This is a genomic window from Mycobacterium paraintracellulare (assembly GCF_000276825.1).
In the GTDB taxonomy this organism is placed as follows: Bacteria; Actinomycetota; Actinomycetes; order Mycobacteriales; family Mycobacteriaceae; genus Mycobacterium; species Mycobacterium intracellulare.
In genome coordinates this window covers 3,025,741-3,082,228 of the sequence record NC_016948.1, presented here as the reverse complement: position 1 = coordinate 3,082,228, position 56,488 = coordinate 3,025,741, and the positions used below count along the sequence as shown (strand labels likewise).

Sequence of the window (56,488 nt, the reverse complement as noted above, 5' to 3'; positions counted from 1 at the left end):
GTGGTGTACCAGGCCGTCGTCCTCGGGGTCTGCGCACGCGTCGGTACCGAGCACCTCGGTGGCCATGTCACCCAGGTCCTGGTCCGTTTCCGACGTCATCAGCTTGAGCACCGAGAAGGCCGGCGACGTCAGGTCACCCGAGTCGATGGCGCGCTGCCAGGTGTAGCGGAGCAGCCACATCCTGGCCCAAAGCCGGGTCATCGACCTCGACAGCACCGGGTCGAGCAGGTCGTGGTCGCGGGCCGCATCGACCATGCGCTCGTGCAACCGGAACATCGATACTGCCTGCGAACCCAACGTCAGGCGCTCACGGCCCAGCGTCACCATCGCCACCGTCCAGCCCTGACCAACCTCACCGATCAGGGCGCCCTCGTCGAGTTCGGCGCCGTCGAAGAAGACTTCGTTGAACTTGCTCTCGCCGTCCATCTGCGTCAGCGGGCGCACCGTGACCCCCGGGATGTCCATGGGCACTACGAACATCGACAAGTCGCGGTGCTTGTCCGGCCCCGTTCGGGCGAGCAGCAGCCCGAAGCGGGCCGAGGCGGCCGCCGAACTCCACACCTTCTGACCATCGATCCGCCAGCCCGTGGCAGTGCGCTCGGCCCGCGTGCGAACACCGGCGAGGTCTGAGCCGGCGCCGGGCTCGGAGAAGAGCTGACACCAGACATCGTCGCCCAGCCTGATCGGTTCCAGGTAGCGATCCTTCTGCTGCTGGCTGCCGAACTTGATCAGCACAGGTCCAACCAAGTCGGCACCGGTGATGTTGAGCTGGCGGGGCACTTCGGCTCGCGCGCACTCCTCGGCGAAGACGGCCTGATACGTCACTGTTGCTGCGGCACCGCCGAACTCGCGCGGCCAGTGCAAGCAGGCGTAGCCGTGGTCGGCGAGGTAGCGGTGCCAGATCCGGCCAGGTTCGACGTCGTCCGCGGTGGGCGTGGGCCCGTAGTTCCGTAGACCTGCGGGCCTCGGTGCGTTGTCCAGGAACGAGCGGATCTCCGCGCGTATTGCGCCGACGTCTTCTAGGACGTCAGGGGTAGCCGACACCGGTCACTCCTTGGTGTAGGACGGGTCGGAATCACTTCCCGTCGAGATAGTCGTTGTATTCGTCGCGGACCGACTCCATCGCATTGAGTCGACGGGCCAGCAGGGTGATCTCGGCATCGCGGTGAGACGGGTCGCGTGTGCCGGCCTGCAATTCCTCGAGCCGGGCCCGGGTGCGACCGATCTCCTCGACGAGGCGTCCGCGGGCCTCATCCTTGGTAAGTAGGTCCTGGTCGGTCCAGTCCGACTGCGGAAGTTGCTCGATCCGCTCTACGCTTGCCCGACCGGTCGCTCCGTCGTCGGTCACAGCCGGTCACGCCGCCCGCGGAAAGTTATAGAACTCACGGGCGTTCAGTTCGACGATGCGGTGCACCTCGTCGTCGGGCACCTTCTCCAACGCCTGCGCCGCGCGCTCTCGGCTCTGAGGCCAAAACGAGTCGGAGTGCGGATAGTCGCACTCCCAGGTGATCTTGTCGACGCCGATCATGTGGCGCATCTCCACGCCGAAGTCATCCTCGATAAAGCAGCCGTGAATGTGCTTCTTGAACAGGTAGCTCGGCGGGTGATCCTGGTTGATGTTGTTGTAGAAGCGGTGCTTACGCCACACGCTGTCGCAGCGCTCCAGGATGTAAGGGATCCAGCCGATGCCGCCCTCAGACAGGCCGATCTTCAACTTCGGGTGCCGGTAGAGGGTGTTGGAGAACAGCCAGTCCGTCATCGAGGTCATCGACATGGTCCCCATCAGCGTGATGAACACGGCGAAAGGCGCGTCGGGAGCAATCGGCGGTGGGAAGCCGCCGGAACCGAAGTGCTGAGCCAGCACCATGCCGGTTTCCTCCATCGCCGAGAGCACCGGATCCCAGTGATCGGAGTGCACGGAAGGCAATCCGAGTCGGTCGGGCAGGTCCGGGAACGTCACGCACTTGGCGCCCTTCGCGGCGACGCGGTGGATCTCCTTGACGCTGGCCTCGAGGTCCCAGAACGGCAGCATGGCCACCGGGACGAACCGGTCGGGCGCCGTGGCGGCCCACTCATCGAGGTGAAAGTCGTTCCAGGCCGCCGAACACAACTTGGCGAGTTCCTTGTCCTCGCCCTCGGCGAACACCGCGCCGGCGAATCGGGGGAACGACGGGAAGCATGTCATCGCCTGCACACCGTCGATGTCCATGTCGGCCACCCGTGCCTTGGGGTCATAACAACCGGGGATCATGTCGTCATAGCGCACCGGTTCGATGCCGTACTCCTCGGGCTTCTTGCCCGCGACGGCGTTGAGGCCGATGTACGGATAGATCCGGCCCTCGTATTCCCACACCTGACACATCTGGTGGGTGTCGGGGCGTTCCCACTCGATGATTTTCGGGCCCGCCTCCAGGTGCTTGGTGGGGAGGCGATCACTCCACACCTTCGGATGTTCGATCAGGTGATCGTCGACAGAGATCAATTCCATCCAGGGTTGCAACGGCACGGGTGGCTCCTCAAGGACATTTCAATGTGCCAAAATATAAAAACATTTAGTTATTTGTAGGCGAGTCTAGTCACCCGCATGCAGGACCGACAAGCGAACTCGTAGGTCTTAGAGCAGTCTGGCCAGCGCCGACAGCCGGTCCCAGTGTTGGGCCGGAGTCCCGAACATCACCTCGTCGGTGCGGGCGCGCCGGAAGTACAGGTGCGCGGAATCCTCCCAGGTGAAGCCGATGCCGCCGTGAATCTGGACGTTCGCTTTCGCCGCATCGCGCAGCGCCTCCGAGCACACCGCCTTGGCCATACTCGCGCGCCAGTCCGCTTCGCCGGCAGTCGCAGCATCCGCACCGTCGAGAGCTTCCAGGGCTGCCTGCGAGGCCGACCGCGCCCACTCGAGACCCACCAGCATGTCGGCGCACTTGTGCTTGATGGCCTGAAAGCTGCCGATCCGCCGCCCAAACTGTTCGCGGGTACGGGCGTAGTCCGTAGCGATCTCGAGCACCCGTTCGCACGCGCCGACTTGCTCGGCCGACAGCACCGCCAGCGTCACGTCAACGGTGCGGCCGACGACGTCACCGATCGGACCGCCACCGGACAGCCGCACCGCCGGCGCCGAGCTCAGCGTGATCGTGGCCATCGGTCTCGTGCCGTCGAGTACGCGTTCGGCCTCGGCGACGACCCCGTCTACGGCCGGGTCGAGCAGGAAGAGCGCCGGTTCGCCATCCTCGGCGGCGGCGACCACGACGAGGTCGTCGGCGGCGGACCCCCCCAGCACGTGGCGCACCGTGCCGTCGATGCGCCAGTCGTCCCCGGTCCGGGCGGCACTGAGCGTCACCGCGGACGGACGCCACAACCCACCGTCGCCGGTGAGGGCTGCTGCGGCGGTGCGGCGACCTTCGATGAGCCCCGTGAGTCGCTTGTCGGCGTCGGGGTCGCGCTCGGTCGAGCCGAGCAGCAGGCCGGTGGCCAGCACCGTGGAACTCACAAACGGCACCGGGGCCAGTGCGCGGCCGAGTTCGTGGGCGACCACACCCAGCGCGGACGTGCCGTAACCTGCGCCACCGAGGTGCTCGGGAAGCGCAATGGCGGCCACCCCCACCTGGTTGCACAGCACGTCCCAAAGTCCCGTGTCGAAGCCGGAGTGCACATCTCCGCCGCCGTGGCCCCCCTCGCCGTACGCGACGGCGCGCACCCGGTCAGCGGATGCCAGTCGCTGACAGGCGGACCGCACGGACTGCGCGAGTTCCTGACGCTCATCAGCGGACAACGCCGTCATCCGTTTCCTCCTGCGATCTGCCGGGCCAGCTCGGACTTGGCGATCTTGCCGAGGCCCGTCAGCGGGAACTCGTCGACGAGGACGAGCCGCTCGGGCCACTTCTGTTTCATCAGCCCGCGTTCGTCGAGGAACGTGCACAGCTCATCCAGGGTGACGTCACGGTGGCGGCGCGAACGACGCACCACCGCGCACACCAGCTCACCGCGCAGCTCGTCAGGCTGGCCGAGCACCGCGATCTCGTCGACCAGGGGGTGGGCCAGCAGTTCATTTTCGATCTCGTCAGGGGCAACGTTCTCGCCCTTGCGGATGATCAGATCCTTGGTACGTCCGGTGACCACGATGCGCCCGTCCGGGCGAAGGTAACCACGGTCGCCACTGCGGAACCATCCGTCCGCGGTGAGCGCGTGGGCCCATTCCTCGCGCTGCAGGTATCCAGGTGTCAGGTTGGCGCCGCGCAACTCGATTTCGCCGCCGGCCCCGATCCGCACCTCCGATCCGGGGATGGGCCGGCCGGCGCTGTTGGCCAGTTGCTCATCGGTGTCGCTGGCCTCGCTGACGCAGATCATCGGTGCCTCGGTCATCCCGTAGGCGTGTACGACCGGTACGCGCAGGTGTTCACGCACCTGCTTGTGCACCTCGGGCGGACACGCGGCACCGCCGCCGATCAGCATCCGCAGCGATGGCATCAGCAATTCGGTTGTCGGCGCGGCCATCTGGGCGGCCAGGAGCATTTGGTAGAACGCGGTGCTCGCTCCGGTCACGGTCACGTGGTGCTCGGCAAGTACCCGAGGCAAGTCATCTGCGGAAACCTTGGGGATCAATAACACCGGAAAGTCGCCGAACAGAGCGGTGGCGAGATAGACCATGCCGCCGATGTGAGCGATGGGGAACGCGATGGTGCCGACTTCCCGCGGATGGGCGCCCACACCGAGATGGGCGACATAACCGTGGGCGGCGCTGAGCAGGGTGGCATCGGTGTGCTGTACGGCTTTCGGGCGGCCTGTGGTGCCCGAGGTGAAGTACACCCAGCGTGGTTCGGCTGGGGAGTGCGGCCCGTCGAACGCTGAACTCGCGGCCGGCAATGTCTGGAGTCGGCGGACGAGGTCGGGGGGCACCGAGACCGCCGGTATCCGGGGTGCATTCGCGGCCGTCGACTCGTCAACCAGCAGGATGTCCGCGTGGGCGACGTCGACCGCCGCGCACACCTCGCGGCGTCGATAGAGGTGCAACACCGGCGCCTGAACGACGGGCATGCGGGCCAGCGCCAGCATCACCACCGCCGCGTTGACGTGCGAGGGCATTTGCCATGCGACTGTCATCCCCGGTCTCACTCCGGCGTCCCACAGCCAATCCGCCGCGGCGCGGGACAGCGTGGCGACGTCGGCCACGGTCAATACCTTGCCCGTGACGTCTTGCAACAGCGGACGGTCCGGCCTGCTGGAGGCACACCCATCCAGCAGTGCGGCGATACTGCCAGCCGTCACTGCGCACCTCCCGTCCCACCCACTATGCTCTAAACATTTAACTAATTTGACGGTCGCCGCTCCAACTTTTCGGCATTGACGATCGAAGCGGCCGGATGGGCCGTCGGAGCCGAGCGAATCTCAGGCCCGGTCAGGTCACGCGCTGTCCCGGCGTGAACTTGACGCGCAGTTCGCGCACCGCGTAGACCTCACCGGCGTCCTCGAACAGCTTGGGCTCTTCGGCCAGTTCGAAGTCCGGCAGCCGCTTGAGAACCTGGGTCATCATCACGTCGAACATCATCTTGGCGTAGTGGGATCCAAGGCAGCGGTGCATGCCGACGCCGAAAGCCATCTGCTTCTTGGCATTCGGGCGCGATAGATCCAGCGTGTCGGGGTCGGAGAACATCTCTGGATCGCGGTTGGCCGCCGCCCACATCAAAATCGCCCGGTCGCCCTTGCATAACGACTGTCCATGGAATTCCGCGTCACGCGAGACGGTGCGTGCCAGTCCCAGGGTCGGTGTGTACAACCGCAGCAGCTCGTCGGTGCCCTTTTTGATCAGGCCTGGATCGTCGATGAACTGCCGGCGTAGATCCTTATCCTTGCACAGTCGCAGTAGTACGTTCCCGGTGAACCCACTGGTGGTGTCCATGCCGCCGAGCATCATCAGGACCGTGTACATGGTGATCTGACCGTCGTCGAGCGGCTTGCCGTGGAGCGTGCCGCGGAGGATGTCGCTGAAGAGTTCGTCGCCAAGTCCCTCGGCCCGGCGCTCCTGCATGTGCTTGACGATTTCGCCGAACATCTCCATGCCGGCCATCCCGGCCTTCTCCGGATCGTGGGCACGATCGTGCACGGTGCTGTGCACCCAGCCGACCCAGTCCATGTAACGCGACTCGTCGAAGTTCAACAACCGCAGGATCAGCCGCGCCGGCAGGGGGGTGGTCAGTTCGCCGACCAGGTCGCACTCCCCGCGCTCGATGAACGCGTCGATCGCCTCGTTGGTCATCGCGACCGCGGCCTCGCGGAATCGCTCGGCGGCACCGGGGGAGAACCGCTTGAGGGTGATTTCGCGCAACTCCTGGGTCTCTGGTGGGTCGGACTCGATCGGCAGGATCTGCAGCGGCAGTTCGCTCGCCGGAACGCCCACGGAGGGGAAGGAGTTGAACAGTGCGTCGTCGCGGGCCGCCTCGAACACCGAGGCGTAGTCGACCAGCGCCCAGAACCCGCCGTAGTGGTCGGAATGAGCGACCGGACAACCCGATTCGCGCATCTCACGGAACTTGCCGTATGGGTCCTCGCGGAACTCTGGGGAGTGGTGGTCGAGCTCCACCTCGGCGCGGCGCCGTGCTGTGGCCTGGATGTCCGTCATTGGCGATGCTCCCTTTCGTCGGGTTACTTGGAGAGAATGGCGACGGCTGCGGTTCCGGGAGCCCCGTAAAGCTGGGCCAGCGCGACCCGCGGATCGTTCGGCACCTGACGGTCACCCGCGGTGCCTCGTAGTTGGTGGACCAGCTCGTAGACCTGTCGCAAGCCCGAGGCGCCGACCGGTTCACCGTTGGCCAGCAGGCCACCGTCGGTGTTGATAGGCAATCGGCCGCCGATCTTGGTGGCACCGTCGGCGAGCAGCGCCTCCTGTTCGCCGTCCTTGCACAGCCCTGTCTCGGCCATGTGGATGATCTCGGACCCGGAGTCGGTGTCCTGCAATTGCGCGACGTCGACGTCCTCAGGGCCAATCCCGGCCAACTCGTACGCGGCGCGCGCGGCCTCCGCGGTGGTGCCGGGCACGATCGGCAGCTCGATCGAGGTACGCAACAGCTCGTAGGCGCCATTGCGGCGGCTGCGCAGTGCAGTCGAGCGAAGGTAGATCGGAGTGTCGGTGTACTGCTTGGCCACCTCGGCGCGGCACACCACGACGGCGGCAGCGCCCTCGTTCGGATTGCAGTACATATATTGCCGCAGTGGAGCATTCACGATCGGAGAGCTCAGGATCGCGTCGACGCTCATCGGCTTGCGGCGCCACGCGTGCGGCGCCAGCGCGCCGTTGTCGAAGTTCTTGGCCGCCACGCGGGCCAGAGTCTGCTCGGTGATTCCGTGATCGTGCATGTAGCGCATGATCTTGGTCCCGAAGTAATGGGTGGTCAGGAACATGCCCTGATCGCCGTACCACTGGGGCAACCCCGACACCGACGGGTCGGCACCGAAGGCGCCGCGCGGATGCTTGTCCAGCCCGACGCCGAGCGCGATGTCGGCTTCGCCGAGTTGAACGTCCCGCGCGGCCAACGTCAACAGCGAGTTGCCGGTCGCACAGCCGCTCAACGTGGCCCGCGCCGGGAGTCCGGTCATGCCGGCCAGCCCCGTCACCGCCTCGGGATTGGCGACCTCGAGGCTGCCCGCGTACAGACTGCCCACGTCCGACCACTGCACCCCCGCATCGCGCAGTGCCCTGCTGATCGCCACGGCGCCCATCTCGAGCGCCGACCGGTCCTCGTACCTCCCGAACGGATGAAGGCCGACACCGATGATGGCGATCTCGGGCGTGCTGCTCATTGCGTTCCCTTCAGGATGCGTCACTGTCGACCCGGCCGTCGACAGGAGTGCGCGTTGACTCAGATGGCACTAAGCCTATAACTATATATCTGATTCGTGGGCGCGGGTCTAGAATCGGGTCGCTGCGCACTAACGGCGGCGTAGGGCACCAAATCGCGGGTGAAGGCTGAGGGGTTTTGAGTATTTCGTTGCTGCTGGAGATGGCGGCGTCGGGTGGTCCCGACCGGGTTGCCGTGGTGGACGGCGACGTTCGGTTGACCGCGGCCGAGCTCAGCGAGCTCGCCGACGGCGGCGCGGGCGTGATTAGCCGATCGGGGGCGTCCCACGTCGTCTATGTGGGCACCGGGGGAGTGTTGCTGCCTCTACTGCTGTTCTCGTCGGCGCGCGCGAACATTGCGTTCACCCCGCTGAACTATCGGCTGAGTGCAGAGGGGCTGCGACAGCTCATCGATCGGCTACCCGATCCGCTGATCGTGGTCGACAGCCAGTACCGCGATGTCGTGCCTGATTTCGGCAAGCGGGTGATGACATCCGATGCCTTCATCGAGGCGGCGCGATCCGCCGATCCGGGGTCGGCCTTCGCCGACCCCGACGAAGTGGCGGTCGTGTTGTTCACCTCGGGTACCACGTCGCGACCCAAAGCCGTTGAGCTGACTCACAACAACCTGACCAGTTATGTCACCGGCACTGTCGAATTCGGTTGCGCCGATCCCGCCGATGCGGCGCTGGTGTGCGTCCCGCCGTATCACATCGCGGGGGTCGGGGCGGCATTGTCAAACCTGTATGCGGGACGGGCGATCGTGTACCTGCGCCAGTTCGACCCGCACGCATGGGTTCGGCTGGTCCGCGACGAGCGGGTCACCACCGCGACGGTGGTGCCGACCATGCTGTCGCGCATCGTCGCCGTCCTCGAGGAGCAGTCCGCCGAGCTTCCGACGCTGCGTAACTTCGCTTACGGCGGATCGAAGGTGGCGCGGCCCCTGGTCCGAAGGGCGCTCGACCTGCTGCCGCAGGTCGGCTTCGTCAACGCCTACGGCCTGACCGAGACCAGCTCGACCATTGCAGTGCTCACACCCGAGGACCATCGCGTGGCCCACGCGGCGCGCGACGGCGCCGTGGCCCGTCGGCTGAGCTCGGTCGGTCGCCCGGTCCCCGGCATCGAGGTGCAGATCCGCGCTGAGGACGGCACCGCACTCGGGCCAGGCGAAACCGGCGAGCTATTCGTGCGAGGCGCCCAGGTGTCGGGCCGATATGCCGAAATCGGTTCCGTCCTCGATGCGCAGGGCTGGTTCCCGACCCGAGACGTTGCGATGGTGGATGAGGATGGTTACCTGTTCATCGGCGGCCGCTCCGACGACACCATCATCCGCGGCGGCGAGAACATCGCCCCGTCGGAGATCGAGGACGTGCTCGTCGAACATCCTGACGTCCGCGAGGTCGTTGTTGTCGGACAGGATGATGCCGAGTGGGGTCAGATCATCGTGGCGGTGGTCGTGCCCGAGGCCGGCGCGACGCCGACACCCGCGCAGCTGCGTGAGTTCGCCCGCGGCACGCTGCGCGGATCCCGGACGCCGGATCGCATCGTCTTCCGTGAGGAACTGCCGACCACGCCGACCGGCAAGGTGTTGCGCCGGGTGATCCTCGACGAGCTCACGCCGGCGACCGCCGAGCACTGAACCCACCCCCCGAGACAGTAAGGAGTCCGGCATGATCAAGAACGGCACGCGCCTGCAAAGCCAGGTGTGCGACACCCAGGTGATTGTCGTCAAAGCCGGTGCGAGCCTGGACGATCTGCGTTGCGGTGGCCAGCCGATGCTGCCAGTGGGCGCCGAACGGCCCGCCGACACCGCGCTCGACCCGGCCTTCGCCGACGGCACCACGATGGGCAAGCGTTACGTCGATGACAGCGACGCTGAGGTGTTGGTCACCAAGGCCGGCGCCGGGTCGCTCAGCGTCGGCTCGACGCCGCTGGCGCTCAAGGAAGCCAAGCCGCTGCCGGCCAGCGACTGACGAAGCCAAAACTGGCCGTAGCGTGAGAGTTTCGCCGCCGCGGGAGAGTCCGGCAATCTTCTCTACGAGGCGGTACGAACCGAGTCCACGACTGGCTGCTAGGACTCGTGACCGATCTCGACAACCGTTGCCGCGATGTAGCGATCGACTTCGGTTTCCGGTGGATAGGCAGGCCCACTGCGTTGTCGAAGACTGACCATTATGTCGACGAGGCCGTCGGCCATGCCGTCGAGTTGGTCAGGAGAGCCCTCAATGGCCAGGCTGTGCTGGACCGAGACGAGGCCGTGCAGGCCTGTCCACAGAGTGTGCGTTGCCTGGTAGAGCGGCAATGACAATGCGTAACCCGCCTCTGCACAGGCAGCTAGCGCGCCGCGTAACCTCGCCGACACTTGCCGCGCCGGATGCAGCCCCATCCGCGCGCGTTCGACGATGGGCTGGCGAATTTCGTACATGAGGCGGTAATGGCCCGGGTTGTCCAACGCGAAGTGGCAGTAGGCGTGCACCTGGGCCCGCAACCGTTCGCGTGGCCCTTCGCGAGTGGCAGCGATGTCTGCGGCGCCCATCTGTTCGGCCAGCTGTCGGTACTTGTCGGCTAACGCGGCCCAGACCAATTCCGTCTTGTCGGAGAAGTGCAGGTAGATGCTCGCCGGTGTGACACCGACTTCGTGGGCCACCGCCCGCATGGTCAGCTTTTCGTCGCTGCCCCAGTCGTCGAGCAGCCGGTTTACCGCGGCGAGCACCTCTTCACGCAGTTGGTCGCCCTGACCACGGCGACTCCGGGGCCGCGGCGATTGCTCCTCTACGCGGTCGGCCACGCCCACCACTTTAGGGCGGGCGTGACCGAGCGGCCACGGCATTCGTCACCAGGTCACGAGCATCTTCTTCACGCCGTAGTTCGTCCCGTAGGTGTCCATTTCGACCTCATCCAACGGTGTGGCCAACTTCAGGCCGGGAAAGCGCTGAAATAGTTGCGGGAGAATCGTTTTCAACTCCGCCCTGGCGATGTTCTGACCGAGGCACTGGTGTACGCCGTAGCCGAAGGCGAGGTGCCGGGTCATCTTCCGGTCGAAGTCCGGCTCGTCCGGGTTGTCGAATGCCCGGGGGTCGCGGTTGGCCGCAGGCATGCCCACAACTACGAGGTCGCCCTTGGCGATCGCCTGGCCGGCGATTTCCAGGTCCTCCTTGACGGTGCGGCCGAGGCCGAACTGGACGATGGTCAGATACCGCAGTAATTCCTCGACGGCGACGCCGATCTTCTCCGGATGCTCAGCCAGGTCCCGGCGTTGGACGGGATGGGTCAGCAGGGTGAGCGCTGACAGGCCGATCATGGCCATGGTGGTGTCATGCCCGGCGAACAGCAAAAGCACGCCGATCGCGATGACGTCTTCGTCGGACAGGATGGACCCGTCGTCTTCGCTCTTGCGGATCAGTTCGGCGAGTAGGCCCTCGGAACGAGGGTCAGCGCGCTTGTCGGCGACGAGCTTGGTGATGTATTCCATGAGCCAGTGCGCACCCGTATCGCGCTCGGCGCGGCGCTTACTGGTGTCCATCATCACCTCGGTGCCGTGATGGAACTTGTCCCGATCTTCGTAGGGAACTCCCAGCAGTTCGCAGATCACGAGACAAGGGATCGGCAGTGCCAAGTGCTGAATCAGGTCGACCGGCACACCGCTGCCGCCCAGGGTCTCGATGCGGTCCAGATGTTCAGTGACGATGGTGTCGATATACGGCTGGAGATTGGCCTGCACGGACTTGGGCGTGAACCTGCCCGACAGTAGTCGCCGGTACGCGCCGTGGTCGGGGGCGTCCATGGAGTTGAACGTCGGGGGCAACGCCTCGGCGGAATCGTTGTCGTCGGGATCGACATCGTCTTCTTCCGCCACGTCGTGGCGTGGCCGCTGCGAACTCAGTCGTGGGTCGGAGAACACGAGACTCCCCTCCTCGAACCGCGTGACCAGCCAGCCGATGCGGCCACTGGGGAACCGAACACGAGTGATGGGTTGCTCCTCGCGCAACTGGTCATAGGCCAACGGCGGGTCGAGAAGTCGCTCCCGCTCGATCGGCATATCACGAATGGTGGTTGTCATCGGTGCTCCTTGATTTCTGAATTGGATTTGGCTTTACGGTCGCTGATGGCGGCCTCGACGCCCTGGTTGACCTTGGTGCCGTTGCCCCAGCCGACGTAGTAGTGCAATTGCAGGACCGCCTCCCGGAGCTCGCCGGGTGACAGCTCCTCGTTCTGCAGCGCTCCCCGCGCCTGGATCTCGATCAGGTCGGCACGGCCCAATGCGGCGGTGGCTCCGATGACCAGCAATCGGCGGTCGCGGATCGAGAGGCCGGGCCGGCTCCATATCTCGCCGAAGAGGTGGTCGATCGTGTCTTCCAGCATGGGGTTTGAAACTTCGGGCAGCGTCGCTGAGAACCCCGGGCCGTAGACCGCGTCCATGGTCTTGAGGCCCAATTCGGTCGTTTCACTCATCAGCGGTCCTTCTGTGGGATGGCAAGGGTTTCGGCGCCGTTGGCACGGGCCGCGTCGACCAGGGGAACCGGGATCGCGTTGCGTGCCGCAAGTTCCTGGGCGGCGGCGAGATCCTTATCCATCAGATGCCACACCTGCGGCACCAAGGCGCGTGTGTCTTCTGCCGGCGAAAGTTGGTTGCGCAACCAGGAGAAAAGGGTGGTGCCATCGGGATCGGCATCCTCGACGACGGTGATAAGTCGCTGTGGATCGACTCCAGCGGACGCGACCAGGGTGGCTGCTTCGTGGACGGCGCGCCAGGTGCCGTAGGTGATGATGTTGCGGGCGATTTTGGTTGCCATTCCGGCGCCCAGCGGCCCGCAGTGCACAACGTCCTTGGCGAAGCCGGACAGCACCGGCATGGCATTGGCTACTGTGGCGTCGTCGCCGCCGAGAATGGCGACGAGGCCGTTCGGCACTGCCTGCGTGACGCCGCAATCCAGCAGCGCCACAGCCTTTTCCGCGCATTTCTGCGCGAGTTCGTGCACTACGGGTACGGCAACGGTGCACAACAGGACGACGATCAAACCCGGATGCGCGGCGGACAGTACACCGTCCTCAGCGCACAGCACCTGGCGTGCTTGATCGGCGTCGACCACCGCGAGTAGGACCACGTCGCTGTCGCGGGCTACCTGAGCCGGTGACGCCGTGGACGCGGGCACACCGGGCAGCCCGTCCGCGGCTTCGGGGCGGATGTCGTACACCGCTGGGATCCGCCCGCTGCGGGCCAGGCTCACCGCGACCGCGCCGCCGATCATGCCGAGTCCGATGACGCCGGCTCGCGGCGATGTTTGGATGGATTCCACTGCGGCGGTGTCTGTTTGGGTGGTCACGCTGTTACTCCCTCGTTGAGGACGGACACAATTTTGGTCTGCTCTGCCACCAGTGATCGGGCAGTACGAAGTGGGCGGATCATGTTGATGCCCACGGCGGCACGTGTGCGGCCCCCCTTGCCGTAGAGGGCGACGAGCTTGCGGTCGTCGATGCTGCCGTCGGTGACGGTGAACGAGTCAGCGCCGCGCGGCAGGCCGTAGATCTGGATTTTCAGGTCGTACTGGTCCGACCAGATGTAGGGCACCGGAACGAATGGTGCTGGATTGGATCCCGCGAGGATGTTGCGTGCGACGGCCATGCCCTGTTCGGCAGCGTTGGTTCGGTGTTCGACGCGAATGCGTTCACCAATACCGACGTGTTGCCACGATGCGACGTCCCCGGCGGCCCATACAGCAGGAGCTGCCCGGCAGTATTCGTCGCAGAGCACACCGTTGCCGGTCGGGATACCGCTGCCGGCAAGCCATTCGGTGTTGGGGATCGAGCCGATCGAGATTAGTACGACGTCGGCGGCCAGGACTGTGCCGTCTGTCAGCTCGACGCCGGTGGCCCGGCCGTCCTCGGTCACAATGCCGACCACCTTGACGCCAGTGAGAACTCGGACGCCGTGCTCGACGTGCACTCCGATGAGGAGTTGGCCTAGTTCATTTCCCAGCACGTCGGACAGGGGAGCTTCGGCATCAGACACCAGGGTGACCTGTGTCCCCGCGGCGCAAGCGACCGAGGCCACTTCGGCGCCCAGGAATCCGGCACCGACGATCACCAGTCGCCGATGTCCGGTCAATTCCGAACGCAGGCGCCGGGCGTCGTCGAGGGTGCGCAACACGTGCACACCGGCGATGTCGTCGGTGCCGGGCAGGCGCCGCGGACGCACCCCGGTGGCGATCACCAGGTCCTGGTAGGCGACCTGCGATCCATCGGAAAGTGCGACCGCTCGGTCGCGGTGTCCACCGACTCGGCCCGCACGCCAAGCCGCAGATCGAGCTCCAGCGCGGCGATCGTTTCGGCGTCCCGCAGCTCAAGCTTGTCTTCGAACCGCGTGCTGGCCAGAACCTCCTTGGACAGCGGCGGCCGATCGTAGGGCAGCTGGTTCTCGTCGCCGATGAGCGTGATCGGTCTGGTGAAGCCGTCGCGCCGCAATGTCTCAGCAACCGATAGGCCCGCCGCTGAGGCGCCGACGACCACCACGCCCGCCGGGGGGGTCACTCCTGCACCGCGATCGCTACCGCCGGGCATACAGCCGCCGCTTGGCGTGTGGCCTCGTACTGGTCCTCGGCTGGATCGGCATCGAGTAGTACCACGATTCCGTCGTCTTCTCGCTGGTCAAAGACTTTTCGGTGCGATCAGAACGCACTGGCCGGCCGCGCAACACTTTGTTTCATCAACGGTGACGTGCATCACCACCCCTTCTCACCAAGTAAGTGAACTAAGTTCAGTTATGAGGCGAGGTTATAACGGAAGTTGCGTTGTTGCTACCCGCAGCGCCGTGATCCAGCACACACTAACTAGGCAAGCTAATTAAATAGCGGGGGCCAAAGAGCGATTCAGGTTGGCCGACGCGACCACGGTGTCAGGGCAGATGCAAGACGCATCCACCGCAAGTATGGAGCGGTTCCACCGCCCCCAAGCGACCGCGTGATTCCCACGGGAACAGTGGTCGCCCACATCCACCGCGTGGGTCAACTATTAGCGGTTGGGCATCAACCCGACTGCATATCCGGGCGGAAGTTACTGCCGCACAACATGTACCAGTGCTGGCCCGGCCCCGCCGGCCATTCGTGACTCAGGCGTTGGCGAACTCGGGTGGCTTCACGGCAGCCGGGTCGGGGTTGGCGATCGGCAGGCCCATAAAGCGACGTGTGTTGTCACCCATGAAGTCATATGTGCGACGTTCGTCCATGCCCTCGGCGTACTGCCAGTAACGCTTGGGCTCAGCCAAGCCTTCGGGATGCGGCCAGTCCGAACCGAACATCACCTTGTCCCATCCGACGGTCTGCACGACATCGGCGACCGAGCCCTCCCAGAACGGGCTGACCCAGACGTTGCGACGGAACACGTCGTGCGGATGCTCGGGAAAGTTCTGCGGCATCTTCTTGTACGTCGACTCAAGGTCGTCGAATAATGGCTTGATCCACGCGCTTCCGTTCTCCACGCTGGCGATCCGCAGCTTCGGGAATCGGGTCAACGTGCCATGGCAGATCAGGCTAGTCAGCATGTCGGCGATCTCGCGGTGACCGAGCGCGGTCCACTTGAAAGCCGACATCTCGAAAGCGCTACTCGTCGACGGCGGTTCCCACTTGTCGATGTACTCCTGCAAGGGAGGTTGGCTGGCGTGCAACACGATTGGCAGCCCGGCGTCCTCGACGTCGCGCCAGAACGGATCGAACTCAGGCAGTGCGGGGGACCGCCAGCCCTTATAGCCGTTCACCGGTGCGGGCTTGATCAGCGCGACCTTGGCGCCGTTGTCGAGGATGTACTCGAGTTCGCGACGCGCTTCGTCGACGAGTCCCAGGGTGAGTACCGGTGTCGAGTAGATCCGGTTGGCGTGGCTGAAGCCCCAGTGCTCCAGCATCCACTGGTTGAGGGCATGGATGATCGCCACCGTCAGGTCTGGATCTTCGGCGGCCGAATGCTCGACCAGATTGGCCAGCGTGGGGTAGTTCAGGCATGCGTCGACGCCCTGGCGGTCGAGTTCGGCGATCCGGTCCTCGGGGTTGCGCGCGCCTGGCGGTGTGTCTATGCCACGGCCGGACATCTCCCGCATTGACAAGCCCTCTGGGTTTTGGCCGGAGTAGAACTTCTCGTGGGCGCCAGGGGCGGCGACCCGTTCGAATGTCGGGTTCGGCATGTAGTCAGTGATCTTGTTCAGGATTGCGATGCGGGTGTGCTTGCCGATCTGGACGAACTGCACCTTCGGCTGAAACTCCGCGGGCAGGTACTTCGTCAGCGCATCGGGGGTCTCGTACATGTGCTGATCGGCATCGAAGATCGGTGCATCGGTGAACTGCGTCATCGTGGTGCCTCTCGCTACTCGACTCTGGGCTCAAGTACGAGCTTGACGTAACTTGACGGTTGTGTCAAGTCTGGTCCGTATCGCATAGTTAATGGCAGTTGAACTGCTGGTATTGCAGTTGACGACACTGTCATATAGAGTCGCCGCATGACGGTGACTTCGGATTCGCCCGCAGAACGGCAACTGGAGGCCACCCGCGGTGAGCGCACCCGTTCGGCGATCCTGAACGCGAGCCGCCGTCTCTTTCTGGAACGCGGCTATGCGGGCACACCGATCAACGCCATCACCGAGGCATGCGGCATCTCGCGGGCCGGCTTCTATACCTACTTCAAGGACAAACGCGAGATCTTCAACGTCCTTGGCAAGAACGCCTACCGCGAGGCCCTTGCCGTCATCGCCGAATGGGCCGATGCCGATCAACCGTTCGGTCCGGCCGACATCCGCGCCTGGGTCGGCCACTATTTCGACTACATGGACCACCACGGCGCGTTCGTGCTTGCGTCGGCGCAGTCGGCGCCCGACGACGACGACTTCCGAAAGTCGCGCAACCGCATGGTGACTCGGGCGTCATGGAAGCTTGGCCAGGCGATCGCCGGAAACGGCGCGCACTCTCCGGATGTCATCGGCGTCGCGGTAATGGGGTTGCTGGACCGGGCCTGGCACACGGTTCACCGCCAGACCGTGGCTGTCGACCGCGACGAAATGATCGCGGTGGTCGCGGAGATGATCATCGCGATGGCAACGCCTCTCGCGTCGTGATCCTTCCGCCGCTCGACGAGCCGGACGTCGTCGAACTCATCCGTACCAATCACCGCGCATTTCTGTTCTGCCGCGATGGCGCCCGGCGTCCGATCGGCTACGCCATGCGTTCGGTCGCCTATCACCCCGCCACCCGCACCCTCTCCTTCACCAGCTATGCCAAGAGCGCCAAGGTCCAATACCTGAGTTCGGCTCCTGAGGTCGCATGCCTCATCGGCGACGACCAGGGCTGGGTTTCCGTTTCTGGCTTCGCGCACGTCTACCAGCCGTCCGCTGTCGAGGTCGACGAGCTGATCGGCGAACGCTCGCCCGACCAACGCGTGCCCGACTCGGTCGTGACTAAGGTCCGCGACCGCCTTCTCAGCGGCAAGCGGTGCGTCATCCGACTGACACTCACCGAGGTCCGCGCCGCCGACATCCCCGATCGACGTGCCTAGGTTGCGCACCGGCGGCCCGGTCGCCATGGCCGAGGACGAACTAGCGGATTTCTTGGCGCACCGGCCGACCGGCTCGATCTGTGTTGTCGACGCCGACGGCCAGTTGCTCGCCCTACCGGTGCGGGTGGTCGACTTCGACTCCGCCACAATTGCCGTCAGCGTTGACGGCGTGAATGGCGACGCCACGCAAGCTGCGACCCAGGCCTGCGTTGTGGCCGATGTCTTCACCGCCTACCAGGACATTCGCGGCGCGATCGTCCAGGGAATAGTGATGTGGCCACCCGCGTCGGGTGATGTCGCCACGCTGACTGTCAGCCGCATGCTGACGTTCTCGTTTGCCAACGCCTAGAGGGCAAGCGATGCCCGGCCCGCGCTGAACCGCGATCAGGCTTCCTTCACGAGGTGTATCAACGCGGCTGCATCGGCGACGCTGCGCAGCAGATCATTGAGGTGGGTGCAGGTGCTGGTACCGGACAGTTCGTGGCGGACCCGGAAGTGCAAGTCCTGCAACGTCATTCCGGCGATTCGCCCGGCGCTGGCGACTGCCCCCGGGCATTCCTGCCAGGGCAGTACCCGCGGTATGGCCCGCGACTCGACGATGACGCCGGTCTCGGGGTCCACGACGGCGTCCAAGGTGTACTCGTGGATGATCGTCTCCATCCCGTCGCTTCGCACGTAGGTGTCGCGGAACATCGCATCGATGCCGACTCGCCCGGCGGTTTCTTCGAAGATGTCGATGCGGCGCCTGCGGCGCATGGCTTGTGGCGCCAAGCGCGCCATCGGGTGCCAGGCCCAAGAGTCCTCGCCGTGATCGAGGTCGGGAGCCTCCGGGCCGGTGACGATCGCGGGATCGCCCGCCTCGAACGACGTCAGCAGCAGCCCGCCGGTCGCGAAGCCCGCACACTGGTCGGCGACTGGCAGGTATCCCGACTTCGCGACGTCGCCGAGCAGGTTCGACGCCGAGAGCGCATGGCCCGATATCAACGTGACGACCGGAACGTCGTCGAGCAGGGTGTAGCGCAGGTCGCGGGCTTGCCGTAGCTCGGGAGCGACCTTGTCGGCCGCGGCACGAAACCCGCTCATCGCGGGCGCGCCCGCCAGCCGGGTCATCGCGGCGACCGGTGGCGTCACCTCGACATGACGGACAACGCGGGCGATCAGCTCGATCGTTGCCGAGAGCGTCGCGGCGCCGAGTTCGGTCACCGTTCCGTCGGCCGCCGTCCACAGATCGCGCGCCCGCCCATCCAGATACACCGGGTCCAGCGAGCCCTCGTCGCGGGTCATGTCGATCGACGTGGTCCGGCGCGCGGACCGCGGCCGTCGCCGTGGATTGCCGGTCGTGGGCTCGTGCACGCCGTGCAGTGGATGCAGCCCGAAGGGCGGGGAGCCCAGGTCCGTCACCGGATAGACTCTAGCTCTCCTCGGCCGGCCGGAACGCGAACGTCAATAGCGACTGGCCGTCGGCGGTCTCCAGCGTGGTGGTGGTCGACACCAGGGGCTGGCCGATCCGAAGTTCGGCCGGGGTCGCGCCGACGATCAGCGTCTCCACCAGCACACCTTCGGCCAGCTCGACGAAGCCCACCACATAGGGCTGGAATACCTTTGGGTCCCGATTGCCCTTGTACGGCAACGGCGGCGGGAACTCCTGCGTCGTGTAGGTGTAAAGCGTTCCTTCGCTGGACAATTCGATCGACTCGATGTCGTCCTGGATATCGGGGTCACCGTCGAAGAGCTCGGGCCGCTCCGCGGGGAACTTCACCGCACCCGACGAGCGTCTGCGCGAAGCGAACAGCACCGCGCGGTCGCCATCGACGCGGAACAGTCCCTCGGTGATCAGTGTGGTCATCTCAGGCCACCTCGATGACCATCGCGGCACCCATACCACCGCCGGCGCACATGGACAGCACGCCGATACCTCCACCACGCCTACGCAATTCGTAGATCGCCGAGGTGGCCATCCGGGCACCGGTCGCGGCGATCGGGTGGCCGAGGCTGATGCCCGAGCCGTAGACGTTGACGATCTCCTCGTCGAGCCCGAGTTCGCGGGCGCACGCGACCGCCTGCGCGGCGAAGGCCTCGTTGATCTCGAACAGTGCGACGTCCTCGAGCTTGCGGCCGGCCAACTCGAGCGCCTTGGGAATGGCGGTGATGGGCCCGCTGCCTGTTCGGTTCGGCGCCACCCCGACCGCACTCCACGAAAGGATCTGCGCCAGCACGTCGTTCGCAGTGTCCGGGGCCGCGAGCGCCACCATGGCGGCGGCGTCGTTAATGCCCGAGGAATTGCCGGCCGTCACGGTGAAGCCTTCGATCTCGGGATGCAACACTTTCAGGCCCGCCAGCGACTCCATCGAACTGCCGCGTCTGGGATGCTCGTCTTCGGCGAACGTGATCGTGGTGCCGTCGGCTTGTGGCACCTGGACCGGCACGATCTCTTCAACGAATGAGCCGGCATCGATCGCCTTGACCGCGCGTTGGTGACTGCGCAGCGCCCACTGGTCCTGCGCCTCGCGGGAGATGCCGTACTGCACGGCGCAGTTGTGAGCGACGGTAATCGACATATCCAGCGCTGGTGCATCCGCGGTGGGCGGATGTGAGAGCGGGAACCACGGGTCCTCGTAGTCTTCGGCCGACTTACCCGACGTGAACGGCTTGCGCTTGCGCAGAAGTGGTGTGGTGGAGCAGGATTCCATGCCGCCGGCCAGAATGGCGCGGCTCATGCCGGCCGCGATCTGCCCCGCGCCCACGGCGATCGCCGAGAGGCTGGAGGCGCACTGGCGGTTGACGGCCAGCCCGGGAACCTTCGTCAACCCGAGGTCGACCGCGATGTAGCGGGCACTGTCACCGCCGCCTTGCAGGCTCTCGGCCAGTACTAGGTCCTCGAATTCCGCCGCATCCAGACCGGACCTATCCACGACCGCCGCGACGACGGGCTTGGCGAGCTCGATCGCGGGCATGTTGGCCAGCGTGCCCTTGCGCGACGTTCCGATCGGTGTGCGGGCAGCGGCCACGATCGCTGCGCGGGACCTGGTGGTGGCCATATGTCTCCCTGGATCGTCAGAGGGGCGGGCTGGTTGCCCGATGAGCGTGGCCAGTCTATACCGTTATATAGATATCGGTATATCAGGCCATGGTGATGTTGGGAGCAGCCCATGAAGGTGATCAGGTCCGTGGACGATGCGCTCGCGACGATCGGGGAGGAACTCGGCGTCAGCCGTTGGGTGGATATCGACCAGAGCCGGATCGATGCTTTCGCCGACGTCACCATGGATCACCAGTGGATCCACGTAGACGTCGGGAAGGCCAGGGCTAAAAGCCCTTACGGCGCAACGATCGCGCACGGCTTCCTCACGCTCTCACTCATCCCCGGTGTGAGCAAGGACAACTACCGCGTCGAGAATGCCAAGATGGGCATCAACTATGGCCTGAACAAGGTACGGTTTCTGTCCGCGGTCACCGCGGGCAGCCGCATCCGTGTCAGATCCGAGCTCGCGGATGCCGCAAAGGTCGACGACGAGACCGTGAACCTGACCGTGCGTCACACCGTGGAGATCGACGGTGTCGACAAGCCGGCCGCGGTCGCCGAGCTGATCGCTAGGTTTGTCTGGTGACCGGCGGTCCGTTCGATGGAAAGGCCGTTCTCACCGGGGCGGGTAAGTCGCAGGTCGGCCGCAGGCTCGGGCGGACCGGACTTGACCTTACCCTCGAGGCGGTGCAGCGAGCCATCGCCGATGCCGGGCTGAGTGTCGACGACGTTGACGGCATTGCGAGTTACCCGGGACCGGGTGTGCCGGATCCAGGATTCTCCGGAGCCGCCGTCCAGGAGGTCCGCAACGCACTCGGACTGCGCTCCCGCTGGTACGTCTCGGCGATGGAGACCGCGGGGCAGGTCGGCCCGGTGATCGAGGCGTGCATGGCGGTCAGTCTTGGGCTGGCGAACCACGTTGTGGTCTACCGGTCGGTATGGGAATCCACCGCCGCGCAGCAGGCCGGTGGCGGTCGGGCCTCGGTGCTCTTCGGCGGCGGCGAGCTGCCCCCGCACCTGGAGTGGACAGCGCCCTTTGGCGCACTGTCGGCAGCGAACTGGCTGGCCATGCCCGCCCAGCGTTATATGCACGACTTCGGGCTGACCCGTGAGCATCTCGGCCGCATCGCGATCAATGCCCGCACCAACGCCGGACTCAACCCCGATGCGATCTACCGCGAACCAATGACGATGGACGACTACCTTGGCGCACGGATGATCTCCGAGCCGCTGTGCCTCTACGACTGCGACGTGCCCTGCGACGGCGCCACCGCCGTGATCGTGTCGTGCCGCGAGGCCGCCAACGGCCTGCCGCGGCACCCACTTACGGTGGAGTCCGTCGGGCCCGGCATGTTCGAGCGGGCGACCTGGGACCAGCGCCGCGACATCACCACGATGGCCGCCCACGATTCGGCCGCCACGCTGTGGGAGCACACCACGCTGACTCCTGCCGACGTCGACATGGCCCAGCTCTATGACGGCTTCTCCTTCCTGACTGTGATGTGGCTGGAAGCGATGGGCTTCTGCGAGCACGGCAAGGTTGGCGAATTCATCGACGACGGTTCGCCGATCGCTCTGGACGGTCCGCTGCCGATCAACACCAGCGGCGGACAACTCTCCGGCGGTCGACTGCACGGCATGGGCTTCCTGCACGAGGCGTGCGTGCAGCTGTGGGGCGAGGGCGGCGATCGGCAGGTGCCCCGCGTTCCCGAGGTGGTGGCCGTCGGTGTGGGCGGTGGACCGGTCGCCGGATCGATGCTGTTGAGTAGCCGATAACTCATGTCGATGGCCGCGGTCGATGACATGACACTCGGTGACATAGTGACCGACAACGCGGTCCGCTTTCCCGATGTCGTCGCCTACCGGCACGACCACCGCACCGTCACCCACGCGCAGTTACGGGACCGGGCAGTCCGATTGGTGTCGGCGATGGCCGCGGCCGGGGTGGGGCGCCAGGACCGCATCGCGGTGTTGAGCCGCAACAGCATCGAGTTCGGCGAGCTGAATGCGGCCGCGCAACTCAGCGGAATCATCATGGCCACCATCAACTTCCGGCTCTCGCCATCGGAGGTGGCCGATGCGCTGCGTCGCGTCGACCCGTCGATCGTGTTCTGTGCCGAGGAGTTCATGCCGGCGATCGCCGACGCCGTAACCGCTATGCCGTCGGGGCCCAACCTGGTGGTCATCGGCGGAGAGGACCGGCCGGGAATCATCGGCTACGAGCGATTCGTCGAGCAAGTCGGCCGCAGCGAAGAACCCGAATTCGCTGCCCGGCCCGACGACATCGCGTACCTGCTGTTCACCAGCGGCACGACCGGCGCGTCCAAATGCTGCATCCTGGGGCAGCGGGAAATGCGCCGGGTCATGTTCACCATGAACAACGAGATACGTTGCGGCAGCGCCGATCGCGGGCTGATCAACATGCCGATGTTCCATTTCGGTGCGCTCGCGATAGTCGGCGGACTGCATGCTCGGGGCGGAACCGTGGTACTGCAGCAACAGTTCGACGCGGCCGATGCGGCGCGGCTTATCGCCGACGAGCGGATTACGGTGCTGCACCTAGCGCCGGTCATGCTCAGGGCACTTCTTGATGAGGTGAATGACCGCTTGGCGATGGAATCCGTTCGCACCGTGGTCTATTCGGCCGCGCCGATGACTGCGGCCGTCCTGCGGCGAGCGCTCGTCATGCTGCCGGACGCGGGTTTCCTCAACCTCTACGGACAGACGGAAGTCATCGTCTCCGGGTTGCCCCGCGAACTACACATCCTCGATGGACCCGACGTCGCCGAGCGACTGAGCTCCGTTGGCTTCCCATTTCCCGACACGCGGGTGCGCCTTGTCGATGAGGACGGCGGTGCCGTGCCCGTGGGGCAGGCAGGTGAGATCGTCGTGCGGTCCGACTCGATGTTCCGCGGCTACTGGCAGGACGCGGCCGCAACCCAGGCGACGCTGCAGGACGGATGGTGTCGCACCGGCGACATGGGCCGATTGGACGGGCGCGGGCTGCTTTATCTGATGGACCGCAAGAAGGACGTGATCATCAGCGGCGGAGAGAATATTTATTCGCCCGAGGTCGAGGATGCGGTCTGTGCGGTTGAGGGGGTCGCCGCCTGCGCGGTCGTCGGGGTGCCCGACGACAGGTGGGGCGAAGCGGTCTGCGCGGTCGTGGTGCCGCGCAGCGGTGCATCGCCGACCCTGGCCACGCTGCAAGAGGGCGTGCGGCAACTGCTGGCGCGCTATAAGGTGCCTCGTCGACTGGTGCTGGTCGCCGAATTGCCTGTACTGGCCAGCGGCAAGGTGGACAAGAAACGGCTGCGCGCCGACCTGAAGGCTGCCGCCGGCTGAGCTCCCAAAGCTCACGTTTCGCGCAGGAGGGAGCGGCGCAACAGTTTGACCATCAACAGTGCGGCCCGCTCATCGCTGTCCGGCGCACTTGCCCCCGTCGGCTCGGACATCCGGCCCAGGACCGCCACAAACACCGCGCCCGCCACATCGGCGTCGATGCCGGCCGGCAGGTCGACGGTAGCCAGTAGCGCGGCGACCGCTTGGAAGATCGCGCCGATGCCGTGGTCGACATCGGCATCGGAGAGTTGTTCTGCGACTGTGCCGTCAAACCATGCTCGGATCACGCCGCGGTAGGCGCGATGGAATCGGACGTAGCCAAGCATCCATTCGGTCAGCGAATCGCCGGCCATGGCCGGCAGAGCGGCAGCGTGCTCCTCGATCTCGACGACCGCCCGGCGGGTCAGCTCGGCCAGGATCTTGTCCTTGGTGCTGAAGTGTCGGTACAAGGTCGCGCGGCTGATATCGGCGGCGGCCGCGATGTCCTCCATGCTGACGGCGTAGTAGCCGCGTTCGGCGAACAACGCCGAACTGACCGACACCACGTCTTGCGGAATTGGTGAGCTTGGCGCCTCGGTGGCCGGTTTCGCCGGACCACTATCGAGGGCAGGCGGTGGTGTTCGCGCGCGCCGGTCTGCTGCCCGCGGTGTTACCGCGTGCAGCACGTTGGCGGGGGTCTCGGGAAACAGCATGAGTTGCAAGGCGACGGTCAGCGACCAGGTAACGGTTGCGGGGTCGGGCAACGGAAACATCGCCCGGTACCGGTAGAGATGGACCATGTGGGGAATGCGGCCCAGTGCTGCGGCCGCGTCGTCGGCGTCCAGACCGCGCAGGCGCGTCTTCCGCAGCCGATCGGTGACCGTCTGGTGAAACTGGTTGGCGGCCGTACTGGCGTCGATGACGGCCAACCCGGTGGCCGTGCCGATGCCCGGAAACTCGGCGAATACCGCGGCGTGGGTGTCGTAGATGTCCGCCCATTCGGCCAGCCACCGTTGCAAGTTGCCGACTCCGTCGACCGTCGGGCCGAGTCCGCCGAGGTGCTCGCCGTGTACGAGGACATCGCGTCCGGCCATCGCACTCAGTTCACGAAAGATCTCCTCCTTGCCGGCGAAGTACTGATAAACAGTCGCGCGGGAGGCGCGGGCCGCCTTGGCGACAGTGTCGAGCGAGGTGGCGTGAAATCCGTTGGCCAGGAACACCTCTGCGGCACATCCGAGTATGCGCTCGCGGGTATGCAGTCCGCGGCGCCCCACGCCGGCATTCGCCGCGGGGGCGTAGCCGGGGCGCCGCAGCTTGCCGGGGGTGTAAACCATAAAAGAAGTATCCGACACGCTCATTGGGCCGACGGCGCTCCGGGCAGGTTGCGCTTGGCCTTGCCGGGATAGCCGAAGAACTTCTCGAAGTTGGCGTCGTTGATGGGCTGCGCGCTGTTGCGGGTAGCAGCCAACCGTAGCGCCTCGAGGCGGGCCTGGGCCTTCTCCAGCGTCTTGACCGCCCCGGATTGCGCCAAACGTTGCACCTCCCGCGCAGCCTCGGCGATCTCGATGCGAAGTCGCTCACCCGCTTCGCCGAAGGTCAGCAGGTCGTGGTCGTCTTCATCGATCTTGTCGCGGCCCGCGTCGTCCGCGGCTCGGTCCGTGAATTTCATGTCGCGCCTCTCAACGTCTAGACGAATGTGGCGTACCTCATATAGTCTGTGAGACGAACCGTCAGAAAACAAGACGATATGTCAGAAAAGTACGACAGCTCGTCAGATGCGAAGGAGCATCATGCCGCTTCAGGATGACCACCAGATCGTCTCCGTCGATGACCACTTGGTCGAGCACCCACGGGTGTGGCAGGACCGGTTGCCGCAGAAGTACCTCGAACGGGGCCCGCGCATTGTCGAGGAAAACGGTATGCATCTGTGGCACTACGACGGGCAGGTCTTTCCGACCATCGGGCTGAACGCGGTCGCCGGCAAACCGCCGGAGGAGTGGGGCATGGATCCCGTCCGCTACGAGGACATGATTCCGGGCTGTTACGACCCGGTCGCACGTGTCGCCGACATGGACCTCGACGGCGTGCAGTCGGCGTTGTGCTTCCCGTCGTTCCCCGGATTCGGCGGCGGCACGTTCCAGCGTGCCGAGGACAAAGACTTGGCGCTGCTGTGCGTCAAGGCGTGGAACGACTTCTACATCGACGAGTGGTGTGCCACAGCGCCGGAGCGCTATATCCCGTTGGCGATCCTGCCGACCTGGGACATCGACGCATGCGTGGCCGAGGCCGAGCGCGTAGCCGCCAAAGGTGCACGCACCATCTCATTCCCGGACAGCCCGGTGCCGCTGGGATTGCCCTCGTTCCACTCCAACCACTGGGACCGCTTGTGGCAGGTCTGCTCGGACGCCAAGATGCCGGTGTCGCTGCACTTCGGGTCCGGCTCCTTTGTGCCGGGCTTCTCGTTCTCCACGATCAAGCCGGTTCCGGGTCAAATGGCGGTGCCCGACGCACCTTTTGCGGTCGCAACGGCGCTGTTCTCAACAAACCTGATGTGGTCCACGGTCGATCTGCTGTTCTCCGGCAAGCTGCAGCAGTTCCCGGATCTCCAGATCTCGCTCGCTGAGGGCGGCATCGGTTGGGTGCCTTACATCCTGGAGCGGTCCGATTACGTGTGGGAGCGCCACCGCTACTACCAAAACATCGACTTTGACACCCGTCCGTCGGACCTGTTCCGCAAGCACTTCTGGGGCTGCTTCATCGACGACGAGCACGGCCTGGCGAACCGGCACAGCATCGGCATCGACCGGATCACGCTCGAGATCGACTTCCCCCACAGCGATTCCAACTGGCCCAACTCGCGCAAGCGGGCCGCCGAGGTGCTCGCGGCGGTGCCCGATGACGAATGCTCGCTGATCGTCGAGGAGAACGCACGCCGAATGCTCAACTTCCCGCGGGTGAGCGCGGGCGATCGGCAACTCGCCGGCGTCTGACGCCGAAGGCCGTCGGTCGTCTAGAGTCTGGCCCGCGAGACCAACTGCGCGGCAATGACATTGCGCTGTACCTCGTTGTTTCCCTCGCCGACGATCGTGAGAGGGGCGTCGCGGAAGTAGCGCTCGACGTCGTACTCGGTGGAGTAGCCGTAGCCGCCGTGGATTCGGACGGCGTTGAGCGCGATTACCGTGGCCCGGTCCGATGCGCCGGGTTCGGTGAGCGCCATCGTGGCGCACACCTGCCCACTCGTCATCTGGGTCAGATATTTCTTTCGCTGTTCTTCGTTGCCGTACAACGAGTTCGGCTGTGTGACAACTTGGCCGCCGTCCGCGCCGGCCAGGCTCATCCAGCCACCGGCCAACTCCTCGGCCACCGGGCTCGAAATCGGCGAGCAGTACCCCCAGTCGAACGCCCTTAGCGCTCTCATGCTCGACCGGCGGTGGTTTGGTGCCGGCGGCGTTAAGCGATCGTGTCGCATCCGGGTGACCGGCAGTGTGCTTCACTCGTGACGACGAGGGCCAGGGAACGCCCGCCACCGTGGGCGGCCGGCACCAAGACGGATCGCACGCGCGGACAGATCCTGGAAGGGGCGCGGCTGACGTTTTAAGAACTCGGCTACTCCACAGCGAGCGTCGAGCAGATCGCGCAACGAGCCGGGGTGTCTCGGCCGACGTTTTACGTGTATTTCGCCTCCAAGCAGGAAGCGTTCCTTGCCGTTGCGGAAAGGTCCGTCCAGCATCTGTCCCAGGTTCTCGCGTCACTTGACGCAGTGCCCGAGGGTGCTGCCGATTCCGTGCTCACTTGCTGGGTCGAACAGTTCTTCTTGTATTTCGACGCGTTTGGGCCGTTCGCTACAGTGTGGCGGCTGGCGGCGTTCGCCGACGCCACCCTTCAGCAGTCGCGTTGGAAGCGCAGCGTCGCTGGGCAATTCGAATCGGCCGTAACCTCGACCGCACCCGCGGGACCGCGCTGGGCGATCCCGTCTCCCAAGGGTCGGCACTGGAGGCGATGCTCGAGTCGCTGTGGTTCTCGTCGACTATGGACGATTCTCGACGAGGCAAACAGGCCGCGCTGTCCACGGCGATCGCGATGGGTGAAGCGCTTATCGCCCGATAGAGGGTTCGGGCGATTGCAGTCTCAAGACCGAGTACGCGGCCTTGCAGACGGTATCCGTCCCAGCGACGCGGGGACGAAGGCCCGGATGAGGCCTTCATCCCCGCCGTCTTCCGGCCGACCCGGCTCGGCGACCAAACTGAAGGCGATCCGAGTGAGCCAGTGCGCCATGGTTTCCGCCGAGACATCGTCACGAACCTCGCCGGCTGCCGCGGCGGCGGTCAATCGCTGACCGAGCGTTTCCGCAAGATCTTTTCGCCAGAGTTCGGAGGCCTCGGCGGCATGAAAGGTTTGCCCTAGTTCGTCGGCGCCGATCAACAGAGCCATCGTCGGAGAGCTCCGCGCGGCCGCCAGTCCGACGAGCATGGCGTTGACCACCTGGTCCACGAACGGTTCGTCAGTATGCCAGCAGGGTTCGGCGGCTTCGAGCACCCCTGAGATGGCCCGGACAAAGCACGCTGCCAGCAAGGCGTCTTTGGTGGGAAAGTAGTCGTAGACCGTGCGACGGTGCACACCGGCTCGGCTTGCGATGTCGCTCATTGTCGTCCGGCTCACGCCGCGCTCGGCGTAACAGGCCTCAGCCGCTACGAGCAACCGTTCGCGGGCGTCGGCGCCGCTGACCGGCAGGTCGGCCCCCCAGGCTCTGGCGCGTAGAGCGCGGTTCTCAGACTCCATACCCGCCATCATCTCAATTCGCTCGGCGACATCTTGACGAACACCACATATCACCATAATGTGTGGTTTGCACCACAATAATACGCATTTGTGGTCAGAAGTGGAGAGTTACGAGTGGGCGACGTCGTCGGCTTCATCGGCGCTGGTCAGCTTGGTGAACCGATGGTCACTCGGCTGTTGCAGGCCGGGCACGAGGTGGTGGTCTACGTGCGTCGGCCAGAGGTACGGGACCGCCTGGCGAACCGCGGTGCTCAGCTGGTCAACGGTGTCAAAGGTCTCGCAGAGGCCAGCGACGTGATCGTCTCCTGCCTGTTTTCTGATGCTCAACTGCGTGAACTCGCTTTGGGCCCTGGCGGTTTCATCTCCAACGCGAAGCCTGACGCTGTATTCGTCTCGCACACCACGGGCACGCTCGCGACGCTGACGGATTTAGCGGCCTCGTCGGCCACCGCGCCGGTGTTCCTGGACGCACCTGTCAGCGGCACAGCCGAGCACATCCAACGCGGTGAACTCACCGTGCTGATCGGTGGGCAACCGGCTGCCGTCGAGCGGGTGCGGCCGGTGCTGGCGGCGTATGCCGACCCGATCCTGTCCACTGGGGAATTGGGCTCGGCGCTGGCGATCAAGCTGATCAACAATCTGCTGTTCGCCGCCAATGTCCAGCTGGTGGTCCAAGCCGCCGAATTGGGTCGTCAGCTCGGAGTCGAGGAGCAGAGCATGCTCGCCGCGCTCGCGGTGTGCAGCGGGGGAAGCAACGCCTCGTCATACGTTCAGTCGGCTGGAGGCCTGCACGAATTCACCGAAGTCGTGACGCCCTTCCTTCGCAAGGATGTCGCGGCCTGCCTGAGCTTCGCCGCGGCGGCGGACACAGAACTGGGTCTACTGGGTCACGTCGTCAGCACCGGACCAATCGACCTGACGCAGGAGAACGGATGACCCAGGAATACGATTACATCGTCGTTGGCGCCGGCTCTGCGGGCTGCGTCCTTGCCAATCGCTTGTCGGAAAACCCGACCTGCCGGGTGCTGCTGCTCGAGGCTGGCGGTCGCGCTACCACCCCGCTGATCCACATGCCGAAGGGTTTCGGCAAGCTCTTCGAGAACGAAAAGCTTGTCTGGCGTTATCCCACCACACCTTTCGGGCCCAACGCGGAGTTCGAGTATTGGCCGCGGGGCAAGGTCCTCGGGGGCTCGAGTTCCATCAACGGCATGGTCTACAACCGCGGAAACCGTGATGACTACGACGAGCTTCTGCTCCTGGGAAATGAGGGATGGGGTGGGGATGACATCCTGCCCATCTTCAAGTCGATCGAAGATCACGTGTTCGGAGCGACGCCGACTCGAGGTTCGGGCGGACCCTTGCACGTTTCAGTGCAAAGCGATACCGATCCGCTCTGTGCCGAAATGATCACGTCGGCGACGCGGATCGGCCTCCGACAAGTCGTGGACATCAACGAGTCCGACGAGGAGCGGGTGGGACTGGCGCCGGCGACGATCAAGAACGGGCGTCGAGTCAGCGCCGCCGATGCGTTCCTGGCGCCCGTGCGCTCCCGACCCAACCTGACGGTGTTGACCGGAGCCCTTGTCGAGCGCGTGATCGTCGCGCGCGGTCGCGCCGTCGGGGTGGTATTCCGGCGGAAGGGCAGCCGTGCAGAGGCGCTGGCGCGCAGCGAAGTCGTCCTATCGCTGGGTAGTCTTGGTTCGCCGAAACTGTTGCAGCTGTCCGGAATCGGACCTGCTGATGTGCTCGCTTCAGCAGGCATCCCCCTACTGGTCAATGCGCCCAATGTCGGGCGGCGCATGCGAGAGCATCGCTGCGTGGCGGTGAAGTACCGCCTCAAGGAGAATCTCGGCTACAACCGGCAGCTGGCTTCGACTCTGGCTCAGGCGATTACCGGCGCCAAGTATTTGGCAACCCGTAAGGGCCCGCTGGCTGCTCCTGCCTACGACATCCTGGCGTTCGTCAAGACAGATCCCGCAGCGAGTCGCGTCGACGGTCAGCTCCTTCTCGGTCCGCTGTCAGTCGGCACCTATAAGCCCGGCGAACCGGTCGGAGTGGAGACGCAGCCGGGGATCTCATGCATGGGGGAGGTCCTGCGCCCGACGTCGGAGGGCACCGTGGCGATCGCTTCGGCCGATCCCAACGACCACCCGGTGATAACGCCCAACTTCTTCGCCAGTGATTACGATCGCAAGACCGGGGTGGCCCTGCTGCGCACGATCCGCAACATCTTCTCCCAACCGCCGATCTCCGACCGAATCAGCCACGAGACCTTCCCCGGTCCGCAGGTTCAGACGGACGAGGCTCTGATCGATTCCGCGCTGGATGCCGGTTACTGCGGGTACCACGCCGTGGGAACCTGCGCCATGGGCCCGGACGAATACGACGTCGTCGATAGCCGGCTTCGCGTGCGGGGCGTCGACGGACTGCGCGTCGTGGACTGTTCAGTCATGCCGACGATGATCGCCGGCAATCTCAACGGACCCATCATGGCGATGGCCTGGCGCGCAGCGGATTTCATTCTCCACGATCAAGGTCTGGTTGATCGTCAGTCCAGCGGCTCACGACGGTAAGGAGATATCTCATGCGAGCGGAAATTGACAAGTCCAAATGTCAGGGTCACGCCCTGTGCGCGACGGCTTCGGGCGATTACTTCGAGCTCGACGATCTCGGCTACATCGCCAGCGACAGTGCAGAGGTACCTGCCGGCAGCGAGCGCGCTGCGGAGGAGGGCGCCGGCGCGTGCCCCGAGCAGGTCATCACCATTCGCCGTGAGAACTGAGAAAGGAGCCGCGCTCGTGACCACCAACGCCGTCAAGTTCGACACCGACCTCGATCAGCACTCCGCCCAATTCATGCAAGACCCCTACGGCAAGCTCGCGGGAATTCGTGATCGATGCCCAGTCGCTAAAAGCAGCGCGTGGGGCGGCTTTTGGATAATCAGCGGGTACCAAGAGATCTTCGATGCCCTGCACGACACGGAAGTGTTCAGCTCGACACCCGACGAGAACGGGAAGGGCGTCCCGCCGGCGCCGGGCTCTCCGCAGCTTGCGCCGATCGACTTCGATCCGCCGGAGGTCGGCTTCTATCGCTCGTTCCTGCTCAAGCACCTCTCCCCGGGGGCAGCCAAAAAACTTAAGCCCGACATCACGGAAATGACCACAGCGTTCATCGACGAGTTCATCGAACGAGGTCGCGCCGATGTCTCGCAGGAGTTGTTCACGGCATTGCCTGCGCAGTTGATTCTCAAGATCTTGGGGTTCGACCACACCCGTTGGCGGGAATGGATCAGCTGGGTGCACGGCTTTGTCCACGAACGAGTCGCCGATCCCGAGGGGGCGATGAACAAGATCCTCACTATGGCCGGCCAAATCGTCTCCGAGATCAACGAGTCGCGAGAGACGCAACGTCCGGGATTGATGACGGACCTAATCAACGATGAGCAGGACGGACGCAAACTCACCGACGCCGATCTGGTCAACATCGTGTTTCTGCTGATCTTGGGCGGGATGGACACGACAGCAGGCCTCACCGGCAACTCGTTGTTGAAGATCGCCGCCGACGATGCGGTACGGCGCAGGATCATCGACGATCCGACGATCCTGGATCGGGCAACCGAGGAGTTCCTCCGGCACGGGACACCGACCATTGGGCTGAGCCGACGGGTCGCCAAGGATGCCGTTTTCCACGGCAGAGAGATGAAAGCAGGGGAGCGGGTGCTGTTGATGTACGCCGCGGGCAACCGAGATCCCCGAGCGTTCGAAGATCCGGACACGCTAGATCTGGACCGTTCGGACAACCGGCACATGGCTTTCGCGCTCGGCGTGCATCGCTGTCTCGGATCGAATCTTGCGCGGGTGATGTTCAAGATCATGGTCACTGAGCTGCTGGCCCGCGTCCCCGATTTCACCGTCGACTTCGACAATGTCGAGAGGTACCCCGACGCCGGGGACGTATACGCGGTCAAGCACCTTCCGATCACCTTCACCCCCGGCCAGTCGAGAGGTCCGGCCCGAACGGACAGCCAAGGTCCAACGTGACGGCGATGCTAAATACACCCGCAAGCGGGCCGCCGAGGTGCTCGCGGCGGTGCCCGATGACGAATGCTCGGTGATCGTCGAGGAGAACGCACGCCGAATGCTCAACTTCCCGCGGGTGAGCGCGCGCGATCGGCAACTCGCCGAGGTCTGACGCCGAAGGCCGTCGGTCGTCTAGAGTCTGCCCCGCGAGACCAACTGCGCGGCAATGACATTGCGCTGTACCTCGTTCCCTCGCCGAGGATCATCAGTGGAAGTAGTGCTCGACGTAGTATTCGGTGGGCTTTGAGCGCGATTTCCATGGCCACCTCCGACGCGAACAGCTTGGTCCTCGCGGCTTCCATTCGCACCGTTCGCCGCTGTCGTACCTCTCTGTGGCACAGCGGATGAGCTGGCGTGCGGCAGTCAATTTGGTTGCCATGTCGGCCAGGTAGTTCCCCACTGACTGGTGTTTTCAGATCGGCTGGCCGAAGCTCTCCGGTTCCTGTGCGTAGTTCGGCGCGTCTTCAGGCGCTGCGCTCGCCCCGCCCAGCGCCCGCGATGCAACCTGAATCCGGCCCGTCTCAAGGCCCGGCGCAGCACCGCTCGGGCCGCAGCGCACAGGCGGGTCGAAATAGTTAAAGCTTTAGTCTTATGCTGTCAGACTGGATGAGACCGTGCGCCCGGACGGTCGAGCGGAGGAGGTCGTATGAAGGTTCGCCTCGAGCGGTCGAAGTGCGTGGGCCACGCCCAGTGTTACGCCGTCGACCCGGAATTGTTCCCGATCGATGACTCCGGTTACTCCACCCTCGAGGAGCGCGAGGTGCGACCGGAAGACGAGCAGCTCACCCGGGACGGGGTAGCTGCATGCCCCGAACTCGCCCTGATTCTCGAAGACGGGTGACAGGCCTGCTTGCCAAGCGGTCGTAATAACCGGCACACTGCAAACATAGTTAACCAGGTTGACTTTGTGGAGTGTGATGCAGACAGCTGATTGGCGCCCCCGGCTCGAGTCGCTACTCGCGGACTTCCGTCGTCGCCAGGACGACAGAGCGCGCGACGGCGCCAAACCCGACCGCATCGAGGTGGCTCGCGCGTGGCATGCCGACCTCGTCGACAACCACCTGGCCGCGCCCGGGTGGCCGCACGAGGCCGGCGGACTCGGCCTCTCGCTGGCCGATCAGCTGGACTACTACCGGATGACGACGGATGCGGGTGCGCCGCCGCATCCGTGTCCGTTGTCGTTCATCCTCGCCCCGACGCTCATCGCGCACGGAAGCCAGGAGCAGAAGGATCGGTTTCTGACGCCGTTGCTGCGCGCAGACGAGTTCTGGTGTCAGGGGTTTTCCGAACCCGGTGCGGGCAGCGACCTTTCGTCGCTGTCCACCCGCGCGGTCCGCGACGGTGACGTGTACCGGGTGACGGGTCAGAAGGTGTGGACCACGATGGCCGACCGTGCCGACTGGATGTTCGCACTGGTACGGACGGCGACGGGGGAGAAGCCATCCGACGGCATCACCTATCTGCTGATCCCGATGAACAGCCCGGGAATCACCGTGCGCCCGCTCCGCGACATCAGCGGCGCGGCGCACTTCGCCGAGGTCTTCCTCGACGGTGTGGAGGTGCCGGTCGACAACCGGGTGGGCGACGAGGGCGCAGGCTGGTCGATCATGCGTACCTCGCTGGGCCACGAGCGGGCCACCGCTTTCCTGGCCGACGAGTTCAAGTACCGTCGCACGGTCGACCGGGTGATCGAGCTGGTCGTCTCCCGACGGCTCGACGACGACCCGCTGGTTCGCCAGGACGTCGCCCGGTTGGAGTCCGGGGTTCGCACCATCGCCGCCAATAGCGCCCGCGCACTTGCCGCGGCGCTGCGCGGTGAGGATCCAGGCGGTGTGGCATCAGTGAACCGGCTGGTGAAATCGGAGTTCGAGCAACACATGCACGCGCTCGCCCTGCGCGCGGCCGGTCCCTATGCGGCACTCGGTAGCCGCGCACCCAACGCCGTCGACAACGGGCGCTGGACGTTCGGTTATCTGATGAGCCGTGCGACGACCATCGGAGCGGGCACCGCCGAGATCCAACGCAATACCATCGCCGAGAGCGTGCTCGGCCTGCCATCGCACCGGGGCGAGGGCATCCGGGCAGCCGCCGTCACGCCCGGCGCCCCGCTCGCCGTGCCCGAGGAGGACGAACGCGGGCTGCGCGAGGTGCTGGCGGCGACACTTCGGGCCAAGGTGGACGTGGCGGGGTTGCTCGACCGCACGCGTCCCGTCGATGCTGTCGAACCCGAAGTGTGGTCGGCGCTCGTCGAATTCGGCCTGCCTGGTCTTGCCGTCGATGAATCCCTGGGGGGCGCCGGCGCTCGGCCGCGTCTGCTTTACGCCGCCATCGAGGAAGCCGCGAAGGCACTGACTCCTGCGCCGCTCGTTCCGACGGTGACTGCGCTCGACGTCGCCCTGCGTTGCGGCGCAAAGGCTTTGGTCCATCGGATAACGAGCGGCGCGGCTGCGGCGTTCGCCGTTCCCGTGAACGACAGCGGCTGGATAATCGGCGGCCCTGAGTTGCCCGAGTGGGACGGGGCCGGCCTTCGCGGTGTGGTGCCGATCGTCGTGGGAGCACCGCACGCCGAGGTGCTGGTGGTCCCGGCGCGAGTAGCCACCGGCGCCGGTGAGGTAGTGGTCGCCGTCGACGCGTCCGCCGAAGGTGTTGACGTGACCGCCCAACAGCCGCTGGACTTGACCGCCACCATCGGCTCGGTGATCTTCAGTCGCGCGGCGGGGGAGGTGCTGGCCGACGGGACCGATGTTGCTCGAGTGCTGGGCACAGCGCGCCGGCAAGCGGCGTTGGCTGTGGCGGCGGACTCGGTCGGGGTTGCTGCACGTGCGTTGGCAATGGCCGTTCAGTGGGCAGGCGAACGCCATCAGTTCGGCCGCGCCATCGGCAGCTTTCAAGCGGTGTCGCACCGGTGTGCGGACATGTTGGTCGCGCTCGAGGGGGCGCGCAGCCAAGTGCTGGCCGCGGCCGAGGTCGACCTCGAAAAGTCGGGATATCTGGCGGATCTGGCCGCCGCGGCCGCGCTCGACGCCGGGGTGATAGCCACGGAGGGTGCGTTGCAGATCCACGGTGGCATCGGCTTCACCTGGGAATACCCGATCCATCTGCTGCTGCGGCGCGCCCAGGCCAACGCCGTGCTGATCGGCCGTGCCGACGCGCTGCGAGACCGCGCTGCCGGCGAACTGTTGGCGCTGAGCCACTAAGACAGCACATCGAACAGGAAGACGGCAACGTGGAATACGCAATGGGTCCCGAATTGGAGGCCTTCCGCGGCGAGGTACGGGCCTTCATCGCCGAGCATGCACCGTCCATACCTCCGCGGGCGGGCGTGCGCAGCGCAGAGAACGAAGCCGAGCTCAAGTCGCTTCAGGAGTGGACGGCGCGGCTGTTCGAAGCCGGCTACGTCGGCTCGGACTGGCCCGCGGAGTTCGGCGGCCGCGACGATCGCTGCGCAGAACACGCCATCGTGGTGAGCGAGGAACTGGCCAGGGCCGCAGTGCCAGGCGTTCCGAGCGGCAACGCGCTGGCATCGCATGCGCTGATCCACTATGGCACCGATGAGCAGCGCCGCAGGCATCTGCCCGAGATCCGTGCGGGTCGACAGCTGTGGTGCCAACTGTTCAGCGAACCCGGCGCCGGAAGCGATCTGGCGTCGCTGCGCACCCGCGCGGTGCTCGATGGCGATACTTACACCGTCAGCGGGCAGAAGGTGTGGACCACCGACGGGCACTGGGCCGACTACGGATATCTGTTGGCCCGCACCGATTCCAACGCACCCAAGCACAAGGGCATCAGTGCATTCATCCTCGACATGTCCAGCCCCGGCATCACGGTCCGTCCGCTGCGCGAACTGACCGGCACTTCGGACTTCAACGAGGTTTTTTTCGATTCTGTCGAGGTGCCTGCCGAGGCAATGATCGGAGAGCCAGGACAGGGCTGGACGATTGCGAACGCCACGTTGGGTCATGAACGTACCAGCGTGGGCGCCGCGGTCGTCAAGCTGAGGCTGGCCATTGACGGACTGGTCGGACTCGCGTCGCGCGTCACCGTCGACGGTCGCCTCGCGATCGACAGCGATCGGATCCGCGATCGGATCGGTGAATTCAGCGCCGAGGTGGAAGCGCTCTCGGCGCTGACGTATGCCAACCTCACCCGTTGGCTGCGTGGCACCGAACGCATGCACGACGGCGCGATGGCCAAATTGATGTTCAGCGAACTGAACCTCGAAATCGCGCGCTTCGCTGTAGAACTCGGCGGCGAGGCGGGCATGTTGGTGCAGGGGGACCCGGACGTCCTCGACGGCGGTCGTTGGCAGGACGAATGGCTGTACGCCCGGGCCTACACGATTGCCGGTGGCAGTTCGGAGATCATGCGCAACCTGATCGCCGAGCGGGGCTTGGCACTGCCGCGGGATCGGCGCTGAATGTCAGGCGCTGAGCAGCGCCGCACGGTGTTCGGCGACGCTTCCATTGAAGGCCTCGTCGACCTTGATCCGGCGCAGGAACAGATGCAGATCGTGCTCCCAAGTGAATCCGATGCCGCCGTGCACCTGCAGCGCCGTGCCGGCCACGTTGGCGGCAGCCGACTTGGTGTACGCCGCCGCCGCGGACGCGGCGCGGGACCGCGCGGCGGCCGGTGCGGTGTCCAGCGCGAGAGCCGCAGCCCACAGACACGCCCTGCTGGCTTCGACAGCGACGACCATGTCGGCGCAGTGGTGCTTCACCGCCTGGAACGAGCCGATGGGCGCGCCGAACTGTTCGCGCTGCCCGGCGTAAGACACCGTCATGTCGAGCAGTCGGGCCGCCGCGCCCAGCGCGTCGAACGCCCGGTACACAGCCAGCGCGTCGCGCACCAGGGCCAGCGTGCCAGGAGGGAGCTGTGTCCAGCTGGCGATCGTCGCGTCGAGCTCCAATCGCGCCCACGAACGACTCAGGTCGAGCGTCGACATCTTCGACGGCGTCGGCGCATTCAGGACCACCAGGTACTCTCCGTCGTCCACCCGACCTGCTACCGCGATGGAGTCCATGTCGGCGGCCATCGGCACCGGACGGGTGACACCCGTCAGCCGCAGCGCATCGCCGCCGAAACCGGCGTTCGGACCGAGCGCCACTCCGGTGAGCTCGCCGCCGTTGGTGGGCGAGTCGACGTGGCCGAGCAGCCAGGCCGCGATGTTCAGATCCGCGACCGGCAGCGAGCTCGCCGCGTATCCGTGCGCCTCGGTCACGACGGCGAGATCCACGTGGGTGCCGCCTATTTCGGGTGTCAGGATTGCCAGCAGACCCGATTCGGCGGCATGGGCCACCGCTGCGGGGTCGACCGTGACAGGCGCCGCGTCCAGCGTTGCGCGGACCCTGGCGATGGGGTCGTTCTTACTGAGCCAGGCCCGCTCCGCCGCGGCGAGTTGATCCTGTTCGTCCGTCAAGCCGAAGTCCATCACTACGCCTTTCACAAAGTTGACCTAGTAAACCATGTCCACTAGGTTCGAGGGAACGGTGATCCACCACGAAAGTCGATCCGGAAAGTCGAGATGACGAGCATCCACGAGGCGCTGGGACGGCTCTGGGACGCCGACGACCACGACCGCATGCTGGAGTGCGACGGACGCTGGGCGACCTGGGGTTCCGTTCGGTCGCTCACGGAGCGGATCGACCGGGAACTGACCGCCGCCGGGTGTCAGACGGGTGGCCGAGTCGCCGTCGTGCTCTCCAATCGAATGGAGTCCGTGGCGGCGCTCATCGCCATCTTCCGCGGCGGACGCACGCTGGTGACCATCAGCCCGCTGCAGCCACCGGAAAGGCTGAGCGAAGACCTTGCGGCATCCGGCGTCTCCTTCGTCCTTGCGCCGTCAGCGTTGTGGTCCGACGAGGTATTCAACCGCGCCGTCGCCGACCTCGGGGCAACCGGCTGGAGGCTCGACGAAGGCGAACTCGCCATGTGGGTACGAGGCACGGCGGAAGCAGTCAGTGGCGATCCAGCGGTAGCCATCGAGATGCTGACCTCGGGCACGACGGGTGCACCCAAGCGCATCCCGCTCACCCGAGAGCAGCTTGAGGCCTCACTGGCTGCTGCGTTGCGGCACAACGACCGTCCGGAGATGAGAACCAAGCCGCCGCTGACCGGAACGGTCGGCCTGGTGACATTGCCCATCGTGCACATCGGCGGGCTGTGGTCCTTACTGCAGTCTCTGGTCGCGGCCCGTCCGATCGCGATGCTCGATCGATTCACGGTGCCGGGTTGGCACGCTCTGGTGACGCAGTATCGGCCCGCGGTGGCAGGCCTGCCCCCGGCGGCCATGCGATCGGTGCTCGACTCCGACATCCCGCGGGAGGATTTGGCGAGCATCCGCGCTATCAACGCCGGCACCAGTCATGTCGATCCGGAATTGGTCGACGCGTTTTACGAGCGGTACGAAATCCCGGTCCTGGTCGTCTACGGCGCGACCGAATTCTCCGGCGCGGTGGCCGGATGGACGGTCAAGGACTTCGGCGCGCGATGGACCGACAAGCGGGGCAGTGTCGGACGTGCCTTTCCCGGAGTCCGGCTGCAGGTGGTCGACGATGACGGCGCCGTGCTCGCCCCGGGGGTCACCGGCAGGCTGCAGGTTGCCACACCCCAGGCCGGCAGCGCCGGAGACTGGATCACGACCAGTGACCTAGCGCATCTCGATGCCGAAGGGTTCCTCTACATCGATGGACGCGCCGATGACGTGATCGTGCGCGGCGGTTTCAAGGTGTCCCCGGAGACCGTCGTCCGCGCACTGCGTGCCCATCCGGCGGTGGCCGACGCCGCCGTCGCGCCCGTGCCGGATCAGCGGTTGGGCCAGGTTCCCGTTGCCGCAGTCGAATTGCGCCCTGGGGCGGCCACGGATGGCGAGGCGCTCCGCGAGCACTGCCGGGGCGCGCTGACGCCCTATGAGGTGCCCGCCCGCGTCTTCATCGTCGACGAGTTGCCTCGCGGGGCGGCGCTCAAGGTCGACCGGCGCCGTCTGATCGCAATCCTCGAAAACCTTGGCTTACCGCCTGTTCAAGCGGCCGGAGCAGGCCGACCTCTGCCAATTCCAAACTAATCAGAAGGAGACTTCATGGCTCAAGCCGTGACTGAGATGACCAATCCAGCCGCTCTCGTCGAGCGGCGAGGCAACGTCACGCTCATCACCATCGACCGGCCCGAGGCGCGCAATGCCGTCAACGGCGCGGTGAGCACGGCAGTCGGCGACGCGTTGGCGGTGGCCCAGGACGATCCCGAGGTATGGGCCGTCGTCATCACCGGTGCGGGCGACAAATCCTTCTGTGCCGGGGCCGATCTCAAGGCCATCTCGCGGGGCGAGAACCTCTACCACGCCGAGCACCCCGAGTGGGGCTTCGCCGGCTACGTGCATCACTTCATCGACAAACCCACGATTGCCGCGGTGAACGGCACGGCACTGGGCGGCGGCTCCGAGCTCGCACTCGCCAGTGATCTGGTGATCGCCTGCGAGAGCGCCTCGTTCGGGCTGCCCGAGGTCAAGCGCGGTCTGATCGCCGGAGCCGGCGGCGTGTTCCGGATCGTCGAACAACTGCCGCGCAAGGTCGCGTTGGAATTGGTGTTGACAGGTGAGCCGATGACAGCGGCAGACGCTCTGCGGTGGGGCCTGATCAATGAGGTGGTGCCGGACGGCACCGTCGTGGAAGCCGCCCTGGCGCTCGCCGAGCGGATCACTTGCAACGCGCCACTGTCGGTACAAGCCAGCAAGCGGGTCGCCTACGGCGCTGACGGGGGGATCATCGCCGCGGAAGAGCCCAAGTGGGAGCGCACGTCTCGCGAGTTCACCGACCTGTTGAAATCCGAAGACGCCAAGGAAGGCCCGCGGGCGTTCGCAGAGAAGCGCCAACCCATCTGGAAGGCGCGTTGAGCATGGGACGAGTACAAAACAAAGTCGTTCTGGTAACTGGAGGGGCCCGCGGCCAGGGCCGCAGCCACGCCGTCAAGCTGGCCGAGGAGGGCGCTGACGTCATCCTCTTCGACATCTGTCACGACATCGATACCAACGAATACCCGCTAGCGACATCACGTGATCTCGAAGAAGCCGGTCTGGAGGTGGAGAAGACCGGCCGCAAGGCCTACACCGCCGAGGTGGACGTGCGGGACCGAGCGGCGGTGAGCCGCGAACTCGCAAACGCGGTAGCCGAATTCGGCAAACTCGACGTGGTAGTCGCCAATGCGGGCATCTGTCCCTTGGGCACTCATCTGCCGGTTCAGGCATTCGCCGATGCCTTCGACGTCGACTTCGTCGGCGTGGTCAACACCGTGCACGCCGCGCTGCCGTATCTGAAGTCTGGTGCGTCGATCATCACCACCGGGTCGGTCGGCGGGCTGATCGCCGGTCTGCTAACCCCGGGTGCGGGCGGGCCGCAGGGTCCCGGCGGAGCGGGTTACAACTACGCCAAACAGTTGGTGGACTCCTACACGCTCCGGCTCGCGGCGCAGCTGGCACCACAGTCGATCCGCGCCAACGTCATTCATCCGACCAACGTGAACACCCCGATGCTCAACAGCGAGCCGATGTACCGACAGTTCCGACCAGACCTCGAGGCGCCGAGCCGCGACGACGCCTTGCTGGCCTTCCCGGCCATGCAGGCGATGCCCATCCCATATGTGGAAGCCTCGGACATCTCGAATGCGGTCTGTTTCCTGGCCTCGGACGAGTCCCGGTACGTGACGGGCTTGCAGTTCAAAGTCGACGCCGGCGCAATGTTGAAGTTCTAGGAGGGATCAATGACCACCACCGAGAAGACCGGTGCCGAGGCGGCCGCCGAAGAGGGCCGCATCACCGACGAGGACATCGAACGCGCCAAGGGGCAGATCGGAATTCCTGTCCACCAGCGCGACGAAGCGTGGCACAAACTGCCGTCGGCTGATGCCATCACGCACTTCGCCTTCGGCTGCGGTGACGACAACCCGTTGTTCCACGACCCGACCTACGGACCCGCCACGCGCTGGCACGGACAGATCGCATCGCCGACTTTCCCGATCGCGACGGGCCTGGATCAGACCCCGAAATTTACCGATCCGGAGCGGAAGAAGCTGTTCCGCGGTCTCTTTCGCGGTACCGGCAAGTACTACTCGGGGGTGAAGTGGACGTGGTACCGCCCGATCTACGCGGGTAGGCCGGTGTTGGCGGAGAACTACACGCTGGATGTCCAGGTGAAGGACAGCGAATTCTCCGGTGGCCGTTCGGTCAAGGAGACCTATCGCTACCTCTATGTCGACATCGACGGCAATCCGATCGCCACCCGTGACGAGTCCTATATCAACGCCGAGCGTCATGGTTCGAAGAAGTCCGGGAAGCTCAAGGACATTGAGCGCAAGCACTGGACTCCCGAGGAGTTCGCTCAGGTCGAGGAAGAGTACGAGGCTGAGGTACGGCGAGGAGCCGATCCGCAATGGTGGGAGGACATCTCGGTGGGAGATGAACTTCCGGGAATCATCAAGGGCCCGTTGACCGTCGTCGACATCATCTCGATGCACATGGGCTGGGGCTGGGGTGGCTACGGCGTGGGGCCACTGAAATTCGCCCACCAGCTGCGCAAGCGGATGCCCGCCTTCTACCAGCCGGATGAGTATGGCGTTCCTGATGTCGTGCAACGACTGCACTGGGACGCCGAACGCGCTCAGGCACTGGGTATTCCGGCGCCGTATGACTACGGCCAGATGCGCGCAGCGTGGGTGAGTCACCTGCTCACCAACTGGATCGGTGACGACGGCTGGCTGGCCGAGATGGACCTTCAGTTGCGCGGCTTCAACTACCACGGAGACGTGCACCGGTGCACCGGCAGGGTCACCGCGAAGGGTGACGGAGCCGAAGACCCGGTGTCGCTGGACGTATTCGCCACCAGCCAGCGAGACGAAACCACCACGCGTGGCACGGCCAAAGTGTTGCTGCCGTCGAAAACGACGGGGGCTGTCGCGCTGCCGATCCCGGATACCGATCTCAGAAGGCGTGGGGCGCAAGTCGTTTCGCGGATTTCCGGTAGGGTCGGCGAAGAAATGCGACGACTGTATGGAGAGTGAGAAAGGCGTATGAAGAGACTCGTTCTAGGGCCGGAGCATGTGGCGTTCCGCGAGACGGTGCGGCAGTTCATCGAGCGTGAGCTCATGCCCAACGCCGAGAAGTGGGAGAACGACCGTCTTGTGGACCGATCGGCGTTTGTCGCTGCTGGCAAATACGGTTTGATCGGGTTCAACATGCCCGAGCAGTACGGCGGCGGCGGTGTCGATGACTTCCGCTTCAACGCGGTCATCGACGAGGAGATCGCCCGCTACGGAGGGCCGGCACCTTCGCTGAGCTTGCAGAACGACGTTGTGGGACCGTACTTCTCGTCGTTGGCTAACGACGAACAGAAGGGACGCTGGTTGCCGGGCATCATCAGCGGCGAGCTGATCGTCGCCGTCGCGATGACCGAGCCTGGCGCGGGCAGCGACCTGGCTGGCATCCGCACCTCGGCCGTCCGTGATGGCGACGACTGGATCATCAACGGCGCCAAGACATTCATTTCCTCGGGTATCAACTGCGATTTGGTCGTAGTGGTCTGCCGTACCGACCCCGAGGCCGGACACAAGGGCTTCACATTGTTGGTCGTCGAGGCCGGCATGGACGGCTTCAGCCGCGGGCGAAAGCTCGCCAAAATGGGCTTGCACTACCAAGACACGGCCGAGTTGGCCTTCGAGAATGTCCGAGTCCCGTCGGCCAACCTACTGGGTAAAGAGGGACGCGGCTTCTATCACCTAATGGCCAACCTCCCGTCGGAACGGTTGTCCATCGCCATCTCAGCGATCGCAGGCGCACGGGAGACCTGGCGGCAGACGTTGCAGTATGCTAAGGACCGCAAGGCTTTCGGCCAGTCGATCGGTAGCTTTCAGCACAACCGATTCCTGTTGGCCGAGATGGACACCGAACTCGAGATCGGCGAGCAATACATCGACAGATGCCTTCAGGCGGTAGTGGACGGTGAACTGACTGCGGTCGAGGCGTCGAAGGCCAAGTGGTGGTGCACCGAAACGGCCAAGAAGGTGATCGATGGCTGCGTGCAGTTGCACGGTGGCTATGGCTATATGACGGAATACCGCGTTGCGCGCGACTATATGGACAACCGCATCATGACGATCTTCGGTGGCACCACCGAGATCATGAAGGACATCATCGGACGCGACCTCGGCCTATGATCCCGTTGTGGTGAATGGTATCGCGGTCGCGCGCGATGGTGCGGTGCTGCGGATCCGGCTCGACCGGCCGGAGAAGCTCAACGCCGTCGACGCCCCCTTGCTCGACGAGTTATCGGCCCGGCTGGGCGATGCTGCGGCAGATCCGGCGGTCCGTGCGGTGTTGCTCAGCGGCGCCGGGCGAGCGTTCTGTTCCGGCGGCGACCTGACCGGCGGTGAGACCGAGGGAGCGGCCCATGCCGCCAACCGGGTGGTCCGGGCGGTCACCTCGCTACCAAAACCCGTCGTCGCAGGGGTACACGGTGGCGCGGTCGGGTTCGGGTGCGCGTTGGCGCTGGCCTGCGACCTGGTGGTAGCCGCACCATCGGCATACTTTCAGTTGGCGTTCAGCCGAGTCGGGCTGATGCCCGACGGCGGTACGTCCGCGCTGCTGCCAGGGCTGGTCGGCCGGGCGCGTGCCGCGCGGATGGCAATGACAGCCGAAAGGGTCTCCGCGGCAACTGCATTCGAATGGGGCATGATTGCCCACGTCACGTCCGTGGATGACTACGAGTCGGTACTCGAGGACGTGCTGCAGTCGGTTGCGTGCGGGCCCACAGTGTCATTCGGCTGGACCAAGCGCGCGTTGGCCGCAGCGACCCTGGGCGAACTCGAGCCGGTACAAGCGATCGAAGCCGAGGGGCAGCTGGCATTGATCGACACCGCTGACTTCCGCGAAGGCGTGCGTGCCTTCCGGGAACGTCGCAACCCGGATTTTAGTGGCAACTGAACAGAGGAGAGTCGACATGACAATCCAGAAGGCACGAGTAGACGGGCTGGACATCGACTACACCGACACCGGAACGGGTCCAACCGTCCTGTTCGTACACGGCGTCTACGTGACCGGCGCGCTGTGGAACGACGTCGTGGCCGAACTAGGGCAGGGTTTCCGCTGCATCGCCCCGACGTGGCCGCTGGGCGCGCACAGCACACCTAGCGACGGCGCCGACCTGCGTGCCGAGGCGGCCGCGCGACGCATTGTCCACTTCATGGAGTCCCTCGATCTCATTGATGTCACGGTGGTGGCCAACGACACCGGTGGCGGCCTGGTGCTAGCGTCGCTGGGCGATCCAGCGCTGGACACGTCCCGGATCGCTCGTTTGGTGTTGACCAATTGCGATAGCTACGAACACTTTCCGCCCGGCTCGTTCGCTCAGATCGTCAAGCTGTGCCGGTTCAGTCCTGCGCCGGGCGGCATGATCTTAGGGCTGCTGGCCACCGGACCGGGGCGGAGCTTCTTCCTGAAGGCCGTGTCCAAGCACCGCCCGACCCCGGAGCGGCAGCGGGAGATTTTCGGATCCTTCGCCACCAGCGGAGCGGCCCGCCGCGACGCCGTTACGGTCACCGCCTCCCTGGATTCGGCTCTGACATTGCGTGCCGCGCCGGCGATCGAGGCTTTCGACCGACCCGTCGTCCTGGCCTGGGGAACCGAGGACCCGCTGTTCCCCCTCGACCACGCCCGCCGACTGCGCGACGCGTTCCCGCATGCCACGTTGATCGAGATCCCCGGCAGCTCCACCTTCGTCATGATCGATGCGCCCAGTGAACTAGCCGAAGCGATCCGCAACGTATGACCGGCGCACAAATGTGACAGTGTACTGTCATAGTTCTCGAACCGTACGACCCTGGAGAGTGCTGACGTGGCAGGTCCGCTGAAGCTGGTAATCGGCGCGAGCGGCTTCCTTGGTTCGCACGTGACGCGGCAACTGGTGCAGCGAGGCGATGCCGTCCGAGTCCTGCTGCGGCGCACCAGTCCTACCGCGGCGATCGATGACCTTGACGTCGAACGCCGCTATGGAGACGTCTTCGACGATGAGGCATTGCGTGACGCGATGACGGGTTGTGACGACGTGTTCTATTGCGTTGTCGACACCAGGGCCTGGTTGCGGGATTCGACGCCGTTGTTCCGCACCAACGTTGAGGGGTTGCGTCACGCACTCGATGCTGCAGCAGATGCGGATCTGCGGCGCTTCGTCTTCACCAGCACCATCGGGACGATCGCGCTGAGTACCGACGGCCTGCCAGTGACCGAAGACAAACCGTTCAACTGGCTCGACAAGGGTGGGGGCTACATCCGTTCCCGCGTCGAAGCAGAGCGGCTCGTCCTACAGTACGTCGCCGAGCGTGGGTTGCCCGCAGTTGCACTGTGCGTCGCAAACACCTACGGCCCCGCTGACTTTCAGCCGACCCCGCATGGCTCACTGGTGGCCGCGGCGGCCCGCGGCAAGATGCCGGTGTACGTCAAGGACATGTCGATGGAAGTGGTCGGCATCGAGGACGCCGCTCGCGCGTTGATACTCGCCGCTGAGAAGGGCCGCGTGGGCGAGAGGTACATCATCTCCGAGCGCTTCATCAGCGCTCGCGAGCTCTATCGTACGGCTGCCGAGGCGGGAGGAGCGAAACCGCCGCGGTTAGGGGTTCCGTTGAAGGTTATGTACGCGTTGGGTTTTGCTGGAGACGTGGCCGCAAAGGTGCTGCGGCGCGACCTACTGCTGTCCAGTCTGTCCGTGCGGCTCATGCACATCATGTCCCCGATGGACCACGGCAAGGCCGTGCGGGAGCTTGGGTGGCAACCGAAGCCGATCCACGATTCGATCCGTAGCGCCGTGGCGTTCTACCATGCGCGCCAGCCGCCGCACCCTTTCTCGCGGCGTTGACCTGGTGACGATACGTCGGCGCAGTAGTACGGGGTCCAACAGGAAGGCACCGCCAAGTCATCAGATAAGCGCATCGTGTTACAAGAATGAGGTCCTTTCACGCACCGCGGGCCACAGGCAGTTCAGCGGCGCCGTTCGCTTCGGGTCCTCGGATGGAAGGGAGTGACGTTCGTGGCGAAGAGTTTTCGGTTCGGTGTTGCGCTGTCGACGCTGAAGTCGCGATCCCAATGGCGGGACGCCGTACGGCGCGTGGAGGACTTCGGCTACGACGTTCTGCATTTGCCGGACCATCTCGTCACGCCTGCGCCATTTGCCGCGTTGCTTTCCGCCGCGGAAGTCACGACGATGCGACTCAGCCCGTTCGTACTCAACGCCGGGTTCTACAAACCGGCATTGCTGGCTCGCGATGTCGCGGCCATCGACCTGCTCACCGACCATCGATTCGAGCTTGGGTTGGGTGCAGGTTATGTGAAGGAAGAGTTCGAAGCAGCGGAATTGGTGTTTCCCAGCGCTCGGGGCCGCGTCGATCACCTCAGCCACATGACAGGTTATCTCCGCGAGCATGTCCCCACTGTGCCGATCATGATCGCCGGATCAGGTGATCGAGTGCTGACACTTGCAGCGAGGCAAGCCAACATCATTGGTCTCAGCGGCAGCCGCGCAAATAGCACTGCGGCCGATCCGCTAGACGACTTGGTGGGTTTCATTCGCGACCGGGCAGGAGACCGTTTCGACGACATCGAGTTGAACCTGATGATTACGGCGTTGCCGCACGATGACAGCGGGGTCCCGAAAGTGTTGCGGACATCGGGCTTTGGACAGAGTCTTTCCGAGGAGCAGATACTCGCCTCACCAACGACGCTTGCTGGTTCGCCCCGCACCATGGCCGATACATTGTGTCGCTACGTCGAGGACTATGGCATTACATACATCAGTGTTCCGCAGTTGCACGCCGAGGCATTCAGCAAGGTGATCGCTCAAATTCGTTGAGGCGTCGGGGCGCTGCACGCCGTCCGAGCGTGTCGGTGCTCCGTTGTGGCGTCGGGGCGTTCACGGCCGGACCGGAGACGGTGGCCACACCTGAAGGACACTCTCAATGGACGCTAACCATCGCCAGCCCGGTCGCGGGGAAGTTTCCCGCTGGTCTGCAGTTCGGCGCGTAGCGCCTGCGCGTCAGACGTGTGCTCCAGCACCGACATCACGTCCGCCGACAGCTGAAGGTGCTGGCGCATGCCCATTTGCTCCCAGGCGCGCACCAGCATGGTCTTCGTCGCCATCAAGGTCGACAGCGGCGCCCTGGCAATCTTGGCCGCCAACGCTTCCGTCACCGGCTCGAGCTCGTCGCGGGTGACGACGCGGTTGACCAATCCCATCCGCAGCGCGTCCTCAGCGGTCAATGTCTGTGCAGTGTAGAGGTATTCGGCGGCGCGCTTGAAGTTCATAAACACCCATGGCTCGATCATCGTTTCCCCGCCCGCGAAGCCGAGGCCGGGGACCAGTGGCATCTGAAAGTAAGCGTCCTCGGATGCGATAGTGACCTCGGGCAGCAGCGCCCAGTAGGTTCCGCCGCCGATCGCGTAGCCGTGCACCTGGGCAATCATCGGCTTCGGGAATTCCCAGTATCTCAGCGTGGGCCAGAGGAACAATTCCTTTCCGCCCTGGTAGTTGCTCCCCATGTTGGCCTGTGACTCGGCGAACTCGGGGTAGGCGTCGGGGGCGATGACATGTCCGGCGCAGAAGCCCTTGCCGGTGCCCTTGATGATCACCACCTTGACCCCGTAGTCCTGGCGGGCCTCATCGAGGCAGGAATCCACTTTGCTCACCATCTCCGAGGACTGTGCGTTCGCCCGCTCCGGCCAGTTGAGGATGATACGGGCGATCGCGCCGTCGCGCTCATAGCGCACGACGCCGTGATCCCCACTGTAGGACGGCCTTTCGGTCATTTTGCCGGGTCCTTCCTGTTGCCCCGATCAGGTCGTTCAGTCGGTGTGCGACCGCGCGGGTGCTTTTAGCGCAGGGCTAGATGCCGCCCCGGGCAATCAGTTGCGAGGCGATGACGTTGCGCTGTATCTCGTTTGTGCCTTCTCCGACGATCATCAGCGGGGCATCACGAAAGTAGCGCTCGACGTCATACTCGGTGGAATAGCCGTAGCCTCCGTGGACTCGGACGGCGTTCAGCGCGATCTCCATGGCGATCTCGGACGCGAACAGCTTGGCCATTCCGGCCTCCATGTCGCACCGTTCGCCGCTGTCGAACTTCTCGGCGGCATACCGCGTCAGTTGGCGTGCCGCCGTCAGCTTGGTGGCCATGTCGGCGAGATAGTTACCGACGGACTGGTGCTTCCAGATCGGTTGGCCGAAGCTCTCCCTCTGTTGCGAATAGGCCAGGGCGTCCTCCAGTGCGGCGGTCGCAACGCCCAAAGCGCGGGACGCGACCTGGATCCGGCCGGTTTCTAGTCCCTTCATCATGTGACCGAAGCCCTTACCGGGCACACCGCCGAGCACCGCCGATGCCGGCACCCGACAGTCGTCGAATGACAACTCGCACGATTCGACACCCTTGTAGCCGAGCTTGGGCAGATCCCGCGACACGGAAAGGCCCCGACCGTGCTCCACCAGCAGCACCGAGATGCCTTTATGGCGTGGGACGGCGCCGGGATCGGTCTTGCACAGCAGCGCTATGAGTCCCGATCGCCGGGCGTTGCTGATCCAGGTCTTGGAGCCGTTGATGACGAACTGGTCCCCGTCGGCACGCGCGGTCGTGGTCATCGCCTGTAGGTCGGAGCCCCCGCCCGGCTCCGTCAACGCCATTGTGGCGCGCAGCTCACCGGTCGCCATGCCTGGCAGGTACTTCTGCTTTTGTTCCTCGGTGCCGAACAACGAGAGCAGCTTCGCCACGACGGTATGCCCACCCATCGCGCCGGCCAAGCTCATCCAGCCGCGGGCAAGCTCCTGGGTCACCTCGACGTAGCACGGCATCGAGACCGGCGATCCGCCGTACTCCTCAGGCACGGCCAGGCCGTAGATTCCGATGCGCTTCATCTGTTCGATCCACGCCTCGGGATATTCGTTGGCGTGTTCGATTTCGCGGACGGCAGGCTTCACGTCTCTATTGACGAAGTCACGCACCGTGCGGACCAGCATGGTCTCTTCTTCGCTGAGAAGCGCGATCACGGGGCTTCCTGATTGATTACGTTGGGGGACAAGGATCTAGCTGATCAACTCGCCGGCTATGAGTTCGATGTCGGTGCGAAAGTCGGAGAAGCTGCGGCTGGCCGGCTCAACGGTGATCCAAGTCACCCCGGCATCGGCGTACTCGTTCAGTCGTGGCTTCACTGACTCGACGAAATCTCCACTGTCGCCACTCACGAGCCGAGCGGCTTCGAACGGAACGAATGACACATCAGCGGGTGCACGTCCGAGTTCGGACCGTCGCTGGTTCACTCCCGAGATGAGTTCGGCCAGTCGGGCGATGTCCTCAAGCGGCGGGGTCCGCGTGATCGCCGCCGTCTCGGCAGACTGGCCCATCGGAATCCAGCCATCGGCGGTGTCGACCACCCGGCGCTGCGCGGCCTTGCTGTTCCCGCCGATCCAGACCGGGGGTCCCCCGGCCGTGGCGGGGAGGGGCAGTGCCACATGGTCGGTGATCCCGAACTCGGGCCCGTGGTGCTCCTCGCCCGCCCAGGTGGCCTTCCACGCGACGATGGCCTCGTCCAACAGCGCTCCGCGACGGTGGAAGTCAGCTCCGAGAGCCTCGAACTCGGTTTTCAGATATCCGGCGCCGGTACCAAGCGTGAACCGGCCACCGGATAGTAGGTCGAAGCTGGCGGCGGCCTTGGCGGTCAGGTAAGGGCTGCGGTAGCCGGACACCAGTATGTAAGTCATGAGTCGCAGTCGGGTGGTGGCCGCGGCTGCGAAGCTGAGCGAGACGAACGGATCGAAGGCGTGGTGCCCGCCGTTGGCCAACCACTGGTTGTCGGGGAAAGGATGCTCGCTCATCGAAAAGCCTTGAAAACCAGCGCTTTCGACCGCTTTGGCGACCTCGCCCAGGCTGGCTCCCTCGCTCCAACGTTGCCAGTGCTTGACGGCGCGCATCGGAAACATCACGTTGTACTGCAGGTCCACCGGGAATCCTTGAGTTGTGAGCGCCAGTCGGGCATACGCGCGCCCGAGGTCAGCTCCGCGCTGCGGCGGCTGCCCGTAGGTCGCGTGCGCTTTGGAGTTGTGGTTCGTGGTTGGCTTCGTAGCGTTCGATCCACTCGTGGGGCAGTTTGGCCCAGGCTTCGCCGATACGTAGGCGTTGGGCGGAGCTGAACACTTCGGCGGCCACGACGTCTCCGACGAAGATGGTGTTCTCGTCGTTGTCCAGTGATCCGCTGATACGGCATTCGACGTAGCTGTGGGCGTCAAGCAGGATGGGTGCACCGGTGATGCCGCGCTTTGTGCGCAGTTTGGCGATCTTGTCGCCGTCGCGCCCGGAGCTGCCGCCCAGGGTCATCAGGATGTCCATCGAGGCGTCGATCTCCTCGGGGCCCGCGGAGAGCATGTGCATGACGAAGATCCCGGAGTTGACCAGCATGTCGTGGGTGCGGTTGTACTTGGTCAGGCTCACGGTGGCCCGGGGTAGTTCGGGCACGATGCTGGCCGAGCCGGCCGACAGCGACATCAGGCCGTTGGCGAAGCCGTTGTCGATCGTGGTGACCGCCACCGGGAAGGGGCGCAGACCCGCCAGCACCTTGTCCGCGGCCGCGACATCGAGCGTCATATGTGTTTCTCCTCGGGGCTGATCTCACGGCATTCGTCGAGCCGTATGCCCACATTATTACCGCATAGTACTGTCAGAATCAAGCCTTATGTCTCTGGCCTAGGTCCGTAGAGGAGCGGGAAAATAGCGCGTTTATTAGGTAATACGCCGCCCAGCGTAGAACGACACTAATGTCAGATATGGCTCATAGGTGCAACGCGACGGCTCATCGGACGGTGGCGGAAGTGCATCCTGAGCGCATGGTGAACGTCCTGCTCCTACGAAGACGCGCTCGAGCGGGTGTAGCGTGAGGACTTCGGTTTCGACGCAGTGCTGGATCGGCAGCGACAGCCCGATGAAACAGGGGCGCTGATCGCATTCCTGCATCCGACGAATGTGGCTTTGTGACCGGTCGGACGATCTACACCGACGGCGGTGCCCGTAGTCAGCGGTCCGATCCGTCGGTCGTCACGCCCGACGTGACCAAATCCGAGATCGCCTCGTCGGTATAGCCCAACTCTCGCAGGATCTTTCGGCTGTGCTCAGCGAGCGCAGGAATATCACCCAGCGGTGGCTCGATCCCGGCCAACGTCGCCGGCGGCAACAACGCGTCGATCGGCCCGCCCGGCGTGCGGACCTCCCGCCAGCGGTCACGTCCGGTGAGTACGGGATGTGACCACAGATCGCCGACGTCATTCATGCGCGCATTCGCGACGCCCGAGGCCTCGAGCCGTTGCGCAAACTCGTCCGCCGTCATCGGCGCGATCGCGGCGTGGATGATCGCCTCCAATTCGTCGCGGTTGCTCACCCGTTCGGGGTTCGTCACGAAGCGCGTGTCGTCACACAGCTCCGGCATCACCAATACCCCGTTACACAGCCGGCGCCACTCCCGTTGATTCTGAACGGCGAGCAGTACCGTGCCGCCATCTCCGGCGGTGAACGGGCCGTATGGAGCAATGGTCGCGTGTCTGGCACCTGTGCGCATGGGCGCTGTGCCGCCGTAGTGCGCGTAATAGGCGGGCTGGCCCACCCATTCGACGAGTGACTCGAACAACGAAACCGACACCGGGCGTACCTCCCCGGTAGTGGCGCGCACGTAAAGCGCGGTGAGAATGCCCGAATATGCGAACATTCCTGCCGCGATGTCGGCGACCGACACGCCCGTACGCGCCACGTCGTCGCCCGTTCCGGTGACCGACAGCAGCCCGGCTTCGGCCTGGACCAGTAGGTCGTACGCCTTGCGGTCTCGCCACGGGCCGGTGCCGCCGTACCCGGTGACGTCGCAGACGATGAGCCGCGGGTACTCGGTGGTCAGCGATGCGGCGTCCAACCCCAATCGGGTAGTCGCACCCGGTCCGAGGTTCTGCACCAACACGTCTGAGCCGGTCAGTAGTCGGCGCAGGATTCGTTGTCCCTCAGTGCTTTTCAGATCGAGAGTCAGAGACTCCTTGCCTCGGTTCAGCCAGACGAAATAGCTGGAGTCGCCGTGCACACTGCGGTCGTAGCCGCGGGCGAAATCGCCGCCGTCGGGTCGCTCCACTTTGATCACCCTGGCGCCGAGATCGGCGAGTTGCCGGGTGGCGTACGGCGCTGCCACGGCTTGTTCAAGGCTTACGACAGTGACTCCGGACAGCGGGCCCATCAGAAGTCCTTTCGCCCGGTCGCGCCACGAGATGACATAAGCGTCAGATAGTCTTCTAGGGAGCTATGAATTGACGTCGTCATTGCATTACAGTCGGCATAGAGCATATGTACAAGATGTCAGAATAGACTATGGTGGCGGGGTGACACAGGCAGCCGCTCTCTCGGGCACACGGGTCATCGAACTGGCGGGTATGGGGCCTGGTCCGCACGCAGCCATGGTGCTCGCCGATCTGGGCGCCGACGTCATCAGGGTTCAACGTCCCGGTCAACTCGCCGGACGAGCAAACCCGCAACTGCGGGGGCGTCGCGTCGTGGAGGCGAACCTCAAGGATCCCGCCGACCACGCTGCGGTCCGTCGGCTCATCGATCGAGCCGACGTGCTGATCGAAGGATTTCGCCCGGGTGTGACCGAGCGTCTCGGTCTGGGCCCGGACGTCTGTTGCGCGACCAACCCTGCTCTGGTGTACCTGCGATTGACCGGCTGGGGACAGACCGGCCCACGTGCATTGGAGGCCGGCCACGACATCAACTACATCGGACTCACCGGATTGCTCCATGCGATCGGCCCCGCCTCACAGCCCCCGGTGCCGCCGTTGAATCTGGTCGGTGATTACGGCGGGGGATCGATGCCCGCCGTCATCGGCGTACTGGCCGCCCTTGTCGAGCGGCAGACCTCGAGCCGCGGCCAGGTGATCGACGCCGCCATCGTCAATGGAGCCGCCCAGCTTACACAGGTCGTCTGGTCGATGCGTGCCGACGGCCGTTGGTCAGATGACAGGGGCACCAACGTCTTTGACGGCTCGGCGCCGTTCTACCGCACCTACGAGTGCGCAGACGGCGCCTATGTCGCCGTCGGCGCGCTCGAGGCGGAGTTCTTCGCCAAGATGTTGGCGGTTCTGGACATCGACCCCGAAACCGTCGGTCCGCAGCGCGACGAATCCGGCTGGCCCGCGATGCACGCGTTGCTGTCAGACACGTTCGCGCAGCGGACGCGGGACGAATGGAGTGCGCTTTTCGCGAACATCGACGCGTGCGTGACACCGGTATTGACCCTGGCGGAGGCGGTCGCCGACCCGCACCTAACGGAGCGGGGCGTGTTCATCGAGATCGACGGCGTGACGCAACCTGCGCCGGCACCCCAGTTCTCCAGGACTCCCCAGCCCCTGCCATCGGAGCCGCCCCGGCACGCCGAAGCAGCGGACGATGTCTGGACTGACTGACGGAACAGGATTCTGCAACCACGCCTCTGCCCGCCTCGTTCCGGTACGGCGGTGAACACGCCGCCGACTGCTGGGATCTCGTCGTCGCGGAATTATATTGTCAGGCACCGGATTACGTATCCTCGCGGTGGGCCTCCCGGGGTCGCGGCCGTACGCCTGGAAACCTCCCGTCCGCGACGTTCGGACAGTGGGTGGACTCCGTTTTCGCTGACATCGAGCGCTCTGTGCCGACGTGCTTTTACCGACGGCAACGGTTAGTTCAGGTGATGGCCCCTTCGATCTTCAACTCGATGAGTTCGTGGTCGTCCATGCCCAGCTCGCGCAAGACCTCGTCGGTGTGTTCGGCGAACATCGGTGCCCGGGTCAGATGCCCGGCCGCCTCGTCGAACTTCACCGGGTTGGCCACCAGGCGCTGTTCGTTGCCCTGGGCGTCCCGGACCTCGGCGATGCGCCCGTTGGCGATCATCGACTCGTCATTGGCGACCTCCCAGGCGTCCTGCACCGGCGCCCACTGACCGTGTAGATGTTGCAGCAGCTGCGTGCATTCGTCGAAAGTCCGCGCACCGATGGCTTCGGCGAGCAGCGCGGTGGCCTCGTCGGCGTGTGCTGCGAGCGACTCCAGCGAGGCGAACCGCTCGTCGAGGGCTGCGGATCTGAGCCCGAAGAGTCGGCACATGGGAGCCCAGTAGCGGGTCGGCTGCAGCATCGACAGCTGGATGAAGCGTCCGTCGGCGCATCGGTAGGCACCGGTGAGTGGGTTGCCCGGCGCCTGGGTGCGATGGTCGATCTTCGGCAGCGGGCAGCCGTAGAGCATGGCCAGGTTAACGCTGGACTGGTTGGCCCACGCCCCGACCGCCAGTAGCGACACGTCGATGACGGACGTCTGCCCGGTTGCTTGCCTGCCGTAGAGGGCGGCGGCCACCGCGCCCGCGATGGTGATGCCGCCGATGTTGTCGCCGAACGCGCCCGCAGGCATGCCCGCCGGCACCTCCGAGTCGTTCGGCGTGACGCCGGCGGCGTTGCCAGCCTGCGCCCAGAACGCCGTCGCATCGTGCGCGCCCGTCTCTCGGTGTGGTCCTTCGCTGCCATACCCGCTGCCCGCGACGTAAACGATCGACGGGTTGATCCGTCGTATCTCGTCGACATCGATGCGAAGTTTGGCCCGCGCCTGGGGAAGAAGGTTGGTCAGGAAGACGTCGCTGCGTCGCACGAGTTCCTCGAACACCGGTCTCGTCTGGTTCAGCGCGAGGGACAGCCCAACGCTGCGCTTGCCGCGATTGGGTGCCTCGACCATGGGCGAAAACGAGACACCGGGCGCCGTCGCGGAGCGCCCCGCGACCGTGACCATTCCGCGTTGCGCATCGCCGGTCACCGGATTCTCGATCTTGATGACGTCGGCACCCCAGTCGGCAAGTACCGCACCCGCAGAGGGAACGAAGGTGAACTGTGCGACCTCGAGGACGCGCACCCCTGTCATCGGCTTCTGCATGACATCCCTATCTGATCAACATCCCTATCTGATTAACGACCGGGCGATGACTTCGCGTTGGACCTCGGTCGCGCCTTCGCCGAGTCGTTTGACGCGCAGGTCGCGGAACCAGCGTTCCAGCGGGAGTTCGGTGGAGATGCCGAGGGCCCCGTGGATTTGGATGCAACGGTCGAGCACCTTGTAGGCGGCCTCGGTGCCGTACATCTTTGCGACCGACGCGTCGACGCGGACGTTGCGGCCGAGATCGGCGTTCCATGCCGCCTGGTACATCAGAAGTCGCGCGGCGCGCAGTTCCACTTCGCTTTCCACGAGCATCCATTGGATGCCTTGCTTGTCGGCGAGTCGGCCGCCGAAGACGTCGCGGTCCTTCGCCCATTGGCACGCCATGTCCAAGGCGGATTGCGCGATGCCGATCGGGCCTGCGGCATAGACGATGCGGCCGTGCACGAGGAAGTCGCTGGCCAGCGCGAAGCCCTGACCTTCCCCGCCGACCAGATGGTCGGCCGGTATCCGGACGTTGTCGAAGTGCAGTTCATATGGAGCGAAAGATGCCATGACCGGGATACGGCTGAACGTGACTCCCGGGGTGTCCTTCTCGAGGATGAAGGCCGAGATTCCGTTACGACCCTCGCCGGTGCGCGCGTAGACGATGCCCCAGTCGGCTTGGGGCGCATGGGAGATCCACATCTTGGAGCCGTTGAGCACATACCCCCCATCTCCCGAACCGTCCCGCACCGCTTTGAGCTGGATGGCTCGCGCCGGGTCAGATCCGCCGGAGGACTCGGTGATCGCGGTGTACGCCTTGCTCATGGTGCCGTCGATGATCGGCTGTGCGTACTTCGCGAACTGGTCGGGCGAGGCCTTGAACATGATGTTGGGTGGGTTGCCACCGAACGCCCCAAGAGCCGGAAAAAACGCGCCCATACGGCATTTCGCGGCTTC

55 protein-coding genes and 4 pseudogenes (2 of these 59 running past the window's edge) are annotated in these 56,488 nt (G+C 65.0%); 27 read left to right on the top strand and 32 right to left on the bottom strand.

What is annotated here, in order from left to right; genetic code table 11:
- The 7 genes from OCQ_RS14205 to OCQ_RS14175 all read right to left on the bottom strand — a co-directional run.
- Positions 1–1,044 carry the 5' portion of an acyl-CoA dehydrogenase family protein gene (locus OCQ_RS14205; RefSeq protein ID WP_014385018.1) on the bottom strand. 102 nt of this gene lie to the left of the window's left edge, so the window shows 1,044 of its 1,146 coding nt (coding positions 1–1,044); it begins with the start codon at positions 1,042–1,044; its stop codon lies off the left edge, out of view.
- A gap of 31 nt (positions 1,045–1,075) precedes the next feature.
- Entirely contained in the window at positions 1,076–1,348 is a 273-nt protein-coding gene (locus tag OCQ_RS14200; RefSeq protein ID WP_014385017.1) for a hypothetical protein, read from the bottom strand.
- 6 nt (positions 1,349–1,354) lie between these two features.
- Complete coding sequence (locus tag OCQ_RS14195) at positions 1,355–2,506, bottom strand: amidohydrolase family protein (RefSeq protein WP_139826530.1); 1,152 nt, start codon at positions 2,504–2,506, stop codon at positions 1,355–1,357.
- 108 nt (positions 2,507–2,614) lie between these two features.
- Positions 2,615–3,778, bottom strand: coding sequence for an acyl-CoA dehydrogenase family protein (locus OCQ_RS14190; protein WP_014385015.1), 1,164 nt, complete (start codon positions 3,776–3,778; stop codon positions 2,615–2,617).
- A complete protein-coding gene (locus tag OCQ_RS14185; RefSeq protein WP_041785014.1) occupies positions 3,775–5,262 on the bottom strand; it encodes a class I adenylate-forming enzyme family protein in 1,488 nt (495 codons plus the stop codon). Before OCQ_RS14185 ends, OCQ_RS14190 begins: the two co-directional genes overlap by 4 nt.
- A 130-nt stretch (positions 5,263–5,392) precedes the next feature.
- Entirely contained in the window at positions 5,393–6,613 is a 1,221-nt protein-coding gene (locus OCQ_RS14180) for a cytochrome P450 (RefSeq protein WP_014385013.1), read from the bottom strand.
- Positions 6,614–6,636: 23 nt separating this feature from the next.
- Positions 6,637–7,791 (bottom strand): thiolase family protein, encoded by a 1,155-nt coding sequence (locus OCQ_RS14175; RefSeq protein WP_014385012.1) that lies wholly within the window; start codon positions 7,789–7,791, stop codon positions 6,637–6,639.
- Between the two features lie 176 nt (positions 7,792–7,967).
- Here OCQ_RS14175 and OCQ_RS14170 point away from each other — a divergent pair, with 176 nt between their 5' ends.
- A complete protein-coding gene (locus OCQ_RS14170) occupies positions 7,968–9,467 on the top strand; it encodes a class I adenylate-forming enzyme family protein (protein ID WP_014385011.1) in 1,500 nt (499 codons plus the stop codon).
- Positions 9,468–9,498: 31 nt separating this feature from the next.
- Positions 9,499–9,801, top strand: a complete 303-nt coding sequence (locus tag OCQ_RS14165; protein WP_014385010.1) for a hypothetical protein — start codon at positions 9,499–9,501, stop codon at positions 9,799–9,801.
- 98 nt (positions 9,802–9,899) lie between these two features.
- Here OCQ_RS14165 and OCQ_RS14160 read toward each other — a convergent pair whose 3' ends face one another.
- The 8 genes and pseudogenes from OCQ_RS14160 to OCQ_RS14135 all read right to left on the bottom strand — a co-directional run bounded on the left by OCQ_RS14160 (position 9,900) and on the right by OCQ_RS14135 (position 16,163).
- The gene (locus tag OCQ_RS14160; protein WP_197748738.1) at positions 9,900–10,622 is read right to left on the bottom strand and encodes a TetR/AcrR family transcriptional regulator; all 723 of its coding nucleotides are present in this window, start codon (positions 10,620–10,622) and stop codon (positions 9,900–9,902) included.
- A 39-nt stretch (positions 10,623–10,661) separates the two neighbouring features.
- Positions 10,662–11,867: a cytochrome P450 gene (locus tag OCQ_RS14155; protein WP_014385008.1), complete on the bottom strand. Its 1,206-nt coding sequence runs from the start codon at positions 11,865–11,867 to the stop codon at positions 10,662–10,664.
- Between the two features lie 17 nt (positions 11,868–11,884).
- The gene (locus OCQ_RS26955; RefSeq protein WP_014385007.1) at positions 11,885–12,280 is read right to left on the bottom strand and encodes a carboxymuconolactone decarboxylase family protein; all 396 of its coding nucleotides are present in this window, start codon (positions 12,278–12,280) and stop codon (positions 11,885–11,887) included.
- On the bottom strand, positions 12,280–13,125 hold the full coding sequence (locus OCQ_RS26950) for an NAD(P)-dependent oxidoreductase (RefSeq protein WP_014385006.1): 846 nt from the start codon (positions 13,123–13,125) through the stop codon (positions 12,280–12,282). The genes OCQ_RS26955 and OCQ_RS26950 overlap by 1 nt, the downstream gene beginning before the upstream one ends.
- 23 nt (positions 13,126–13,148) lie before the next feature.
- A complete protein-coding gene (locus OCQ_RS27235) occupies positions 13,149–14,039 on the bottom strand; it encodes an NAD(P)/FAD-dependent oxidoreductase (protein ID WP_014385005.1) in 891 nt (296 codons plus the stop codon).
- A complete protein-coding gene (locus OCQ_RS27230) occupies positions 14,036–14,356 on the bottom strand; it encodes an FAD-dependent oxidoreductase (protein WP_197748737.1) in 321 nt (106 codons plus the stop codon). The genes OCQ_RS27235 and OCQ_RS27230 overlap by 4 nt, the downstream gene beginning before the upstream one ends.
- A pseudogene (locus tag OCQ_RS26105) lies at positions 14,353–14,548 on the bottom strand (ferredoxin). Before OCQ_RS26105 ends, OCQ_RS27230 begins: the two are co-directional and overlap by 4 nt.
- Before the next feature lie 385 nt (positions 14,549–14,933).
- A complete protein-coding gene (locus OCQ_RS14135) occupies positions 14,934–16,163 on the bottom strand; it encodes an amidohydrolase family protein (RefSeq protein ID WP_014385003.1) in 1,230 nt (409 codons plus the stop codon).
- A 147-nt stretch (positions 16,164–16,310) separates the two neighbouring features.
- On the opposite strand from OCQ_RS14135, the gene OCQ_RS14130 reads away from it, so the two are divergent.
- Genes OCQ_RS14130 through OCQ_RS14120 form a run of 3 tightly spaced genes read left to right on the top strand, consistent with a single transcriptional unit; the run spans position 16,311 to position 17,708 of the window.
- Positions 16,311–16,922 (top strand): TetR/AcrR family transcriptional regulator, encoded by a 612-nt coding sequence (locus tag OCQ_RS14130; protein ID WP_014385002.1) that lies wholly within the window; start codon positions 16,311–16,313, stop codon positions 16,920–16,922.
- Positions 16,919–17,359 carry a hypothetical protein gene (locus OCQ_RS14125; RefSeq protein ID WP_014385001.1) on the top strand — a complete coding sequence of 147 codons (441 nt, stop codon included), beginning with the start codon at positions 16,919–16,921 and terminating at the stop codon, positions 17,357–17,359. Before OCQ_RS14130 ends, OCQ_RS14125 begins: the two co-directional genes overlap by 4 nt.
- A 25-nt stretch (positions 17,360–17,384) precedes the next feature.
- The gene (locus OCQ_RS14120) at positions 17,385–17,708 is read left to right on the top strand and encodes a hypothetical protein (protein ID WP_041785662.1); all 324 of its coding nucleotides are present in this window, start codon (positions 17,385–17,387) and stop codon (positions 17,706–17,708) included.
- A 35-nt stretch (positions 17,709–17,743) separates the two neighbouring features.
- Here OCQ_RS14120 and OCQ_RS14115 read toward each other — a convergent pair whose 3' ends face one another.
- The 3 genes from OCQ_RS14115 to OCQ_RS14105 are packed head-to-tail and all read right to left on the bottom strand — an operon-like array spanning position 17,744 to position 20,397.
- Entirely contained in the window at positions 17,744–18,760 is a 1,017-nt protein-coding gene (locus OCQ_RS14115; protein WP_014384999.1) for a DUF2889 domain-containing protein, read from the bottom strand.
- A gap of 10 nt (positions 18,761–18,770) precedes the next feature.
- A complete protein-coding gene (locus tag OCQ_RS14110; RefSeq protein ID WP_014384998.1) occupies positions 18,771–19,205 on the bottom strand; it encodes a Zn-ribbon domain-containing OB-fold protein in 435 nt (144 codons plus the stop codon).
- A gap of 1 nt (position 19,206) precedes the next feature.
- Positions 19,207–20,397, bottom strand: coding sequence for a thiolase family protein (locus OCQ_RS14105; protein ID WP_014384997.1), 1,191 nt, complete (start codon positions 20,395–20,397; stop codon positions 19,207–19,209).
- Positions 20,398–20,508: 111 nt separating this feature from the next.
- Here OCQ_RS14105 and OCQ_RS14100 point away from each other — a divergent pair, with 111 nt between their 5' ends.
- Genes OCQ_RS14100 through OCQ_RS14090 form a run of 3 tightly spaced genes read left to right on the top strand, consistent with a single transcriptional unit; the run spans position 20,509 to position 23,726 of the window.
- Positions 20,509–20,967: a MaoC family dehydratase gene (locus OCQ_RS14100; protein ID WP_014384996.1), complete on the top strand. Its 459-nt coding sequence runs from the start codon at positions 20,509–20,511 to the stop codon at positions 20,965–20,967.
- Entirely contained in the window at positions 20,964–22,157 is a 1,194-nt protein-coding gene (locus OCQ_RS14095) for a thiolase family protein (RefSeq protein WP_014384995.1), read from the top strand. Before OCQ_RS14100 ends, OCQ_RS14095 begins: the two co-directional genes overlap by 4 nt.
- A gap of 3 nt (positions 22,158–22,160) precedes the next feature.
- Entirely contained in the window at positions 22,161–23,726 is a 1,566-nt protein-coding gene (locus tag OCQ_RS14090; protein ID WP_014384994.1) for a class I adenylate-forming enzyme family protein, read from the top strand.
- An 11-nt stretch (positions 23,727–23,737) separates the two neighbouring features.
- On the opposite strand, the gene OCQ_RS14085 is transcribed toward OCQ_RS14090, so the two are convergent.
- Together OCQ_RS14085 and OCQ_RS14080 are read right to left on the bottom strand one after the other, a co-directional pair.
- A complete protein-coding gene (locus OCQ_RS14085; protein ID WP_014384993.1) occupies positions 23,738–25,036 on the bottom strand; it encodes a TetR/AcrR family transcriptional regulator in 1,299 nt (432 codons plus the stop codon).
- 20 nt (positions 25,037–25,056) lie between these two features.
- Positions 25,057–25,371, bottom strand: coding sequence for a hypothetical protein (locus OCQ_RS14080; RefSeq protein WP_014384992.1), 315 nt, complete (start codon positions 25,369–25,371; stop codon positions 25,057–25,059).
- A gap of 121 nt (positions 25,372–25,492) precedes the next feature.
- On the opposite strand from OCQ_RS14080, the gene OCQ_RS14075 reads away from it, so the two are divergent.
- Positions 25,493–26,692: an amidohydrolase family protein gene (locus tag OCQ_RS14075; RefSeq protein WP_014384991.1), complete on the top strand. Its 1,200-nt coding sequence runs from the start codon at positions 25,493–25,495 to the stop codon at positions 26,690–26,692.
- A gap of 20 nt (positions 26,693–26,712) precedes the next feature.
- Here OCQ_RS14075 and OCQ_RS26100 read toward each other — a convergent pair.
- Positions 26,713–26,898: pseudogene (locus OCQ_RS26100) on the bottom strand (acyl-CoA dehydrogenase family protein); the annotation flags it as partial.
- A gap of 93 nt (positions 26,899–26,991) precedes the next feature.
- A pseudogene (locus OCQ_RS27265) lies at positions 26,992–27,039 on the bottom strand (hypothetical protein); the annotation flags it as partial.
- Positions 27,040–27,596: 557 nt separating this feature from the next.
- On the opposite strand from OCQ_RS27265, the gene OCQ_RS27085 reads away from it, so the two are divergent.
- Positions 27,597–27,809 (top strand): hypothetical protein, encoded by a 213-nt coding sequence (locus OCQ_RS27085; RefSeq protein ID WP_014384989.1) that lies wholly within the window; start codon positions 27,597–27,599, stop codon positions 27,807–27,809.
- Positions 27,810–27,830: 21 nt separating this feature from the next.
- On the opposite strand, the gene OCQ_RS14065 is transcribed toward OCQ_RS27085, so the two are convergent.
- Positions 27,831–28,481: a TetR/AcrR family transcriptional regulator gene (locus tag OCQ_RS14065; protein WP_232065604.1), complete on the bottom strand. Its 651-nt coding sequence runs from the start codon at positions 28,479–28,481 to the stop codon at positions 27,831–27,833.
- A gap of 114 nt (positions 28,482–28,595) precedes the next feature.
- Between OCQ_RS14065 and OCQ_RS14060 the strand changes: the two genes are divergently transcribed.
- Genes OCQ_RS14060 through OCQ_RS14045 form a run of 4 tightly spaced genes read left to right on the top strand, consistent with a single transcriptional unit; the run spans position 28,596 to position 32,521 of the window.
- Positions 28,596–29,417, top strand: a complete 822-nt coding sequence (locus OCQ_RS14060) for an NAD(P)-dependent oxidoreductase (protein ID WP_014384987.1) — start codon at positions 28,596–28,598, stop codon at positions 29,415–29,417.
- A complete protein-coding gene (locus OCQ_RS14055) occupies positions 29,414–31,054 on the top strand; it encodes a GMC family oxidoreductase (RefSeq protein WP_014384986.1) in 1,641 nt (546 codons plus the stop codon). Before OCQ_RS14060 ends, OCQ_RS14055 begins: the two co-directional genes overlap by 4 nt.
- An 11-nt stretch (positions 31,055–31,065) precedes the next feature.
- Positions 31,066–31,263 (top strand): ferredoxin, encoded by a 198-nt coding sequence (locus OCQ_RS14050; RefSeq protein ID WP_014384985.1) that lies wholly within the window; start codon positions 31,066–31,068, stop codon positions 31,261–31,263.
- Positions 31,264–31,279: 16 nt separating this feature from the next.
- Positions 31,280–32,521, top strand: a complete 1,242-nt coding sequence (locus OCQ_RS14045) for a cytochrome P450 (RefSeq protein WP_014384984.1) — start codon at positions 31,280–31,282, stop codon at positions 32,519–32,521.
- Positions 32,522–32,692: 171 nt separating this feature from the next.
- Here the strand turns inward: OCQ_RS14045 and OCQ_RS26090 are convergent.
- Positions 32,693–33,110, bottom strand: a pseudogene (locus tag OCQ_RS26090) (acyl-CoA dehydrogenase family protein); the annotation flags it as partial.
- 96 nt (positions 33,111–33,206) lie between these two features.
- Between OCQ_RS26090 and OCQ_RS14040 the strand changes: the two are divergent.
- From OCQ_RS14040 to OCQ_RS14030, 3 genes are all read left to right on the top strand, one after another.
- Complete coding sequence (locus OCQ_RS14040) at positions 33,207–33,401, top strand: ferredoxin (protein WP_014384982.1); 195 nt, start codon at positions 33,207–33,209, stop codon at positions 33,399–33,401.
- A gap of 76 nt (positions 33,402–33,477) precedes the next feature.
- Positions 33,478–35,757, top strand: a complete 2,280-nt coding sequence (locus OCQ_RS14035; protein ID WP_014384981.1) for an acyl-CoA dehydrogenase family protein — start codon at positions 33,478–33,480, stop codon at positions 35,755–35,757.
- Between the two features lie 29 nt (positions 35,758–35,786).
- On the top strand, positions 35,787–36,977 hold the full coding sequence (locus tag OCQ_RS14030; protein ID WP_014384980.1) for an acyl-CoA dehydrogenase family protein: 1,191 nt from the start codon (positions 35,787–35,789) through the stop codon (positions 36,975–36,977).
- Between the two features lie 3 nt (positions 36,978–36,980).
- Here the strand turns inward: OCQ_RS14030 and OCQ_RS14025 are convergent, their stop codons facing one another.
- The gene (locus tag OCQ_RS14025; protein ID WP_014384979.1) at positions 36,981–37,988 is read right to left on the bottom strand and encodes an acyl-CoA dehydrogenase family protein; all 1,008 of its coding nucleotides are present in this window, start codon (positions 37,986–37,988) and stop codon (positions 36,981–36,983) included.
- A gap of 93 nt (positions 37,989–38,081) precedes the next feature.
- Here OCQ_RS14025 and OCQ_RS14020 point away from each other — a divergent pair, with 93 nt between their 5' ends.
- From OCQ_RS14020 to OCQ_RS13980, 9 genes are all read left to right on the top strand, one after another.
- Complete coding sequence (locus OCQ_RS14020; protein ID WP_014384978.1) at positions 38,082–39,620, top strand: class I adenylate-forming enzyme family protein; 1,539 nt, start codon at positions 38,082–38,084, stop codon at positions 39,618–39,620.
- A 15-nt stretch (positions 39,621–39,635) separates the two neighbouring features.
- Complete coding sequence (locus tag OCQ_RS14015) at positions 39,636–40,445, top strand: enoyl-CoA hydratase-related protein (protein ID WP_080588020.1); 810 nt, start codon at positions 39,636–39,638, stop codon at positions 40,443–40,445.
- A gap of 2 nt (positions 40,446–40,447) precedes the next feature.
- Complete coding sequence (locus OCQ_RS14010; protein WP_014384976.1) at positions 40,448–41,299, top strand: mycofactocin-coupled SDR family oxidoreductase; 852 nt, start codon at positions 40,448–40,450, stop codon at positions 41,297–41,299.
- 9 nt (positions 41,300–41,308) lie between these two features.
- Positions 41,309–42,604: an FAS1-like dehydratase domain-containing protein gene (locus tag OCQ_RS14005; protein ID WP_014384975.1), complete on the top strand. Its 1,296-nt coding sequence runs from the start codon at positions 41,309–41,311 to the stop codon at positions 42,602–42,604.
- A gap of 9 nt (positions 42,605–42,613) precedes the next feature.
- Positions 42,614–43,756: an acyl-CoA dehydrogenase family protein gene (locus tag OCQ_RS14000; protein ID WP_041785009.1), complete on the top strand. Its 1,143-nt coding sequence runs from the start codon at positions 42,614–42,616 to the stop codon at positions 43,754–43,756.
- A 10-nt stretch (positions 43,757–43,766) separates the two neighbouring features.
- A complete protein-coding gene (locus tag OCQ_RS13995) occupies positions 43,767–44,522 on the top strand; it encodes an enoyl-CoA hydratase-related protein (RefSeq protein ID WP_041785645.1) in 756 nt (251 codons plus the stop codon).
- Between the two features lie 46 nt (positions 44,523–44,568).
- A complete protein-coding gene (locus OCQ_RS13990; protein ID WP_080588066.1) occupies positions 44,569–45,366 on the top strand; it encodes an alpha/beta fold hydrolase in 798 nt (265 codons plus the stop codon).
- 66 nt (positions 45,367–45,432) lie between these two features.
- A complete protein-coding gene (locus tag OCQ_RS13985; RefSeq protein ID WP_014384971.1) occupies positions 45,433–46,449 on the top strand; it encodes an NAD-dependent epimerase/dehydratase family protein in 1,017 nt (338 codons plus the stop codon).
- 171 nt (positions 46,450–46,620) lie between these two features.
- Entirely contained in the window at positions 46,621–47,439 is an 819-nt protein-coding gene (locus OCQ_RS13980) for a TIGR03621 family F420-dependent LLM class oxidoreductase (RefSeq protein ID WP_041785642.1), read from the top strand.
- A 113-nt stretch (positions 47,440–47,552) separates the two neighbouring features.
- On the opposite strand, the gene OCQ_RS13975 is transcribed toward OCQ_RS13980, so the two are convergent.
- From OCQ_RS13975 to OCQ_RS13955, 5 genes are all read right to left on the bottom strand, one after another.
- Positions 47,553–48,392 carry an enoyl-CoA hydratase-related protein gene (locus tag OCQ_RS13975; protein ID WP_014384969.1) on the bottom strand — a complete coding sequence of 280 codons (840 nt, stop codon included), beginning with the start codon at positions 48,390–48,392 and terminating at the stop codon, positions 47,553–47,555.
- A gap of 76 nt (positions 48,393–48,468) precedes the next feature.
- On the bottom strand, positions 48,469–49,593 hold the full coding sequence (locus OCQ_RS13970) for an acyl-CoA dehydrogenase family protein (RefSeq protein WP_407937429.1): 1,125 nt from the start codon (positions 49,591–49,593) through the stop codon (positions 48,469–48,471).
- 66 nt (positions 49,594–49,659) lie between these two features.
- Positions 49,660–50,574 carry an LLM class F420-dependent oxidoreductase gene (locus OCQ_RS13965; protein WP_014384967.1) on the bottom strand — a complete coding sequence of 305 codons (915 nt, stop codon included), beginning with the start codon at positions 50,572–50,574 and terminating at the stop codon, positions 49,660–49,662.
- A gap of 49 nt (positions 50,575–50,623) precedes the next feature.
- Positions 50,624–51,214 (bottom strand): flavin reductase family protein, encoded by a 591-nt coding sequence (locus tag OCQ_RS13960; RefSeq protein WP_014384966.1) that lies wholly within the window; start codon positions 51,212–51,214, stop codon positions 50,624–50,626.
- Between the two features lie 424 nt (positions 51,215–51,638).
- On the bottom strand, positions 51,639–52,835 hold the full coding sequence (locus OCQ_RS13955; RefSeq protein WP_014384964.1) for a CaiB/BaiF CoA transferase family protein: 1,197 nt from the start codon (positions 52,833–52,835) through the stop codon (positions 51,639–51,641).
- Between the two features lie 193 nt (positions 52,836–53,028).
- Here OCQ_RS13955 and OCQ_RS13945 point away from each other — a divergent pair, with 193 nt between their 5' ends.
- Positions 53,029–54,057: a CaiB/BaiF CoA transferase family protein gene (locus OCQ_RS13945; RefSeq protein WP_080588019.1), complete on the top strand. Its 1,029-nt coding sequence runs from the start codon at positions 53,029–53,031 to the stop codon at positions 54,055–54,057.
- A gap of 259 nt (positions 54,058–54,316) precedes the next feature.
- On the opposite strand, the gene OCQ_RS13940 is transcribed toward OCQ_RS13945, so the two are convergent.
- Both OCQ_RS13940 and OCQ_RS13935 read right to left on the bottom strand, forming a co-directional pair.
- Positions 54,317–55,546, bottom strand: coding sequence for a CaiB/BaiF CoA transferase family protein (locus OCQ_RS13940; protein WP_014384962.1), 1,230 nt, complete (start codon positions 55,544–55,546; stop codon positions 54,317–54,319).
- Positions 55,547–55,570: 24 nt separating this feature from the next.
- On the bottom strand, positions 55,571–56,488 hold the 3' portion of the coding sequence (locus OCQ_RS13935) for an acyl-CoA dehydrogenase family protein (RefSeq protein ID WP_014384961.1). The gene runs 264 nt beyond the window's last position; 918 of the gene's 1,182 nt are visible here — the last part of the coding sequence; its start codon lies off the right edge, out of view — the gene reads right to left on this strand; the stop codon is at positions 55,571–55,573.

Excerpts from the sequence above, each read along its gene's own strand:
- OCQ_RS14190 (WP_014385015.1), bottom strand. The coding sequence starts at position 3,778 with ATGACGGCGTTGTCCGCTGATGAGCGTCAGGAACTCGCGCAGTCCGTG.
- OCQ_RS14180 (WP_014385013.1), bottom strand. The coding sequence starts at position 6,613 with ATGACGGACATCCAGGCCACAGCACGGCGCCGCGCCGAGGTGGAGCTC.
- OCQ_RS14175 (WP_014385012.1), bottom strand. The coding sequence starts at position 7,791 with ATGAGCAGCACGCCCGAGATCGCCATCATCGGTGTCGGCCTTCATCCG.
- OCQ_RS14165 (WP_014385010.1), top strand. The coding sequence starts at position 9,499 with ATGATCAAGAACGGCACGCGCCTGCAAAGCCAGGTGTGCGACACCCAG.
- OCQ_RS14155 (WP_014385008.1), bottom strand. The coding sequence starts at position 11,867 with ATGCCGATCGAGCGGGAGCGACTTCTCGACCCGCCGTTGGCCTATGAC.
- OCQ_RS26955 (WP_014385007.1), bottom strand. The coding sequence starts at position 12,280 with ATGAGTGAAACGACCGAATTGGGCCTCAAGACCATGGACGCGGTCTAC.
- OCQ_RS14135 (WP_014385003.1), bottom strand. The coding sequence starts at position 16,163 with ATGACGCAGTTCACCGATGCACCGATCTTCGATGCCGATCAGCACATG.
- OCQ_RS14130 (WP_014385002.1), top strand. The coding sequence starts at position 16,311 with ATGACGGTGACTTCGGATTCGCCCGCAGAACGGCAACTGGAGGCCACC.
- OCQ_RS14120 (WP_041785662.1), top strand. The coding sequence starts at position 17,385 with ATGGCCGAGGACGAACTAGCGGATTTCTTGGCGCACCGGCCGACCGGC.
- OCQ_RS14110 (WP_014384998.1), bottom strand. The coding sequence starts at position 19,205 with ATGACCACACTGATCACCGAGGGACTGTTCCGCGTCGATGGCGACCGC.
- OCQ_RS14105 (WP_014384997.1), bottom strand. The coding sequence starts at position 20,397 with ATGGCCACCACCAGGTCCCGCGCAGCGATCGTGGCCGCTGCCCGCACA.
- OCQ_RS14100 (WP_014384996.1), top strand. The coding sequence starts at position 20,509 with ATGAAGGTGATCAGGTCCGTGGACGATGCGCTCGCGACGATCGGGGAG.
- OCQ_RS14090 (WP_014384994.1), top strand. The coding sequence starts at position 22,161 with ATGTCGATGGCCGCGGTCGATGACATGACACTCGGTGACATAGTGACC.
- OCQ_RS14085 (WP_014384993.1), bottom strand. The coding sequence starts at position 25,036 with ATGGTTTACACCCCCGGCAAGCTGCGGCGCCCCGGCTACGCCCCCGCG.
- OCQ_RS14080 (WP_014384992.1), bottom strand. The coding sequence starts at position 25,371 with ATGAAATTCACGGACCGAGCCGCGGACGACGCGGGCCGCGACAAGATC.
- OCQ_RS14075 (WP_014384991.1), top strand. The coding sequence starts at position 25,493 with ATGCCGCTTCAGGATGACCACCAGATCGTCTCCGTCGATGACCACTTG.
- OCQ_RS14065 (WP_232065604.1), bottom strand. The coding sequence starts at position 28,481 with ATGGAGTCTGAGAACCGCGCTCTACGCGCCAGAGCCTGGGGGGCCGAC.
- OCQ_RS14055 (WP_014384986.1), top strand. The coding sequence starts at position 29,414 with ATGACCCAGGAATACGATTACATCGTCGTTGGCGCCGGCTCTGCGGGC.
- OCQ_RS14050 (WP_014384985.1), top strand. The coding sequence starts at position 31,066 with ATGCGAGCGGAAATTGACAAGTCCAAATGTCAGGGTCACGCCCTGTGC.
- OCQ_RS14040 (WP_014384982.1), top strand. The coding sequence starts at position 33,207 with ATGAAGGTTCGCCTCGAGCGGTCGAAGTGCGTGGGCCACGCCCAGTGT.
- OCQ_RS14035 (WP_014384981.1), top strand. The coding sequence starts at position 33,478 with ATGCAGACAGCTGATTGGCGCCCCCGGCTCGAGTCGCTACTCGCGGAC.
- OCQ_RS14025 (WP_014384979.1), bottom strand. The coding sequence starts at position 37,988 with ATGGACTTCGGCTTGACGGACGAACAGGATCAACTCGCCGCGGCGGAG.
- OCQ_RS14020 (WP_014384978.1), top strand. The coding sequence starts at position 38,082 with ATGACGAGCATCCACGAGGCGCTGGGACGGCTCTGGGACGCCGACGAC.
- OCQ_RS14015 (WP_080588020.1), top strand. The coding sequence starts at position 39,636 with ATGGCTCAAGCCGTGACTGAGATGACCAATCCAGCCGCTCTCGTCGAG.
- OCQ_RS14010 (WP_014384976.1), top strand. The coding sequence starts at position 40,448 with ATGGGACGAGTACAAAACAAAGTCGTTCTGGTAACTGGAGGGGCCCGC.
- OCQ_RS14005 (WP_014384975.1), top strand. The coding sequence starts at position 41,309 with ATGACCACCACCGAGAAGACCGGTGCCGAGGCGGCCGCCGAAGAGGGC.
- OCQ_RS14000 (WP_041785009.1), top strand. The coding sequence starts at position 42,614 with ATGAAGAGACTCGTTCTAGGGCCGGAGCATGTGGCGTTCCGCGAGACG.
- OCQ_RS13975 (WP_014384969.1), bottom strand. The coding sequence starts at position 48,392 with ATGACCGAAAGGCCGTCCTACAGTGGGGATCACGGCGTCGTGCGCTAT.
- OCQ_RS13970 (WP_407937429.1), bottom strand. The coding sequence starts at position 49,593 with ATGCTGGTCCGCACGGTGCGTGACTTCGTCAATAGAGACGTGAAGCCT.
- OCQ_RS13960 (WP_014384966.1), bottom strand. The coding sequence starts at position 51,214 with ATGACGCTCGATGTCGCGGCCGCGGACAAGGTGCTGGCGGGTCTGCGC.
- OCQ_RS13955 (WP_014384964.1), bottom strand. The coding sequence starts at position 52,835 with ATGGGCCCGCTGTCCGGAGTCACTGTCGTAAGCCTTGAACAAGCCGTG.
- OCQ_RS13945 (WP_080588019.1), top strand. The coding sequence starts at position 53,029 with ATGGGGCCTGGTCCGCACGCAGCCATGGTGCTCGCCGATCTGGGCGCC.
- OCQ_RS13940 (WP_014384962.1), bottom strand. The coding sequence starts at position 55,546 with ATGCAGAAGCCGATGACAGGGGTGCGCGTCCTCGAGGTCGCACAGTTC.